The organism is Mesorhizobium sp. B2-5-4 (genome assembly GCF_006441095.1).
Lineage (GTDB): Bacteria > Pseudomonadota > Alphaproteobacteria > Rhizobiales > Rhizobiaceae > Mesorhizobium > Mesorhizobium salmacidum.
In genome coordinates, this window is sequence record NZ_VFUR01000001.1 from 282,589 (window position 1) to 338,388 (window position 55,800).

At 62.0% G+C, this 55,800-nt stretch carries 56 protein-coding genes (2 of these 56 cut by a window edge); 42 read left to right on the forward strand and 14 right to left on the reverse strand.

Annotation, left to right across the window (positions count from 1 at the left end):
* On the reverse strand, positions 1-193 hold the 5' portion of the coding sequence (locus tag FJ492_RS01435) for a DUF2735 domain-containing protein (protein WP_140505229.1). Its footprint begins 2 nt before the window's first position; only the first 193 of its 195 coding nucleotides appear in the window; the start codon lies at positions 191-193; only part of the stop codon is in view: it crosses the left edge, with 1 base visible at position 1.
* A 311-nt stretch (positions 194-504) separates the two neighbouring features.
* Here FJ492_RS01435 and FJ492_RS01440 point away from each other — a divergent pair, with 311 nt between their 5' ends.
* Positions 505-1,545: a glutamine synthetase beta-grasp domain-containing protein gene (locus FJ492_RS01440; protein ID WP_140505231.1), complete on the forward strand. Its 1,041-nt coding sequence runs from the start codon at positions 505-507 to the stop codon at positions 1,543-1,545.
* A gap of 661 nt (positions 1,546-2,206) precedes the next feature.
* Here FJ492_RS01440 and glnA read toward each other — a convergent pair.
* Both glnA and FJ492_RS01450 read right to left on the reverse strand, forming a co-directional pair.
* Positions 2,207-3,616, reverse strand: coding sequence for a type I glutamate--ammonia ligase (glnA, locus tag FJ492_RS01445; protein ID WP_015317961.1), 1,410 nt, complete (start codon positions 3,614-3,616; stop codon positions 2,207-2,209).
* Positions 3,617-3,699: 83 nt separating this feature from the next.
* Positions 3,700-4,038 (reverse strand): P-II family nitrogen regulator, encoded by a 339-nt coding sequence (locus FJ492_RS01450; protein WP_006205430.1) that lies wholly within the window; start codon positions 4,036-4,038, stop codon positions 3,700-3,702.
* Positions 4,039-4,395: 357 nt separating this feature from the next.
* On the opposite strand from FJ492_RS01450, the gene FJ492_RS01455 reads away from it, so the two are divergent.
* Positions 4,396-5,925 (forward strand): NAD(P)H-hydrate dehydratase, encoded by a 1,530-nt coding sequence (locus FJ492_RS01455; RefSeq protein ID WP_140768129.1) that lies wholly within the window; start codon positions 4,396-4,398, stop codon positions 5,923-5,925.
* 26 nt (positions 5,926-5,951) lie between these two features.
* Here FJ492_RS01455 and FJ492_RS01460 read toward each other — a convergent pair whose 3' ends face one another.
* On the reverse strand, positions 5,952-7,484 hold the full coding sequence (locus FJ492_RS01460; protein WP_140768131.1) for an acyl-CoA carboxylase subunit beta: 1,533 nt from the start codon (positions 7,482-7,484) through the stop codon (positions 5,952-5,954).
* Positions 7,485-7,895: 411 nt separating this feature from the next.
* Between FJ492_RS01460 and FJ492_RS01465 the strand changes: the two genes are divergently transcribed.
* The gene (locus tag FJ492_RS01465) at positions 7,896-9,320 is read left to right on the forward strand and encodes a DEAD/DEAH box helicase (RefSeq protein ID WP_140505234.1); all 1,425 of its coding nucleotides are present in this window, start codon (positions 7,896-7,898) and stop codon (positions 9,318-9,320) included.
* A 105-nt stretch (positions 9,321-9,425) separates the two neighbouring features.
* Here the strand turns inward: FJ492_RS01465 and FJ492_RS01470 are convergent, their stop codons facing one another.
* Together FJ492_RS01470 and FJ492_RS01475 are read right to left on the reverse strand one after the other, a co-directional pair.
* A complete protein-coding gene (locus FJ492_RS01470) occupies positions 9,426-10,400 on the reverse strand; it encodes an alpha/beta fold hydrolase (RefSeq protein WP_140768133.1) in 975 nt (324 codons plus the stop codon).
* A gap of 92 nt (positions 10,401-10,492) precedes the next feature.
* Entirely contained in the window at positions 10,493-11,314 is an 822-nt protein-coding gene (locus tag FJ492_RS01475; RefSeq protein WP_140768135.1) for an SDR family oxidoreductase, read from the reverse strand.
* A 207-nt stretch (positions 11,315-11,521) separates the two neighbouring features.
* Here FJ492_RS01475 and FJ492_RS01480 point away from each other — a divergent pair, with 207 nt between their 5' ends.
* From FJ492_RS01480 to FJ492_RS01500, 5 genes are all read left to right on the forward strand, one after another.
* Positions 11,522-12,556 carry a cysteine synthase A gene (locus FJ492_RS01480; protein ID WP_140505239.1) on the forward strand — a complete coding sequence of 345 codons (1,035 nt, stop codon included), beginning with the start codon at positions 11,522-11,524 and terminating at the stop codon, positions 12,554-12,556.
* Positions 12,556-13,299 carry an alanyl-tRNA editing protein gene (locus FJ492_RS01485; protein WP_140768137.1) on the forward strand — a complete coding sequence of 248 codons (744 nt, stop codon included), beginning with the start codon at positions 12,556-12,558 and terminating at the stop codon, positions 13,297-13,299. Before FJ492_RS01480 ends, FJ492_RS01485 begins: the two co-directional genes overlap by 1 nt.
* 36 nt (positions 13,300-13,335) lie before the next feature.
* Positions 13,336-14,202, forward strand: coding sequence for a 3-mercaptopyruvate sulfurtransferase (gene sseA / locus FJ492_RS01490; protein WP_140768139.1), 867 nt, complete (start codon positions 13,336-13,338; stop codon positions 14,200-14,202).
* A 4-nt stretch (positions 14,203-14,206) separates the two neighbouring features.
* A complete protein-coding gene (locus FJ492_RS01495; protein WP_027145601.1) occupies positions 14,207-14,770 on the forward strand; it encodes a GNAT family N-acetyltransferase in 564 nt (187 codons plus the stop codon).
* A 215-nt stretch (positions 14,771-14,985) separates the two neighbouring features.
* Positions 14,986-15,453, forward strand: coding sequence for a DUF1203 domain-containing protein (locus FJ492_RS01500; protein ID WP_027145602.1), 468 nt, complete (start codon positions 14,986-14,988; stop codon positions 15,451-15,453).
* Positions 15,454-15,674: 221 nt separating this feature from the next.
* On the opposite strand, the gene ald is transcribed toward FJ492_RS01500, so the two are convergent.
* Complete coding sequence (gene ald / locus FJ492_RS01505) at positions 15,675-16,790, reverse strand: alanine dehydrogenase (RefSeq protein WP_019858003.1); 1,116 nt, start codon at positions 16,788-16,790, stop codon at positions 15,675-15,677.
* A 157-nt stretch (positions 16,791-16,947) separates the two neighbouring features.
* On the opposite strand from ald, the gene FJ492_RS01510 reads away from it, so the two are divergent.
* Positions 16,948-17,421, forward strand: a complete 474-nt coding sequence (locus FJ492_RS01510) for an Lrp/AsnC family transcriptional regulator (RefSeq protein ID WP_015317948.1) — start codon at positions 16,948-16,950, stop codon at positions 17,419-17,421.
* 144 nt (positions 17,422-17,565) lie between these two features.
* On the opposite strand, the gene FJ492_RS01515 is transcribed toward FJ492_RS01510, so the two are convergent.
* Positions 17,566-18,225, reverse strand: a complete 660-nt coding sequence (locus tag FJ492_RS01515; RefSeq protein ID WP_140768141.1) for a 5-formyltetrahydrofolate cyclo-ligase — start codon at positions 18,223-18,225, stop codon at positions 17,566-17,568.
* A 165-nt stretch (positions 18,226-18,390) separates the two neighbouring features.
* Here FJ492_RS01515 and FJ492_RS01520 point away from each other — a divergent pair, with 165 nt between their 5' ends.
* Both FJ492_RS01520 and FJ492_RS01525 read left to right on the forward strand, forming a co-directional pair.
* Positions 18,391-19,656 carry an NAD(P)/FAD-dependent oxidoreductase gene (locus tag FJ492_RS01520; RefSeq protein WP_140768143.1) on the forward strand — a complete coding sequence of 422 codons (1,266 nt, stop codon included), beginning with the start codon at positions 18,391-18,393 and terminating at the stop codon, positions 19,654-19,656.
* A gap of 151 nt (positions 19,657-19,807) precedes the next feature.
* Positions 19,808-21,787 (forward strand): bifunctional 2',3'-cyclic-nucleotide 2'-phosphodiesterase/3'-nucleotidase, encoded by a 1,980-nt coding sequence (locus FJ492_RS01525; RefSeq protein ID WP_140768145.1) that lies wholly within the window; start codon positions 19,808-19,810, stop codon positions 21,785-21,787.
* 152 nt (positions 21,788-21,939) lie between these two features.
* Here FJ492_RS01525 and FJ492_RS01530 read toward each other — a convergent pair whose 3' ends face one another.
* Complete coding sequence (locus FJ492_RS01530) at positions 21,940-23,196, reverse strand: cyclopropane-fatty-acyl-phospholipid synthase family protein (protein WP_140768147.1); 1,257 nt, start codon at positions 23,194-23,196, stop codon at positions 21,940-21,942.
* Positions 23,197-23,529: 333 nt separating this feature from the next.
* On the opposite strand from FJ492_RS01530, the gene FJ492_RS29415 reads away from it, so the two are divergent.
* The 6 genes from FJ492_RS29415 to FJ492_RS01555 all read left to right on the forward strand — a co-directional run bounded on the left by FJ492_RS29415 (position 23,530) and on the right by FJ492_RS01555 (position 26,724).
* Complete coding sequence (locus FJ492_RS29415; protein WP_263489212.1) at positions 23,530-23,664, forward strand: hypothetical protein; 135 nt, start codon at positions 23,530-23,532, stop codon at positions 23,662-23,664.
* Between the two features lie 134 nt (positions 23,665-23,798).
* Positions 23,799-24,089 (forward strand): Dabb family protein, encoded by a 291-nt coding sequence (locus tag FJ492_RS01535; protein WP_140768149.1) that lies wholly within the window; start codon positions 23,799-23,801, stop codon positions 24,087-24,089.
* 180 nt (positions 24,090-24,269) lie between these two features.
* Positions 24,270-25,154: a VOC family protein gene (locus tag FJ492_RS01540; protein ID WP_140768151.1), complete on the forward strand. Its 885-nt coding sequence runs from the start codon at positions 24,270-24,272 to the stop codon at positions 25,152-25,154.
* On the forward strand, positions 25,151-25,993 hold the full coding sequence (gene kdsA / locus FJ492_RS01545) for a 3-deoxy-8-phosphooctulonate synthase (RefSeq protein ID WP_140768153.1): 843 nt from the start codon (positions 25,151-25,153) through the stop codon (positions 25,991-25,993). The genes FJ492_RS01540 and kdsA overlap by 4 nt, the downstream gene beginning before the upstream one ends.
* A gap of 78 nt (positions 25,994-26,071) precedes the next feature.
* Positions 26,072-26,275: a dodecin family protein gene (locus FJ492_RS01550; protein ID WP_027145611.1), complete on the forward strand. Its 204-nt coding sequence runs from the start codon at positions 26,072-26,074 to the stop codon at positions 26,273-26,275.
* An 83-nt stretch (positions 26,276-26,358) separates the two neighbouring features.
* Entirely contained in the window at positions 26,359-26,724 is a 366-nt protein-coding gene (locus FJ492_RS01555; RefSeq protein ID WP_140711519.1) for a PRC-barrel domain-containing protein, read from the forward strand.
* A 57-nt stretch (positions 26,725-26,781) separates the two neighbouring features.
* On the opposite strand, the gene FJ492_RS29420 is transcribed toward FJ492_RS01555, so the two are convergent.
* Positions 26,782-26,907: a hypothetical protein gene (locus FJ492_RS29420; RefSeq protein ID WP_084636826.1), complete on the reverse strand. Its 126-nt coding sequence runs from the start codon at positions 26,905-26,907 to the stop codon at positions 26,782-26,784.
* A gap of 201 nt (positions 26,908-27,108) precedes the next feature.
* Here FJ492_RS29420 and eno point away from each other — a divergent pair, with 201 nt between their 5' ends.
* From eno to FJ492_RS01620, 12 genes are all read left to right on the forward strand, one after another.
* Complete coding sequence (gene eno / locus FJ492_RS01565; protein ID WP_140768155.1) at positions 27,109-28,383, forward strand: phosphopyruvate hydratase; 1,275 nt, start codon at positions 27,109-27,111, stop codon at positions 28,381-28,383.
* Between the two features lie 152 nt (positions 28,384-28,535).
* Positions 28,536-28,859, forward strand: a complete 324-nt coding sequence (locus FJ492_RS01570) for a septum formation initiator family protein (RefSeq protein WP_140711520.1) — start codon at positions 28,536-28,538, stop codon at positions 28,857-28,859.
* A gap of 190 nt (positions 28,860-29,049) precedes the next feature.
* Positions 29,050-30,087 (forward strand): pyruvate dehydrogenase (acetyl-transferring) E1 component subunit alpha, encoded by a 1,038-nt coding sequence (gene pdhA / locus FJ492_RS01575; RefSeq protein ID WP_027146759.1) that lies wholly within the window; start codon positions 29,050-29,052, stop codon positions 30,085-30,087.
* A gap of 14 nt (positions 30,088-30,101) precedes the next feature.
* Positions 30,102-31,499 (forward strand): pyruvate dehydrogenase complex E1 component subunit beta, encoded by a 1,398-nt coding sequence (locus FJ492_RS01580; RefSeq protein WP_140711521.1) that lies wholly within the window; start codon positions 30,102-30,104, stop codon positions 31,497-31,499.
* A gap of 12 nt (positions 31,500-31,511) precedes the next feature.
* Positions 31,512-31,799 carry a hypothetical protein gene (locus FJ492_RS01585; protein WP_140505258.1) on the forward strand — a complete coding sequence of 96 codons (288 nt, stop codon included), beginning with the start codon at positions 31,512-31,514 and terminating at the stop codon, positions 31,797-31,799.
* Between the two features lie 3 nt (positions 31,800-31,802).
* A complete protein-coding gene (locus tag FJ492_RS01590) occupies positions 31,803-33,188 on the forward strand; it encodes a pyruvate dehydrogenase complex dihydrolipoamide acetyltransferase (RefSeq protein ID WP_140768157.1) in 1,386 nt (461 codons plus the stop codon).
* A gap of 13 nt (positions 33,189-33,201) precedes the next feature.
* Positions 33,202-33,615 carry a hypothetical protein gene (locus FJ492_RS01595; RefSeq protein ID WP_140768159.1) on the forward strand — a complete coding sequence of 138 codons (414 nt, stop codon included), beginning with the start codon at positions 33,202-33,204 and terminating at the stop codon, positions 33,613-33,615.
* Between the two features lie 4 nt (positions 33,616-33,619).
* Entirely contained in the window at positions 33,620-34,255 is a 636-nt protein-coding gene (locus FJ492_RS01600; RefSeq protein ID WP_140505263.1) for an SGNH/GDSL hydrolase family protein, read from the forward strand.
* A 16-nt stretch (positions 34,256-34,271) separates the two neighbouring features.
* The gene (gene lpdA, locus FJ492_RS01605) at positions 34,272-35,735 is read left to right on the forward strand and encodes a dihydrolipoyl dehydrogenase (protein ID WP_140711523.1); all 1,464 of its coding nucleotides are present in this window, start codon (positions 34,272-34,274) and stop codon (positions 35,733-35,735) included.
* 99 nt (positions 35,736-35,834) lie between these two features.
* On the forward strand, positions 35,835-36,092 hold the full coding sequence (locus tag FJ492_RS01610) for a GlsB/YeaQ/YmgE family stress response membrane protein (protein WP_027142753.1): 258 nt from the start codon (positions 35,835-35,837) through the stop codon (positions 36,090-36,092).
* A 136-nt stretch (positions 36,093-36,228) separates the two neighbouring features.
* Entirely contained in the window at positions 36,229-37,194 is a 966-nt protein-coding gene (gene lipA, locus FJ492_RS01615; protein ID WP_027142752.1) for a lipoyl synthase, read from the forward strand.
* A 114-nt stretch (positions 37,195-37,308) separates the two neighbouring features.
* Positions 37,309-37,767, forward strand: coding sequence for a type II toxin-antitoxin system RatA family toxin (locus tag FJ492_RS01620; RefSeq protein ID WP_140505269.1), 459 nt, complete (start codon positions 37,309-37,311; stop codon positions 37,765-37,767).
* On the opposite strand, the gene FJ492_RS01625 is transcribed toward FJ492_RS01620, so the two are convergent.
* Both FJ492_RS01625 and FJ492_RS01630 read right to left on the reverse strand, forming a co-directional pair.
* The gene (locus FJ492_RS01625) at positions 37,743-38,252 is read right to left on the reverse strand and encodes a CinA family protein (protein ID WP_140768161.1); all 510 of its coding nucleotides are present in this window, start codon (positions 38,250-38,252) and stop codon (positions 37,743-37,745) included. The two genes, FJ492_RS01620 and FJ492_RS01625, sit on opposite strands and share 25 nt — an antisense overlap.
* A complete protein-coding gene (locus FJ492_RS01630; RefSeq protein ID WP_140768163.1) occupies positions 38,249-39,478 on the reverse strand; it encodes a bifunctional 2-C-methyl-D-erythritol 4-phosphate cytidylyltransferase/2-C-methyl-D-erythritol 2,4-cyclodiphosphate synthase in 1,230 nt (409 codons plus the stop codon). The genes FJ492_RS01625 and FJ492_RS01630 overlap by 4 nt, the downstream gene beginning before the upstream one ends.
* A 140-nt stretch (positions 39,479-39,618) precedes the next feature.
* On the opposite strand from FJ492_RS01630, the gene dusB reads away from it, so the two are divergent.
* The 8 genes from dusB (at position 39,619) to hflX (ending at position 49,753) form a co-directional block, all read left to right on the forward strand.
* The gene (gene dusB / locus FJ492_RS01635) at positions 39,619-40,647 is read left to right on the forward strand and encodes a tRNA dihydrouridine synthase DusB (RefSeq protein WP_140750399.1); all 1,029 of its coding nucleotides are present in this window, start codon (positions 39,619-39,621) and stop codon (positions 40,645-40,647) included.
* Positions 40,644-41,786 carry a nitrogen regulation protein NR(II) gene (locus FJ492_RS01640; protein WP_027142747.1) on the forward strand — a complete coding sequence of 381 codons (1,143 nt, stop codon included), beginning with the start codon at positions 40,644-40,646 and terminating at the stop codon, positions 41,784-41,786. Before dusB ends, FJ492_RS01640 begins: the two co-directional genes overlap by 4 nt.
* Complete coding sequence (gene ntrC, locus FJ492_RS01645) at positions 41,783-43,243, forward strand: nitrogen regulation protein NR(I) (protein WP_027142746.1); 1,461 nt, start codon at positions 41,783-41,785, stop codon at positions 43,241-43,243. The genes FJ492_RS01640 and ntrC overlap by 4 nt, the downstream gene beginning before the upstream one ends.
* Positions 43,244-43,372: 129 nt before the next feature.
* Positions 43,373-45,658 (forward strand): PAS domain-containing sensor histidine kinase, encoded by a 2,286-nt coding sequence (locus FJ492_RS01650; protein ID WP_181166015.1) that lies wholly within the window; start codon positions 43,373-43,375, stop codon positions 45,656-45,658.
* Positions 45,648-47,009, forward strand: coding sequence for a sigma-54 dependent transcriptional regulator (locus FJ492_RS01655; RefSeq protein WP_027142744.1), 1,362 nt, complete (start codon positions 45,648-45,650; stop codon positions 47,007-47,009). The genes FJ492_RS01650 and FJ492_RS01655 overlap by 11 nt, the downstream gene beginning before the upstream one ends.
* Before the next feature lie 98 nt (positions 47,010-47,107).
* Positions 47,108-47,971 carry a D-amino-acid transaminase gene (locus FJ492_RS01660; RefSeq protein WP_140505276.1) on the forward strand — a complete coding sequence of 288 codons (864 nt, stop codon included), beginning with the start codon at positions 47,108-47,110 and terminating at the stop codon, positions 47,969-47,971.
* Between the two features lie 144 nt (positions 47,972-48,115).
* Entirely contained in the window at positions 48,116-48,361 is a 246-nt protein-coding gene (hfq, locus tag FJ492_RS01665) for an RNA chaperone Hfq (RefSeq protein WP_006202172.1), read from the forward strand.
* Positions 48,362-49,753 carry a GTPase HflX gene (hflX, locus tag FJ492_RS01670; protein WP_140768165.1) on the forward strand — a complete coding sequence of 464 codons (1,392 nt, stop codon included), beginning with the start codon at positions 48,362-48,364 and terminating at the stop codon, positions 49,751-49,753.
* A gap of 61 nt (positions 49,754-49,814) precedes the next feature.
* On the opposite strand, the gene mazG is transcribed toward hflX, so the two are convergent.
* Entirely contained in the window at positions 49,815-50,639 is an 825-nt protein-coding gene (gene mazG, locus FJ492_RS01675) for a nucleoside triphosphate pyrophosphohydrolase (protein WP_140768167.1), read from the reverse strand.
* A gap of 89 nt (positions 50,640-50,728) precedes the next feature.
* Entirely contained in the window at positions 50,729-51,913 is a 1,185-nt protein-coding gene (locus FJ492_RS01680) for an amino acid aminotransferase (protein ID WP_140768324.1), read from the reverse strand.
* Between the two features lie 127 nt (positions 51,914-52,040).
* Here FJ492_RS01680 and FJ492_RS01685 point away from each other — a divergent pair, with 127 nt between their 5' ends.
* The 5 genes from FJ492_RS01685 to FJ492_RS01705 form a co-directional block, all read left to right on the forward strand.
* The gene (locus FJ492_RS01685; RefSeq protein WP_140768326.1) at positions 52,041-52,634 is read left to right on the forward strand and encodes a histidine phosphatase family protein; all 594 of its coding nucleotides are present in this window, start codon (positions 52,041-52,043) and stop codon (positions 52,632-52,634) included.
* A gap of 91 nt (positions 52,635-52,725) precedes the next feature.
* A complete protein-coding gene (locus FJ492_RS01690) occupies positions 52,726-53,244 on the forward strand; it encodes a sigma-70 family RNA polymerase sigma factor (protein WP_246675849.1) in 519 nt (172 codons plus the stop codon).
* Positions 53,241-54,014, forward strand: coding sequence for an anti-sigma factor (locus FJ492_RS01695; RefSeq protein ID WP_140711532.1), 774 nt, complete (start codon positions 53,241-53,243; stop codon positions 54,012-54,014). The genes FJ492_RS01690 and FJ492_RS01695 overlap by 4 nt, the downstream gene beginning before the upstream one ends.
* A 24-nt stretch (positions 54,015-54,038) precedes the next feature.
* On the forward strand, positions 54,039-54,755 hold the full coding sequence (locus FJ492_RS01700) for a Bax inhibitor-1/YccA family protein (RefSeq protein ID WP_140768171.1): 717 nt from the start codon (positions 54,039-54,041) through the stop codon (positions 54,753-54,755).
* A 200-nt stretch (positions 54,756-54,955) separates the two neighbouring features.
* Positions 54,956-55,800, forward strand: partial view of an aldose 1-epimerase family protein gene (locus tag FJ492_RS01705; RefSeq protein WP_140768173.1) — the 5' portion only. It continues 40 nt past the right edge of the window; only the first 845 of its 885 coding nucleotides appear in the window; its start codon is at positions 54,956-54,958; the stop codon falls past the right edge of the window.

Below are 55,800 nucleotides of genomic sequence, written 5' to 3' on the forward strand. Positions count from 1 at the left end.
AGCTCTTCCGTTGCGGGTTCTCTTCCTCGACGGCGGCCTCGTGATACCAGCCATCGGAATCGGCGTGCTCGCCGCGAAGCGCGGCAAGCTCTGCCGCGAATTTGGCCTTGGCGCCTAAATTTAAGGCAGATTTGCGCGCTGCCAGCGGGAACATCAGGATTTTCGCCGACGGACGCGATTGCGTGACTTGCATTGCCGGTCTCCCTGCTTTTCAGAAGCTTGCCGATTCAGTTCTCATCAAAATAGGTTCTGCGATTCATTTAGGCAATATGCTCATGAAAAGATCATGATTTGCCTATGATTTAAGCAGTATTGCCGTTTGGGCGATCTTGACGCATTGCTGAGACGGCTCAGCAAAATCAAAGCCTTGGCATGACCATTTTGCCGCACCCGTCGGAGGCCGAGTGGCATACGAATTGCTTTTTAATCATCGGCAGGCCGGCCTGTTTCGGCCTTGCATCGACATCGCCTGCTTGCGGTGTCCAAGCAACGAGAGGCTCTAGAATGACCAAATACAAGCTCGAGTATATCTGGCTCGATGGATACACCCCGGTCCCCAATCTTCGCGGCAAGACGCAGATCAAGGAATTCGCCGAGTTCCCGACGCTCGATCAGCTGCCGCTGTGGGGTTTCGACGGGTCCTCGACGCAGCAGGCCGAGGGGCATAGCTCCGATTGCGTGCTGAAGCCGGTCGCCGTCTATCCCGATCCGGCCCGCACCAACGGCGTGCTCGTCATGTGCGAAGTCATGATGCCCGACGGCGTTACGCCGCATGCATCCAACAAGCGCGCCACCATCCTCGACGACGAAGGCGCCTGGTTCGGCTTCGAGCAGGAGTATTTCTTCTACAAGGATGGCCGTCCGCTCGGCTTCCCCGAAAGCGGCTATCCCGCGCCGCAGGGCCCGTACTATACCGGCGTCGGTTATTCGAATGTCGGCTCCGTTGCGCGCCAGATCGTCGAGGAACATCTTGATCTCTGCCTCGCGGCCGGCATCAACCACGAAGGCATCAATGCCGAAGTGGCCAAGGGCCAGTGGGAATTCCAGATTTTCGGCAAGGGTTCCAAGAAGGCCGCCGACCAGATGTGGATGGCCCGCTATCTGATGCAGCGCCTGACCGAGAAGTACGGCATCGACATCGAATACCACTGCAAGCCGCTCGGCGACACCGACTGGAACGGCTCGGGCATGCATGCCAATTTCTCGACGTCCTATATGCGTGAAGTCGGCGGCAAGGCCTATTTCGAAGCGCTGATGGCGGCCTTCGACAAGAACCTGATGGACCACATCGCCGTCTACGGCCCGGACAACGACAAACGTTTGACCGGCAAGCACGAGACAGCGCCGTGGAACAGGTTCAGCTATGGCATCGCCGATCGCGGCGCCTCGATCCGCGTCCCGCATTCGTTCGTCAAGAACGACTACAAGGGCTATCTGGAAGACCGCCGTCCGAATTCACAGGGCGACCCCTACCAGATCGCCTCGCAGATCCTGAAGACGATCGCTTCGGTGCCGGCGAGCGCAGAGGTTTCGGCCGCTGCCTGATTCTCTTTGCGGCGTGGTCAGCTCCGCGCCGCACGCGGATGTTCATTGTGGAAAAGGCCCGGCGGAAACGCCCGGGCCTTTTTTGCCGGAACGGCGAATTCCCCCAAAAAAAGTCAGGTTGAAAAGGGACGGGCAATTTCAGCCGAACGAGAGGCTTTGGTTGACGCCTCTTGCCGCCACTCGTCTCATGCATTTCCGAGTTTCATTGAAAAAGCCCGGAAAACAGCCTGTTTCAGCTCGTCCGTACACACCGATCCTTTATATAAGCCACTGTTCATGCATCGAAATCGGCGATTTGTGCCTCCGGCAGGCGGCGTTGACAGGCCACGCCGCGGCATGCGTATTCGTCGCCTTGGGGGTTACGCCAAAGCGATGCTGTTCGAACGGGGCGGGGGTTTCGTGAACGACGGCATTGGCGGGGCGCCGGACGAGCGGGCATTGCAGCCTGAGGCAGTGCGCCGCTCGCTCCTGGCGTTCGATTGCGTCCCGAAAGGCCATCCGCCAACTTGCTCGAACGGGTTTTTTGCCACCCAATCGGAGGTCTTCTGCGGCGGCCAAGAGGGCCGGCTGCCCCAGCTGAGATGCGTCCTCCTTGAATCAGCAAAAAGCCCTTGAAGGGGGAAATCCTTCAAGGGCTTCGAAACACTATCCGAACGGAATCTTAGACCGAATAGTACATGTCGTATTCGACCGGATGCGGGGTCATTTCGAAGCGCATCACTTCGGCCATCTTGAGCTCGATATAGCTGTCGATCTGGTCGTCGTCGAAGACACCGCCGGCCTTCAGGAAGCCGCGATCCTTGTCGAGGCTCTGGAGCGCTTCGCGCAGCGAACCGCAGACGGTCGGGATCTTCTTCAGCTCCTTCGGCGGCAGGTCGTAGAGATCCTTGTCCATCGGCTGTCCCGGGTGGATCTTGTTCTTGATGCCGTCGAGGCCGGCCATCAGCATGGCGGCGAAAGCGAGATAGGGGTTCGCGCCCGGATCCGGGAAGCGGACTTCGACGCGCTTGGCTTTCGGTGAACTGCCGAATGGGATGCGGCAGGACGCCGAACGGTTGCGCGCCGAATAGGCGAGCAGCACCGGCGCCTCGTAACCCGGCACCAGACGCTTGTAGGAGTTGGTCAGCGGGTTGGTGAAGGCATTGATCGCCTTGGCATGCTTGATGATGCCGCCGATGTAGAACAGGCAGCTCTCCGACAGACCGGCATACTCATTGCCGGCGAAAGTTGGCTTGCCGCCCTTCCAGATCGACTGGTGGACGTGCATGCCCGAGCCGTTGTCGCCGAAGATCGGCTTCGGCATGAAGGTCGCCGTCTTGCCATAGGCATTGGCGACCTGGTGCACGACGTACTTGTAGATCAGCATCTTGTCGGCGTTGCGGACTAGCGTGTCGAACTTGATGCCGAGTTCGTGCTGGGCGGCGGCCACCTCATGGTGATGCTTTTCGACGCGCACGCCCATTTCGGCGAGCACCGTCAGCATTTCGGAGCGCATGTCCTGTGCCGAATCGATCGGCGGCACCGGGAAATAGCCGCCCTTGATGCGCGGGCGGTGACCGAGATTGCCGGTCTCGTAATCGGTGTCGTCGTTCGACGGCAGTTCGGTCGAATCCAGCTTGAAGCCGGTGTTGTAGGGATCCGCTTTGTACTTGACGTCGTCGAACACGAAGAACTCGGCTTCCGGGCCGACATAGATGGTGTCGCCGATGCCTTCCGACTTCATGTAGGCCTCGGCCTTCTTGGCCGTGCCGCGCGGATCGCGGTTGTAGGATTCGCCCGAGACCGGATCGAGGATGTCGCACAGGATGACCATGGTCGACTGCGCGAAGAACGGATCCATGTGGACCGTGTCCGGATCGGGCATCAGTACCATATCGGACTCATTGATGGCCTTCCAGCCGGCGATCGAGGAGCCGTCGAACATGACGCCGTCGGCAAACATGTCTTCCTCGACCTCGACAACATCCATCGTCACGTGCTGCAGCTTGCCCTTCGGGTCGGTGAAGCGCAGGTCGACGAATTTCACGTCGTTGTCCTTGATCTGCTTCATGATGTCTTTGGCTGTCGTCATGTCATGTATCCCTGTGTGCTGACGTTTTTTGATGGATGACGTTTCTTAGAGGATGGCCGGTCTTAGAGGATGGCCGGCTCGGATCAAACCGCGTCCATTCCGGTTTCGCCGGTGCGGATGCGCACGACTTCCTCGATGTTGGAGACGAATATCTTGCCGTCGCCGATGCGGCCGGTCTGGGCCGCCTTGCGGATGGCCTCGATCGCGCCTTCCACGGCATCGTCGCCGAGCACGACCTCGATCTTCACCTTGGGCAGGAAGTCGACGACATATTCGGCGCCGCGGTAGAGTTCGGTGTGACCCTTCTGGCGCCCGAATCCCTTGGCCTCGGTCACGGTGATGCCTTGCAGTCCGGCCTCCTGAAGCGCTTCCTTCACTTCGTCCAGCTTGAATGGCTTGATGATCGCTTCGATCTTTTTCATGTAAAAAGTGGCCTCCACTGCCAAAGAAACGGGTTGTGAGCCCCCGCTTGCGCCTCAATCAAGCACGAACTGTGCCAGTCGGAGGGAACAGAAGCGGTGTCATACGATTTCAAAGCTATGTCACCCCCAGATGCAAATTCGCGTCATGCGCTGCATTGGAAGCGGCATGAATGGCTGTAGCCTATCCGGCACTCCTGTGCATGTCTGCCCAATATCTGGGCAAATTGCTCATCTGGTGCGCAGCTTGGTGCCTGCGATCCTTGCGCCGATCGACATGGTCATGACAGCGCCAGCTCCTCCCCGTTTGCGTCGAGCCGAAAACTGGACAATGCTTGATCGAATGCGGATCGGCAATCCATGAGCCACGAACTTCTTACTTCCGCCGAGATGGACGAGGCGGATCGGCTGACAATTGCAGCAGGTCCAACCGACGGCATTGGATTGATGCGACGTGCAGGGCAAGCCGTCGCGGCCGAAGTGCTCAGGCGCTATCCAGCGGCGGCGCACGTCCATGTGTTGTGCGGCCCGGGCAACAATGGTGGCGACGGTTATGTCGTTGCCCGGATCCTCGCCGGCAGCGGCGTCGCCACCACGGTCTGGGCGTCTGCCCCGCCGAAGCCGCATAGCGATGCGGCACTCGCCGCCGCCGAATGCCCAATCAAGCCCCGGCCGCTATCGGACTTGGATGCCGGACCCGGCTCGATCGTCGTCGATGCGCTTTACGGGGCAGGGCTGTCCAAGCGGCTGTCGGGTGAGGCCGCCAGGGCGGTCGATCTGGTCACCGACCTGCATTTGCCGGTTGTCGCGGTCGACCTGCCTTCCGGCATTGCCGGCGACAGCGGCAAGGTGCTCGGCAGGTCGTTTTCGGCCGAGCTCACAGTGACCTTTGCGCGCAAGAAGCCCGGCCATCTGCTCCTGCCCGGCCGGGAGCGATGCGGCGAGATCGTGCTTGCCGATATCGGCATTGGGCTGGAGATCATTGCAAGGCTCCAGCCCCGGACGTTCGAGAATGGACCAGCGCTTTGGTTGCGCTATTTGCCGGTGCCGGCCGTCGACGCGCACAAATACAAGCGCGGCCATGTCGGTGTCTTTTCCGGTGGCCCCAATGCCACCGGCGCGGCGCGGCTCTCTGCATTTGGCGCTGCCCGAAGCGGGGCAGGGGCGGTAACGGTCCTGTCGCCGGGCAACGCCATGCAGGTCAATGCCGCGCACCTGACCTCGATCATGCTGCGCAGGGCCGACGACGCTGCCGACATTGAGGCATTTGTCGAGGAGCGCCGGCCATCGGCCTTTGTTCTCGGGCCTGGCTTTGGCGTCGGTGAAAAAACCCAGGCGTTCGCGCTTGCGCTACTCGCGTTGGGCAAGCCAGCGGCCGCGTCCACTGGAATTGCCGGCCTGGTCTTCGACGCCGACGCGATCACTTCGTTTCGTGAGGTGCCAGATGTCTTGTTCGAAGCCGCCCGCGGGCCAAACGCGCCCGCGCTGGTGATGACACCGCATGAAGGGGAGTTCGCCAGGCTGTTTCCTGGCATCGCCGATGACAATGCCTCATCGAAGCTTGACAAGGCACGCGCGGCGGCAGCGCGCGCCAATGCCGTCATCGTCTACAAGGGCGCCGATACGGGGATCGCCGCTCCGGACGGCAGGGCAGCGATCAATTCCAATGGCGCGGCCTGGCTTGCCACCGCTGGGTCGGGCGATGTGTTGTCCGGCATCACGGCCGGACTGCTTGCGCAAGGCATGCCGGCCTTCGAAGCGGCCTGCGCGGCGGTCTGGATTCACGCCGAGACCGGCAGTCGGTTCGGGCCGGGGCTGGTCGCCGAGGATTTGCCGCAGGCGATGATGCCGGTGCTGCGCGAACTGGTTGCTGCCGGAGGCGGGCGCTGATCAACCGCGATGCCCGCGACACCAGCTCACAGCGGAATGTTGTCGTGCTTCTTCCAGGGGTTCTGCATATCCTTGTTGCGCAGCATGCGAAGCGCCCGGGCGATACGGCGGCGGGTCGAGTGCGGCATGATCACCTCGTCGACATAGCCGCGCTCGGCGGCTACGAACGGCGACAGGAAGCGGTCCTCGTAAGCCTTTGTATGGGCAGCGATTTTTTCGGCATCGCCGATGTCCTTGCGGTAGATGATCTCGACCGCGCCTCTCGCCCCCATAACGGCGATCTGCGCCGTCGGCCAGGCATAGTTCATGTCGCCGCGCAGATGCTTCGACGCCATGACGTCGTAGGCGCCGCCATAGGCTTTGCGGGTGATGACGGTGATCTTCGGCACGGTCGCCTCGGCATAGGCGAAAAGCAGCTTGGCGCCATGCTTGATCAGGCCGCCATACTCCTGCGCCGTGCCGGGCAGAAAACCGGGAACATCGACGAAGGTGACTATCGGGATTGAAAAGCAGTCGCAGAAACGCACGAAGCGCGCCGCCTTGCGGCTGGCGTCGGAATCGAGCACGCCCGCCAGAACCATTGGCTGGTTGGCGACAAAGCCGACCGTGCGGCCCTCTACCCGGCCGAAACCGGTGACGATGTTCTTCGCAAAACTCTGCTGGATCTCGAAGAAATCACCCTCATCGGCGACCTTCAGGATCAGCTCCTTGATGTCGTAGGGCTTGTTGGCATTGTCGGGGATCAGCCGGTCGAGCGACATGTCATGGTCGGTGACCGACTGGTAGCATTCGATCTCGGGGAGCTCCGACGTATTGGAAGCTGGCAACAGGTCGACCAGCCGGCGCATCTGCAAGAGTGCTTCGACGTCATTGTCATAGGCGCCGTCGGCGATCGAGGATTTCGTTGTGTGGACGGAAGCGCCGCCGAGGCCCTCGGCGGTCACCGTCTCGTTGGTCACGGTCTTCACCACATCCGGCCCTGTGACGAACATGTAAGAGGTATCGCGCACCATGAAGATGAAATCGGTCATCGCGGGCGAATAGACGTCACCGCCGGCACAAGGGCCCATGATGACGGAGATCTGCGGAATGACACCCGAAGCGAGCACATTGCGCTGGAAGATCTCGGCATACCCGCCGAGTGCGGCGACGCCTTCCTGGATGCGCGCGCCCCCGGCATCGTAGAGGCCGATGATCGGCGCGCGATTGCGCAGCGCCATCTCCTGCACCTTGATGACCTTTTCGGCATGGGCTTCCGACAGCGAGCCCCCGAACACCGTGAAATCCTTGGCGAAGAGATAGACCGGCCGGCCGTTGACCGTGCCCCAGCCGGTGACGACGCCATCGCCTGCGATCTTGGTCTTCTCCATGCCGAAGTCGGTCGAGCGGTGCTCGACATACATGTCGAACTCCTCGAAAGAACCCTCATCGAGGAACACCTCGATGCGTTCGCGCGCTGTGAGCTTGCCCTTCTTGTGCTGGGCGTCGATGCGGGCCTGGCCGCCACCCATGCGGGCGATGTCACGCCGCCGCTCGAGTTCCTTCAGCACGTCTTTCATCGCTCGGTCCCCAGAAAACGGAAGCTGCGTTTGTGGTAATGATGCCCGTCGGGGAGCGCAAGCGTCGGCTTTTGGCTGGTTTTTGCTGCACCGCAACATCGCGCCTCTTGCATTCCGGGGCGAACTCAGCCATATGCAACCCATAGGCGCTTGGGCCGGGAGATTCCGGCCTTCTCGACAAATGAGACTGGTTGCGTCTGTTTTCCCTCTTTCCGGTATATCGGCCCCTCTTTCCGGTACATCACAAAGTGGCGAAAAAGCCCCGTGGCATGATGCCTGCGGGCACGACAGCGCAGCCGAGTGGACGCACGTGTCCGCCCGCCTTGTCGTTTCATATCAAATTTTCGACGGCAGGTTGCGCCCTGCCGCGATTGACGTTTGCGGCCAGAGGCCGCGTGAAAGAAGATTATTTTGACCAACGAAAACACTTTGCCCGGCAACGACACCGCGGAACTCTCCGGTTTCGCGGCGCTGGGAATTACGGGTGCGCTGCTCAAGGCCACCCACAATGCCGGATTCGCCGAACCGAAGCCGATCCAGATGCAGGCCATCCCGCCGCAGCTGGAAGGCCGTGACATTTTCGGCATCGCGCAGACCGGCTCCGGCAAAACCGCGGCCTTTGCGCTGCCGATCCTATCGAAGATCATCGCGCTAGGCACCAAGCGGCGCGCCAAGACGACCCGCGCGCTGATCCTGGCGCCGACCCGCGAACTCGCGGTGCAGATCGAGGACACCATCAAGATCCTCGCCAAGGGCGCGCATGTCTCGACGGCACTCGTGCTGGGCGGCGTCTCGCGCTTCAGCCAGGTGAAGAAGGTTGCTCCCGGCGTCGATATCCTCATCGCCACGCCCGGTCGCTTGACCGACCTCGTGCGCGAGGGCGACCTCATCCTCTCCGACACCAAATGGCTGGTGCTGGACGAGGGCGATCGCATGCTCGACATGGGCTTCATCAACGACGTCAAGCGCATTGCCAAGGCGACCGCGCCCGATCGCCAGACGGCGCTCTTCTCGGCCACCATGCCGGACGAGATCGCTGAACTCGCCAAGGGCCTCCTGAAGAACCCTGTCCGTGTCGAAGTCTCGCCGCAAAGCACTGCGGCCGCCGAAATCGTCCAGGGCGTCGTCTTCGCCCGCACCAAGCAGAAGCGCCAGGTGTTGTCGACGATGCTCGCCGATGAGGCGATGAAGTCCGTCATCATCTTTTCGCGTACCAAACATGGTGCGGACCGGGTGACCAAGGACCTCGAGCGCGACGGCTTCAAGGCCGCCGTTATCCACGGCAACAAGTCGCAGAATGCCCGTCAGAAGGCGCTGAATGATTTCCGCGACGGTTCGGTGCGCATCCTGGTCGCGACCGACATCGCCGCGCGCGGCATCGACGTGCCCGGCATCAGCCATGTCGTGAATTTCGACCTGCCGGACGAGGCTGAAAGCTACGTCCACCGCATCGGCCGCACCGGTCGCAACGGGATGGATGGCATCGCGATCACGCTTTGCGATCCTTCGGAGAACAGCAAGCTGCGCCAGGTCGAGCGGATCATCCGCACCAAGCTGCCTGTTGTTGCCGACCATCTCGGCAGCCCCGATCCGGCACGCAATCCGGCGGAAAAGAACGAGCGCTTCGAACCCGCCAATGATCGCAGCGACCGCAATGGGCGTCGCGACGGCCGGCGACCGGGCGGCGAGAAGAAGCAGAACAACGGCTTCGGCAACAAGCGTTTCGGCGACAAGCCAGCCTTTGCCGGCGAACGCAAGCCCGAAGGCGCCAAGCCCTTCAAGGGCAACAACAAGCGCCGCTTCGGCGGCAAGCGTCCGGCGGCGCGAGCTGCTTAATACGCCTTATGCAGTTGGCCAACCCTTGATGGTTGGCTGGTGACTGACCAACAAAGAAAGGGGCTGATGAAGCAATGCTTCATCAGCCCTTTTCGTCTCCGAACCTTACTTCGCCACCGCCTCGACCCAGACAGCAATCCGTTGCGCCAGGAAAGCCGTGGTGGATGGCGACAGCGCGTCGCCGGCGATGACATGATTGTCGGGATCGCCACTGCTTTCGATGGGGACCAGCTCATGCGGGCCACCCCAGCGCGCGGCGATTTCGCGGGTACGGTCGGCCCGCACCACTCTGTCCAAATCCGAGAAGATGAACAAAGCCGGGATGGTCGCCTTCTCCACGGGCGCGCCATAGGCTAGCTCCGTCAGGGCCTGCATCGGCATTGTCGCTGCGATCGGATATCTGGTGGTCCAGAATTTCTCATGCAGCGCGTTGCGCGGCGCGAAGTTGCGTTCCCTGCCGGCGACGAGTTCGGCGATCTGCTTTCCCCATGGCATGGTCAGGACCTCGGCGCCGGATGCCTTCACGCCGAAATTGGGCGAGATGAATGCAATGGCCGCCACGCCCTCGGATGCACCGGCCTGCGTCGCCGCCCAGGCCGCCAGCGAGCCGCCGGTCGACGTTGAGATGACGATCACCTTGTCGCCGATCGCCCGGCCGATGGCGAGCGCCTCCTCATAGTCGTTGATCCAGGCATTGACACTGCCTTGCGTCATCGCCGCGCCGTCCTGGCCGTGACCGGTGAGGCGGGTGTAGAACAGGTTGGCGTCGAGCTGGTCGGCAACGTCGTCGGGCAAGGGCCGGACCTCGCCCTTCGATGCGGAAAAGCCATGGATGTAGACGATCGACAGCGGCGTCTTGGCGTGCACCATCGGGTTCGCCCAGACGATCTCCTTCTCCAGCCCGTCGCGAATACCGGGCATGGCGGCTTCAACCTTTGCCACATAGGCTTGTGGGTCGTCACCGATGACGGAAGGATCGAAACGGATCGTGGTGTCGACGGGTACGCGTGGACCCAATACGGAGGCCAGTGCGAGGATGGCGATCAGGCCCAGCACAGCAAACACGATCCGTCGCCCCATCGCAGACTCCACGCAACAACATTCAAGCTATGGTGGTGGCCATGCACAGGCAACGGCCGTTCAGGCAGCCAAGCCACCAATCCTGTGGGCATCTACTTGTTGGGCGCTTTGCGCTCATAATACAGCGGCCGTGCCTTCCAGCTGGTCGTCAGGTTGATCACCCATCTGCATAAAGGCCTTGGCAGCATGCCAAGAATTTTCAGCGGCCAGCTCGTTCTATACGGGAAGGTGACTTCGAAGCCGCCGGACTTGATTCCTTTCATCATGCGGCGCGTCGCACGGCCAACCGGCATCAGGCCCGGCATCGGCAGCATGTTCTTTTCGGTCAGTGGCGTGTCGACGAAACCGGGGTTTACCACCTGGACGCGGATGTTCATCTTGTCGAAATCATATTTCAGCGACTCGGCCAGGATGTTGATCGCCGCCTTGGTGCCACCATAGGCCGCCGTGGTCGGCCAGCCGAAATAGGCGGTCACCGAGCCGACCAGAACGACATGGCCACGCGCGCGCACCCGCATATACTCGACCACAGGCACCAGCCCATTGATGATGCCGAAATAGTTGACCTCGAAGGAGCGGCGGAAGTCCTTGACGACGAGCGACTCTCCAGGTGTCGCGATGTAGTGTCCGGCATTGAAGATGGCGAGCACGATCGGCCCGAGGTCCTTCTCGATCGCCGCCACCGTCTTTGCCATGCGCGGCTCGTCGGTGACGTCGCAGGGAAAGGACACGACCTTGCCCGGCATCTGTGCGGTCTCGACGATGAGCGTGTCGATCGGATCGTCGTCCAGCGCTGTCACCGCCACCGCATACCCTTGTGACGCCAGATCCTTGGCCAGCGAGCGGCCGATGCCGCTGCTGCCGCCCGTGACCCATGCGACGCCGTGTTTCGGATCGGCCCGATAGAGTGTCATGCTTGCGCCCCGCCGAGTTATTAGTGTCTTGCTCTAGCGGTGGAGAAATCGAATGAAAAGGGTGCTTCTCGACGCCAGGTGCAAATGGTCCCCAGCGACATCCATGCACCGCAGCGCCGGAAATGCGACTGGACCAGACGAATTCTTGCCTTGAAACCGAAGCGTTGGGTTTCTAGGGTTTCGGCGCACGTACACAAGGAATCCTGAATGCCCCGTTCTGTGATCGACGCGATCGGCAACACGCCTCTGATCCGCCTCAATAAAGCTTCCGAAGAGACCGGCTGCGAGATCCTGGGCAAGGCCGAGTTCATGAATCCGGGCCAGTCGGTCAAGGATCGCGCCGGGCTGTTCATCATCCGCGATGCCGAACAACGTGGCCTGTTGAAGCCGGGCGGTGTCATCGTCGAGGGGACGGCCGGCAACACCGGCATTGGGTTGACGCTCGTCGCCAAGGCACTCGGCTATCGCACGGTCATCGTCATCCCGGATACGCAGAGCCAGGAAAAGAAGGACACGATCAGGTTGCTCGGCGCCGAACTGATCGAAGTGCCCGCCGTGCCTTACAAGAACCCCAACAATTATGTGAAGCTGTCGGGGCGGCTGGCCGAGCAGATGGCGAGAACTGAGCCGAACGGCGCCATCTGGGCCAATCAGTTCGACAATGTCGCCAACCGCGATGGTCATATCCGTACCACGGCCGAGGAAATCTGGGCCCAGACCGGCGGCAAGGTCGACGGTTTCGTCTCGGCGGTGGGTTCGGGCGGAACGCTGGCCGGTGTCGGGCTCGGTTTGAGGGCCAGGAGCAAGAACGTCAAGATTGCGCTCGCCGATCCTCTCGGCGCCGCCCTCTACAGTTTCTATACCAGCGGCGAATTAAAGTCCGAAGGCAGTTCGATCACCGAAGGCATCGGGCAGGGGCGCATCACCGCCAATCTCGAAGGCTTCACGCCTGACTTCTCCTACCAGATCAAGGATGAGGACGCGCTGCCGATCGTCTTCGACCTGATCCAGGAGGAAGGCCTGTGCGTCGGCGGCTCGACTGGCATCAACATCGCCGGCGCGATGCGGCTGGCCAGGGAATTGGGCCCGGGCCACACCATCGTGACGATCCTCTGCGACTACGGCACGCGCTATCAGTCGAAGCTGTTCAACCCGGAATTCCTGCGCGACAAGAAGCTTCCTGTGCCGGGCTGGATGGAACTGCAGAGCAAGATCTCGGTGCCGTTCGAAAAGGTCGCGTGATGGCGCACAAGACAGAAGCGCTGTTTCGCGACGATGCCTATCTCAGGACGGCTGACGCCACGGTCGTCGCCATCAATGAGCGCGGCGGCATCATCCTCGACCGGACGATCTTTTATGCCACTTCTGGCGGCCAGCCGGGCGATAGCGGCACGTTGGAGTGTGCCAACGGCAGCCGCATCGAGATCGCCGCCACGATTACAGGCGAAACCAAGGACGAGATCATCCACGTGCCGGCGCCCGCGCAGGCGGCACTGGCCGTTGGCGAGCGGGTGAAGCTGGCAATCTTCTGGGAGCGGCGGCACCTGCTGATGCGCATGCACGCTGCCTGCCACCTGCTGACAGTCGTCTGCCCGTTCCCGATCACCGGTGCGGCGGTTTCCGAGGACGACAGCCGTGTCGATTTCGACATTCCGGACGCCAGCTTCACCAAGGAAGATGTGACTGCCGGCATGATGGACCTGGTGAGGGCTGATCATCCCATCTTCACCAGGCTGATCAGCGACGAGGAATTGGCCGCCAATCCCGGCCTGGTGAAATCCAAGAATGTCCGACCGCCCGTTGGCACGGGCAATATCCGCCTCGTCTGCATCGGCGAAAGCGCCTCGGTGGACAGCCAGCCCTGCGGTGGCACGCATGTGAAAAGCACCGGCGAAATCGGCGAGATCCACATCGGCAAGATCGAGAAGAAAGGCCGGGAGAACAGGCGCTTCCGCATCCGCTTCGGCCCCATGCCGGCGAACTGAACAGACAGACACCGTCAAAAGGCGGTAGGAGAGAAAATGGCCGAAGACAGTCCTTTCACCGTCGACGCTGACTGGCTGCAGGAGCGCTTGGGCCAGCCGGGCCTAACGATCATAGATGCCTCCTGGTATCTGCCGGCGCAAAAACGCGACGCGCGCGCCGAGTATGATGCTGCCCATATTCCAGGCGCCCGTTTCCTGGACCAGGATGCCGTTTCGGATCCCGACGCCGCCATGCCGCATACGCTGGCATCGCCGCAGCATTTCGCCCAGTATGTCGGCTCAATGGGCGTTTCGGCCGATGACACCATCGTCGTTTATGATGGCCCAGGTTTCTTCTCGGCGCCCCGGGCATGGTGGATGTTCCGCATCATGGGCGTCTTCCAGACCTATATTCTGGACGGCGGTTTCGACAACTGGAAGGCGTCCGACCGGCCGGTAACAGCCGAGCCGACCAAGATCGCGCCAAGCGTCTTTCATGCTGATTTCGATGCCGGTCGCGTCGTCGGTTTGGCCGACATGCGCCGGATCGTCGATACGAAAGCAAGCCAGATTGCCGACGCCAGGGGACCCGGCCGCTTTACCGGTGCCGAGCCCGAGCCCCGCGCTGGCATCCGCTCCGGCCATATGCCGGGCGCACGCAACATCCCTTATTCGGCGCTTTCCGAAAACGGCAGGCTGCTGCCGAAGGACCGTTTGCGCGAGGTGATAGAGAACTCCGGTATCGACCTGTCCAAACCAGTGGTCACATCCTGCGGCTCCGGCGTCACCGCTGCGGTGGTCACGCTGGCGCTGGAGACGCTTGGCCACACCGACAACAGGCTTTATGACGGCTCATGGACCGAGTGGGGCGGGCTGTCCGATACGCCGGTCGTGACCGGCCCAGCGAATGCCGGCAAGGAATGAATTGATGGAAAACGGCGTGCTGCAGGATATTGAAGTCACGGTGACTTTTCTGGAGATGCATGCCCCACAGGCCGCCTCGCCACCGGTGCCCTACAACCGTCAGGTCGCACTGCTGAAGACCAGGGATATTCCCTTGCATTTCTACCGCTACCTGATGGACCGGGTGGGGCGCAAATGGCACTGGGTGAATGTTCTAAGGCTGAATGACGACGAGCTGTCGGCCGGAATCCACCGCGAGGATCGCGACATCAGGGTGCTCTATCTCGACGGTTCGCCGGCAGGCTTCTTCGACCTCAAGCCGCATCTGCCCGAGGAAGTCGAACTCGCCTATTTCGGCATGATGGAACACGCCACCGGGCAAGGCATCGGCCGCTGGTTCCTTGGCTCGGCGATTGCGGCGGCGTGGTCGTATGGGCCGAAACGGGTGACGGTGCAGACCTGCACGCTCGACCACCCCGCAGCGCTGCCGCTCTACCAGAAGCTCGGTTTCAAGCCGGTCGCTCAGAAGAAAGAGGTCGTGCATCCCCTACCTTTCGCCGAGCGCTCGGCCAGCGTCATGCGGCCGTAACTCCAGCCGGAATCTGAACCGCCGCTTCGACGATTTCATCAAGTGATTTGTCGCACTGATTAGCCGGCTTATGTCTGAAGATGCCGGGGATCCCATCGAAGGTCTACGGGGACCTATCCTCACATCGGATCGGTTCCCGGATGCTTGGCGGGAATCGGGTGGGAAGCCCTGTCGCGAGCGGGTAATTTCCGGTCGACAGCAGCGGAGATCTTGCCATGACCATCCAGTTCACAGCTCTGCCGACCGAAGATGTAAGGGCCCTGCAGCGCGGCGGTCCCGATGCCTATGGCCAGACGCCCGAGCGGAAAATCTCTGACGGTGATGGCATGCCTTGCCGGCATTGCCTTAGGAATATCGCCGCCGGGGATGTCTACCTAATCCTCGCCTACCGGCCATTTCCGAACCCTCAGCCCTACGCTGAAACAGGGCCGATCTTCCTGCATGCCCAGGAGTGCGAGCGTGCCGCCGGGGCAGGACTGCCGCCCGAGATTCTCGATAGCCCGGACTATATCGTGCGCGGCTATGGCAGCGATGATCGTATCGTCTACGGTAGCGGTGGCGTCATCCCGACCCAAGCAATTGCCGCACGAGCCGAGACCTTGTTCGAGCGTGAAGACATTGCCTATGTGCATGTCCGCTCGGCGCGCAACAATTGCTACCAGTGCCGTATCGAGCGCGCATGAGATGCAACGATTGCCGATAGAAAGCTTCTGTCGCACTGCTGTCGCATGGACGCGCTAGAAAGCCGTTGTCGATCGATTGGCCGACCGCGGATGAACCGGCGGCAAATCTCGATATCGAGGAAGCGGGGCTTTGGCTCCGCTTTTTTGTTGCCTGCACCGATCGCTCAAGAAAAAACCCGCCGGTTTGAGCCGGCGGGGACTGAAGGAAGCTTTCGGGTGTATTAAGCCGCGAGCACTGCCTTCGGCTCGACCAGTTCATAGCCGAGCGCTTCGGCGACCGCGCGGTTGGTGATCTTGCCCTTGTGGACGTTGAGGCCGTTGCGCAGGTGATGGTCGTCGACCAGGGCCTTCAGGCCCTTGTCGGCGAGCTGCAGGCCATAGTGCAGCGTTGCGTTATTCAGCGCATGGGCCGAAGTGACCGGCACCGCACCAGGCATGTTGGCGACGCAGTAGTGGATGACACCGTCGACCTCGTAGGTGGGTTCGGCATGGGTGGTCGCGTGCGAGGTCTCGAAGCAGCCGCCTTGGTCGATGGCGACATCGACCAGTACCGAGCCCTTTTTCATGCCGGACAGCATTTCGCGGGTGACGAGCTTCGGCGCGGCAGCGCCCGGGATGAGCACGGCGCCGACGACGATGTCGGCCGAGAAGCATTCTTCCTCGAGCGCCTCGACGGTCGAATAACGGGTGTGGACCCGGCCGGCGAAGAGGTCGTCGAGTTGGCGCAGACGCGGGATCGAGCGGTCGATGATGGTGACATCTGCGCCAAGGCCGGCGGCCATGCGGGCCGCGTGGAGGCCAACAACGCCGCCGCCGAGCACGGTGACCTTGCCGGGCAGCACGCCGGGCACGCCGCCGAGCAGCACGCCGCGGCCGCCATTGGCCTTCTGCAGCGCCGTGGCGCCGGCCTGGATCGACAGGCGGCCAGCGACTTCCGACATCGGCGCCAGAAGCGGCAGCCCGCCACGGTCGTCGGTCACGGTTTCATAGGCAATCGCGGTGACGCCCGAAGCGAGCAGGCCCTTGGTCTGTTCCGGATCCGGGGCCAAGTGGAGATAGGTGTAGAGGATCTGGCCTTCGCGCAGCTGTACCCACTCATTGGGCTGCGGCTCCTTGACCTTGACGATCATGTCCGACTTGGCGAACACGTCGGCGGCCGTCTTGGCGATGGTGGCGCCGGCGGCGCGATAGGCATTGTCATCGGCGCCGATGCCGGCGCCCGCGCCGGCCTCGACCAGAACTTCATGGCCATGGGCGACATATTCGCGGACCGAGCCCGGCGTGAGGCCGACACGGTATTCGTGATTCTTGATTTCCTTGGGGCAGCCGACGCGCATTTTCTTCTCCTGATCCGGGCCCTTTTGGGCTCACTCCCTGTATGGACGCAGTGAACCATGAATCGGCGCGCAGGTGTTTGCGAATGCGCTTGCAGGAGCGCGCGTCCTTCGATAATCGTTGCGAAAAATGTACCGATATTCGCAGGAATCACGAAGAATGCCGCTCGACAGGATTGATATCGCCATTCTGGAGACATTGCAGAAGGATGGCCGGATGCCGAACGCGGCCCTTGCCGAAAAGGTCGGCCTGTCGCAGTCGGCCTGTTCGCGCCGGCTCGACAATCTGGAAAAATCCGGAACCATTCGCGGCTACCACGCCCGGCTGTCCAATGCAGCCCTTGGCCACCAGATGACGGCGATCGTCCACATATCGCTCTCCGGCCAGTTCGAGAAGACGCTGTCGGACTTCGAAGCGGCGATCAAACGCTGTCCGAACGTACTGTCGTGCCACCTGATGTCGGGCGAGTACGATTATATCCTGAGGATCGCGGCGAAGGATCTCGTCGACTACGAGCGCATCCACAAGGAATGGTTGTCCGCGATGCCGCACGTAACGAAGATCAATTCGTCCTTCGCCTTGCGCGAAATCGTCGACCGGACGGCCATGGGGTTGAAGCCGGAAATGGCTTAGAGCCCGGCCGAGACCTCGTTCCTATGCCCATCTGAAGGCGTTTTCTGCGCTTCCGGTGCTCATGGACCCAAATGTCCGCTGCGCTCCGGTTCTCGAAACACCTCCATATGACTCACATGACCGAGCTTCGAAACGGGCTCTAACTTACGCCGTGGCAGCCTCCGTCACGATCCGGTCCATGGGGATGTCGTGCCACTGCGGATAGATGGTGGCGATGCGCTGCAATTCGTAGCCGACGCCGATGACCAGTGGCTTGAACGACATGGCGGCCAGCGTGCGGTCGAAGAAGCCGCCGCCATAGCCCAGCCGATAGCTTGCCGGATCAATGCCGACAATGGGCGAGATCACGATGTCCGGCAGCACCGGATCGCCTTCGGCCGGGATCGGGATGTTCCACACCCCTTTCTCCAGCCGGTCGCCCGGTTTGTAGGCGCGAAAGATCAACGGCTGACCCTTTTCGACAACGATGGGCAACGCGGTGCGGCCGCCTTGCGCGTTGATCGACGCCATCCATGGCCGCAAATCCGGCTCGCCGCGAAACGGCCAGTAGAGGCTGACCATCCGGCCTGCTACGCCACCGATCACTGCCTCGAGGCCTTCCGCGATGCGTTGCGACATTGCCGTTCGCGCTTCGGCGGAAACGGCAAGGCGCGCCGCGATCAGACGCTCACGCTCGGCCTTGCGCCAGCGCCTGACGTCGGTCCAGTCGCTGAGCGGTGGTTGGAACGCGGGATCGAGCTCATGCAGGAAGCAGGGTGGCGAGGCATACTGTGCCGGACCCTGTTCGTCATGATCTTTAGCCATGCCTCACCTCATCTCGCGTTCGATGACGCTATACCTCGCGATACGATACAACATGCGCATTCACGACATGGCACGACGAGTCTCGCGCACTGTCCTGCCATTGTTGCATTGCACAAAAATACCTACATCTAGGCAGGCAATCTAGCCCATCCAAGGGTGAACGAAATGAGCGATGCCAGACACCATGTCGTCGTCGTCGGCGCCGGGTTCGGTGGCCTTGAATTCACCCGCGCGCTGGCCGGTGTACCAGTGCGCATCACCATGATCGACAAGCGCAACCATCATCTGTTCCAGCCGCTGCTCTATCAGGTGGCAACCACGGCGCTGGCGACCTCGGAGGTTGCCTGGCCGATCCGCCATCTCCTGCGCAAGCGCAAGGATGTGACCACGCTGCTGGCCAATGTCACGGGAGTCGACCGGGCCGGCAAACGTGTTTTGCTCGACGATGGCAGCACCGTCGCCTACGACACGCTGGTGCTCGCCACCGGCGCGCGCCACGCCTATTTCGGCCATGACGAATGGGAGCCTTTCGCACCGGGCCTGAAGACATTGGAGGACGCCACCACCATTCGGCGCCGCATTCTTCTGGCCTTCGAGCAGGCGGAGCGGGAACCCGACCCCGCTAGGCGCCAGGCGCTGCTGACCATTGCCATCGTCGGCGGCGGGCCGACCGGCGTCGAACTTGCCGGAACCATTGCCGAACTGGCGCATGACACGCTGCGCGGCGAATTCCGCAACATCGATACGCGCCAGACGCGCGTGGTGCTGATCGAGGCCGGCGACCGCATTCTGGCCAATTTCGCGCCGACGCTCTCCGACTATGCCGGGAAGGCGCTCGAACGGCTTGGTGTTGTGGTCGAGCTTGGCCGGGCCGTCACGCGCTGCGATGCCGAAGGCGTGGTTTTTGGCGACACGGTTCTGCCGGCACGCACGATCCTGTGGGCAGCCGGCGTCGCCGCTTCGCCCGCCGCCGAATGGTTGGGAGCGAAGGCGGACCGAGCCGGCAGGGTCTTGGTCGAGCCTGATCTCAGTGTGCCCGGCAGCCCGGAAATTTTTGTCATCGGCGACGCAGCGCTTGTGCTGCGGCCCGACGGACGGCCGGTGCCCGGCGTGGCACCTTCCGCCAAGCAGGAGGGACGGCATGTTGCCGCGACCGTCAAGGCCAGGCTTGCCGGCGACACGAGCCCGCGGCCTTTCCATTACAAGCATGCCGGTGATCTGGCGACGATCGGCAAGCGCGCGGCCGCGATCGATTTCGGCTGGATCAAGCTGACCGGCTGGCTCGCCTGGTGGCTCTGGGGCATCGCCCACATCTATTTCCTGATCGGTTTCCGCAACCGGCTTGCGGTTTCGCTGAGCTGGCTATGGATCTACGTCACAGGCCAGCGCAGCGCCCGGCTGATCACCCAGGGCGACGACGACAAGATCTGACTTTCTTCACCGCGCTTTTCATCGGGCCGTCATCTGTAGCTGATGGATTGGCGTGCCGATGCGCGCGACTTCTTGAGTGGACTTGAGCCGGTTTCAGCGCGAAGTTCGCCTCGGGGCAGGGCTTGTCAGGTCGTCGAAGTAAGGAGAAAACATGTCGCAACTGCTCCGTCCCGTCTCTCGCCGTGGTCTCCTTGCGGGGGCCGCTGCCACAGGGGCGCTGATCATGCTTCATCCCTTCTCCGCCCGTGCGCAGGCCAACCAGGCGCATCTGAGAATCATGGAAACCACCGATATCCATGTGAACGTGCTGCCCTATGATTACTACGCCGACAAAGCCAATGATACGATGGGCCTGTCGCGCACGGCGTCCCTGATCGACGCCGTCCGCAAGGAAGCCGCGAATTCGATGCTGATCGACAATGGCGACCTTTTGCAGGGCAATCCGATGGGCGACTACATCGCCTATGAGAAGGGCCTGAAGGAGGGCGATCTCCATCCGATCATGAAAGGCATGAACCTGCTCGGCTATGAGTGTTCGACACTTGGCAACCACGAATTCAACTACGGCCTGTCCTTTCTGGACAAGGTACTGGCCGGCGCCAATTTCCCGTTCGTCTGCGCCAATCTCATCCGGGGCACCGAGCTTGCCGCCAACCCGCGCGACGACAAGCTCTACCTCAAGCCCTACATAATCCTGGACAAGAAGATTAAGGACGGGTCAGGCGCGGAACAGCCGATCAGGATCGGCATCATCGGTTTCGTACCGCCCCAGATCATGATCTGGGACCTCAAGAATCTCGAAGGCAACGTCAAGACGCGCGACATCGTCGAGGCGGCGAAGGCCTGGGTGCCGCAGATGAAGGAGGAGGGTGCCGATATCGTCATCGCGCTCTCGCATTCCGGCATCGACGTCAAACAGGGTGACATGATGGAGAACGCCTCGTTCTTCGTCGCCGGCGTCGAAGGCATCGACGCCGTCTTCACCGGCCACCAGCACCTGGTCTTCCCCGGCAAGAAGGATTTCCAGGCGCTAGAGGGCGTTGACGCACAGAAGGGGACGCTGCAAGGCAAACCCGCCGTCATGGGCGGTTTCTGGGGCTCGCATATGGGCCTGATCGACCTGATGCTGGAACGCGACGGGTCGAAGTGGAAAGTGGTCTCGGCGACATCGGAGGCGCGGCCGATCTTCGAGCGTGTCGACAACAAGAACAAGCCGATCGTCCCGGACGACAAGCGCATCATTGCCGCTGTCGAGCAGGACCACGAGGCGACGCTCGCCTATGTGCGCCGCCCTGTCGGCAAGACCTCGGCGCCGCTCTATTCCTATTTCGCGCTGGTGGCCGATGATCCGTCGGTGCAAATCGTCAACCAGGCGCAGAGCTGGTATCTCAAGGATATCCTGAAGAGCACCCAGTGGAAGGACGTGCCGATGTTGTCGGCGGCGGCGCCCTTCAAGGCTGGCGGGCGCAGCGGCGCCGACTACTACACCGACGTGCCGGTGGGCGACATCGCAATCAAGAACGTCGCCGACCTCTATCTCTATCCGAACACGGTTCGCGCGGTTGAGATCACGGGTGCGCAGGTGAAGGAATGGCTGGAGATGTCGGCCGGCATCTTCAAAAAGATCGAGGCAGGGAAGGCTGACCAGCCGCTGATCGACCCTGAATTCCCCTCCTATAATTTCGATGTCATCGATGGCGTCAGCTACAGGATAGACCTGTCGCAGCCGCCGAAATACGATTCGAAGGGCGGCGTCGCCAATGCCGGTTCCAATCGAATTGTCGACCTGAAATTCGACGGCAAGCCGATTGATCCAGCAGCGAAATTCATCGTTGCGACCAACAACTATCGTGCCGGCGGCGGTGGCAATTTTCCCGACATCAATGCCTCGAAGATCATCTACGAGGCGCCTGACACCAACCGCGACGTCATCGTCCGCTACGTCATCAGCCAAGGCACCATCAACCCGACGGCGGATGGCAACTGGTCGTTCGCGCCGTTGCCGGGAGCCAGCGTCGTCTTCGAGACAGGCGTCAAGGCAAAGGACTTCATTGCCGATGTGAAGTCGCTGAGGATCGAGCCTGCCGGCGAGGGCGAAGCTGGTTTTGCCAGATATCGCATTTTTCTCTGATAAGGCCGTCAAAGCCGGATGCGGTCAGTCTTGGCCGCATCCCCAGGCCTCCAGTCAGCTCTTTGGAGGGTGGGCGGCGCGGATCGCCCTTGATCACCGGCATGACAAGATCCAGCGCATCCGTGGAAAAGCCGCTGTCAGCCTGGCCAGCCTTACGCCTTGTAGACCACCTGGCGCACGTCGATATAGCTGGTGCGAAAACCGGCCTCGCAATAATGCAGGTAGAATTCCCAGAGCTTCTTGAAACGATCGTCGAAGCCGAGCGGCACGATCTTTTCCCACGATCCCCGGAAACGCTGGCGCCATTCGGAAAGCGTGCGGGCATAGTCCTCGGGGAAAACGCGTTCGCGTAGATGGGCAAGGCCGTGCGTTGCGCCAAGCGACTTCAAGATGGACGGCGTCGGCAGCATGCCGCCCGGGAAGACGTAGCGCTGGATGAAATCCGGCCTGGCGCGGTAGGTGTCGTAGGCGGCTTCGTTGATGGTGATGATCTGCAGCCCCGCGGTGCCGTCGGGCTTCAGGCAAGCCTTCATCTTGGAGAAGAATACCGGCCAGTATTTCTCGCCGACAGCCTCGAACATCTCAATCGAGGCGATGCGATCGTAAGTGCCGGTTTCATCGCGGTAATCTTGCAGCTTGATGTCGACCTTGTCGGCAAGCCCGGCCTTGACGATGCGTGCCTTGGCGAAATCGTGCTGCTCGCGGCTGATGGTCAATCCGGTAACCCGGCAGCCGATTTCGCGCGCCGCGAATTCGGCAAAGCCGCCCCAGCCGCAGCCGATCTCCAGCACATGATCCTTGCCACTTATGCCCGTATCCCTGGCCAGCTCCCGGTATTTGGCGGCTTGGGCGCTCTCGAGATCGTTGGCGCCATTGGCATAAAGCGCCGAGGAATAGGTCATGCTCGGGTCGAGCCATTCCTTGTAGAAGGCGTTGCCGAGATCGTAATGCGCCGAGATATTGCGCTTCGACCCCGTGCGGGTGTTCTCGTTGAACCAGTGGCGGATGCGCTGGACCGTGTTGATGAGCCAGCTGGCGCCGCCCGCGACGCGTTCGCCGATCGCCGAGTTGACCACAAACAGTTCGAGGAAGCTGGTGACGTCAGGGCTTTCCCAATCGCCGTCCATATAGGATTCGGCAACGCCGATCGTGCCGCCGGAAAAGGCGCGGCCTGGCAGACGCCAGTTCTTGAGCACGAGTTCGGCGTCGGGACCCGGCGCCTTGCCGCCGACGAGAACGGCGCGGCCGTCCGGCATCCTGACCTTCAGCGATCCGCGCGGCAGGCTCATGGCCGCCGACAGCACCATGCGCGCCTTGGCCGGCAGGCCCTTGACGATCTCGGCGAAATTGAATTCATCGAGCCTGACCGCTTCGCTCGGCACTATGCCGTGATGTTCCCCGTGTCCCATTCCATGCCCCTGGATCTCCGTGGCGTCGGCGCAATTGCCGAGCTACGGTTCCCTTGGATCATCCGCCGGGTTCGAACGCCCTTGCCTCGACCGGTAGCTTGCGGATCCGGCGACAGGCGGGCTCGAACGAAAGCGCGCCCCTTAGCCAGAGCTTCAGCGCTTCCAGTGAATGCCTGCCACAATCTTCCACGTCATGAGGGGGAACTTCAAGAGGCATGCCGAAAGCTGGGCCGTGCCACGCGGCGCCCGGCATCTGACGCCTTGCGTAAGGTCGCTGCAGCCCAATCAAAAAACGCCTATGGCAGCAGCAGCGCTAGTGCGATAGCTTTAGCCATGCGTTATGTAATTGTCATTGCCGCCATCGCGTTCTTCCTGATCTGGGACGGCCTCTACAATCAGGGCCGGTATCTCGACGTCACGGTCAGGGAGGTTTCCCATGCGGTGCGCTACGTCACCGGCAAGACCTAGACATCCCCTTCAAATTGGCAGCTGAGGTCCAGAACCGATCGAGGCGCGTCGCAAGGACGTGTGGCGCCATGACCGGTTGACGCGAAGAGACCGCCGTCACAAAAGACCCCGACATTCAGATCGAGGAGGCGGGATTGATCCGGCATATCGTTTTCTTCAGCGCACGGCGCAAGGAAGATGTGGAAGCAGTTCGCGCCGGGCTGCTGGCGCTCGGCGATATTCCTCATTCCAGCCTTTTCGAGGTCACGTTGAACACCAAGGTCGACCCGCTGTCGGATGAAGTTGATGTCGTCGTCTACGCGGAATTCGCCGATGACGCGGCGCTGGCCGCCTACAAGGCGCACCCGCTCTATGCGCAGACCACCAGCAACGTCAAACCAATGCGCGAACTGCGCTATTCCGCTGATGTCGTGGCCGGAAGCTGATCCAGCGCTTGCTCCAGAAGGTGCCGTTCGCGGCGCCCCGTGAAATAACCGGGCAGCATGTGAAGGCCGCCGGGAAGGTTGATGGCCTTCCGCCAGGCCCGCAATTCGTCCAGCGCGACGAGCCGCCGCCGGCGACCAAGGTCTTGAACCGATCTTCCGAATGATGCACATCGCGCTTCCATGACCTCATCAGGCATTCATCCGCTCGATCATCTGGTTTTGCCGACACAGAGCCTCGATGCCGCGCGCGCCCGGCTCGACGCGCTTGGCTTCGTCGTCGCTCCGACCGGCGTCCATCCCTTTGGCACGGAAAACTGCTGCGTTTTCCTTGCTGACGGCACCTATCTGGAGCCGCTTGCGATTGGCAGTGAACAGGCTGCGACAGAGGCGGCTGCCGAGGGCAATGTCTTCGTTGCGCGCGACCGCCTCTATCGCGAAAGCCATGGCAACGAGGGATTTTCCGCGGTGGTTCTTGGCACGGACAATGCCGATGGCGACCATGAACGCTATGTCAAAGCTGGCCTGTCGGCGGGAGACACGCTGAGCTTCTCGCGAACCTTCACCGACGCGGCGGGCAAAAGCGATACGGCCTCGTTCAAGCTCGCCTTTGCTGCGGCTCACGGCCAAACGGACGCATTTCTTTTTACCTGCCAACGCGTCAATGCGCCGAAAGTGGACCGCGCAGCATTGCAGGCTCACCCCAACGGCGTCGACGGAATTGTCGAGGTGATTGCAATCAGCGGCGGCGCCCCAGCCGAGCAGCACCGGCTGATTTCAGTGGCGGTCAACGACCCGTCCGCCGATACGCAAGGCGGCGCTTTTCATCTGCCGAACGCGATCTTGACCGTCCTGGACGCCGCCTCTTTCACGGCGCGCTTTGGAATGCCGGCCGGGGTGCCATCAGAATTGCGCTTCGCCGCCGTGGTTTTTTCAATCCGCGACATTGACGCCGCCGCAAGCCTGCTTGCGGCCAATGCCATCGAACACGATATGTCGGGCAATGACATTATCGTGCGGCCGGCACCCGGGCAGGGCGCGGCTTTCATCTTTCGGGAGATCCAATGAGCAACCCCCTGGCGCCCAATTCGTCGGTAACCGTCGGCAATGTCGTCTTCGACAATGCGGGGCCCCTCGCGCTGATCGCCGGCCCGTGCCAGTTTGAATCGCGCCAGCACGCCTTCGATATGGCCGGTGCGCTGAAGGAACTGACCGGCAGGCTCGGCATCGGCCTCGTCTACAAGACGAGCTATGACAAGGCCAACCGCACGTCTCTTTCGGCAACGCGTGGTGCCGGCATGGACGCCGCGCTTCCCGTCTTCGATGAATTGCGCAAGGAATTCTCGCTTCCCGTGCTGACCGATGTCCACACCGAGGAGCAGTGCGCGATTGTTGCTCCGCATGTCGATGTGCTGCAGATACCGGCGTTCCTGTCGCGCCAGACCGATATGCTGGTCGCCGCCGCAAGGACGGGCAAGGTCATCAATGTCAAGAAGGGGCAATTCCTCGCGCCTTGGGACATGAAGAACGTGGTCGCCAAGATCACCGGTTCCGGCAATGCCAATGTGCTGACCACCGAGCGTGGCGCTTCTTTCGGCTACAACACACTGGTGTCGGATATGCGCGCTCTGCCTGTCATGGCCGAGATCGGCGCCCCGGTGATCTTCGACGCCACCCATTCGGTGCAGCTGCCGGGCGGGCTGGGCGGGTCGTCTGGCGGGGAGCGCCGCTTTGTCGAGACGCTGGCCCGCGCGGCCGTTGCCGTCGGCGTTGCCGGCGTCTTTATCGAGACCCATCAGGACCCCGACAATTCGACCTCTTCCGATGGTCCCAACATGGTGCCGCTGAAAGACATGCCGGCACTGCTGGAAAGGCTGATGGCCTTCGACAGGATCGCAAAGGGCTGAAAAGCCGCCGCCTTGTAGCGAACAAGCCCCGGTTATACGCTTTGTCCTGCAAATGAGCGTTTTGGCAGGAGGAAGCCAATGTCTGTCGCCCGCGTCACCGAAATCACCTCGTCGTCCAGCAAGAGCTTTCAGGACGCCATCGAGCAGGGAATTGCGCGCGCCTCGAAGACCCTGAAGAACGTCGAGGGCGCCTGGATCCAGGACCAGAAGATCGTTGTCGAGGACGGCAAGATCACCGCCTATCGCGTCAACATGAAGGTGACTTTCATCCTCGCTGAGTGATCAGGCAGCCACCAAAAAGTCGGGAACTTTCGCCCGCGCCCCTCATTGTCAGGCAGAGATCAACGACAACGAGGAGTACGATAATGACTACCCAGACAGGCCACACCGAAGCCATTGCCGCTTCGCGAGTCATCGGCACTACCGTCTACAACACCCAAGGCGACAGCATCGGCAGCATCGAGGATGTCATGCTCGACAAGACGTCGAATGGCATCATGTTCGCGGTGATCGGTTTCGGTGGCTTTCTCGGCATTAGCGAGAAGTACCACGCCATTCCTTGGGCAAGCCTCGACTATGATGAGGCAAGAGGCGGCTATGTCGTACCCTTCACCAAGGAACAGCTGAAGGCAGCGCCTGCCCATTCGATCAACGAACTGGCCGGCGCGGATGGCGAGAGCGCGCGCGACGAGTCCTATCGGTATTACAAAGTCAGGCCCTATTGGCATTGACGCCACAATCGAAAAAGGGGGTCGTTTCGACGGCCCCCTTTTCGATTCAAGGCAACGCTACTCGCTGATGTGCGAAGCCGCCAAAGGCGCAAAAGCTTTTGGCGGTGACTGCTGATTGTCGCATGACGTCAGGAACGCCGCGGCGATCAGGAACAGACTGACGATACCGCTCAACTCAGACATGGCGAAACTCCTCCTGTTTCGCCCCGCGCGACAACATCCATAACCTGGAATTCGCGTGTGGTGGCATGACTTATGATGACAGAAACTTGCGCTTCGTGAATCGAGCGAACGGCAATATTCGGCCAGGGCCCGATTGCCTTTTGCGTCGCTTTGGCTAAGACGGGCGCGACCCCTTTCTCCAGATCAATCGAGGACATCGTAATGACCGCCATCATCGATATTGTCGGGCGTGAAATCCTGGACAGCCGTGGAAACCCGACCGTGGAGGTCGATGTCGTTCTCGAAGACGGTTCGATGGGCCGCGCCGCTGTGCCGTCGGGCGCCTCGACCGGCGCCCACGAAGCCGTCGAACTTCGCGACGGCGGCGCCCGCTATCTCGGCAAGGGTGTGCTGAAGGCCGTCGAGGCGGTCAATGGCGAACTGTTCGAGGCGATCGGCGGCATGGAAGCCGAAAACCAGATCCATATCGATCAGATGATGATCGAGCTTGACGGCACGCCCAACAAGAGCCGGCTCGGCGCCAACGCCATTCTGGGCGTTTCGCTGGCGGTCGCGAAAGCCGCGGCCGATGCCGCCGGCCTGCCGCTCTATCGCTATGTCGGCGGCACCAAGGCGCATGTCCTGCCGGTGCCGATGATGAACATCATCAATGGCGGCGCGCATGCCGACAACCCGATCGACTTCCAGGAATTCATGATCCTGCCGGTCGGCGCGCCGACGCTGCGCGAAGGCGTGCGCTGGGGTTCGGAAATCTTCCACACACTGCGCAAGAAGCTGAAAGATGCCGGCCACAACACCAATGTCGGTGACGAGGGCGGCTTCGCGCCGAACCTGAAGAGCGCGCCGGTGGCGCTCGACTTCATCATGGAATCGATCGAGAAGGCCGGATTCAAGCCGGGCGAAGAGATCGCGCTCGGCCTCGATTGCGCCGCGACCGAGTTCTTCAAGGACGGCAACTATGTCTATGAGGGCGAGAAGAAGACGCGCGACCCCAAGGCACAGGCCAAGTACCTCGCCAAGCTCGCCGCCGATTATCCGATCATCTCGATCGAGGACGGCCTCGCCGAGGATGACTGGGAAGGCTGGAAATACCTGACCGACCTGACCGGCAAGAAGACGCAGCTTGTCGGCGACGATCTCTTCGTCACCAACACGGCGCGCCTGCGCGATGGCATCCGCATGGGTGTCGCCAATTCGATACTGGTCAAGGTCAACCAGATTGGCTCGCTGACCGAGACACTCGACGCGGTCGAGACCGCGCACAAGGCAGCCTACACGGCCGTCATGTCGCACCGTTCGGGCGAGACCGAGGATTCGACCATCGCCGATCTTGCCGTCGCCACCAATTGCGGACAGATCAAGACCGGCTCGCTGTCGCGCTCCGACCGCATGGCCAAATACAACCAGTTGATCCGCATCGAGGAAGAACTCGGCAAGCAGGCGCGTTACGCCGGCAAGTCGGTGATCAAGAGCTGATCCGGCCGCACATTGTCGATATGGAGAGGGCGGGACATCCCGCCCTTTTTCATTTCAGGCCCGACTGGGCGGCCTCCCGTAACCGTCCGTTAAGCACAATCAGGCGAAAAAGGCTTCGAGCCGTCTGAGTTCGCGGCCATGGGGAATCGGTCATGTGGACGCGTCAGCACAAGCAGAGAAACACCGGCCGGCTGATCATTCCCTCGCTCTGCGTGGCGTTCCTGGCCTATTTCGGCTTTCATGCCTATCATGGCGAATTCGGCATCAATTCCAAATACAAGCTGGAGGCCGAGACGGTCGCGCTGCAGGGTCAGCTCGTTGCGATCAAGGCGCGCAGGACGGAGCTCGAACGGCGCGTCAAGCTCATGCATGATGGCACGCTGGAGAAGGACATGCTCGACGAGCAGGCGCGCAAAGCGCTCAATTTATCCCAACCTGATGAGATCACCATCATGCTGCCGGTTTCGGCGAAGTAACCACTTTTCGGTTAATCGGCAATATTTCAATGATTTTAACCGCTTAGGCGCATGTCAGCTATGCAATTTCGACATGGCGGAACGCCTTTCTACGTGTTAGCCTCCCATAAATCGAAGGGGAGGGCGATCTCCCCGGAGCAGGTTGACCTTGCTCCAGTGTCCGCAAAGAGACGCCAACAGGGAGTGATGCATGGCCAACGCAGCCAGAAAAGCGCCTGCCAAATCGAAATCCGACGGCAAATCCGGTCTGTCGGCACCCAAGCCTGCTGACTTCACCAAGGACGAAGAGCTTGCCGCCTACCGGCACATGCTGCTCATTCGCCGCTTCGAGGAAAAGGCCGGCCAGCTCTACGGCATGGGCTTCATTGGCGGCTTCTGCCATCTCTATATCGGCCAGGAAGCCGTGGTCACCGGCATGAAGATGGCGCTGATCGACGGCGACCAGATGATCACAGCCTATCGCGACCACGGCCACATGCTGGCGATGGAGCTGTCGCCGCGGGGCGTGATGGCCGAGCTGACCGGACGCCGCGGCGGCCTTTCAAGGGGCAAGGGTGGCTCCATGCACATGTTCTCCAAGGAAAAGCATTTCTATGGCGGTCACGGCATTGTCGGCGCGCAGGTGTCGCTCGGCACCGGCCTGGCCTTCGCCAACCGCTATCGCGACAACAACAATGTCTCGCTGACCTATTTCGGCGACGGCGCCGCCAACCAAGGTCAGGTCTATGAGAGCTTCAACATGGCCTCGCTGTGGAAGCTGCCGGTGATCTACATCATCGAGAACAACCGCTACGCCATGGGCACATCGGTTTCGCGCTCGTCGGCGGAAACCAATTTTTCGCATCGCGGCGCCTCGTTCAAGATTCCGGGCATCCAGGTCGACGGCATGGACGTGCGTGCGGTGAAGGCGGCCGGCGATTTGGCTACCGAGTGGTGCCGTGCCGGCAACGGACCCATCATTCTCGAAATGCAGACCTACCGTTATCGCGGCCACTCGATGTCCGACCCGGCGAAATACCGCTCCAAGGAAGAAGTCCAGAAGATGCGCTCCGATCATGATCCGATCGAGCAGGTCAAGGCGCGGCTCATCGAGAAAAAGTGGGCAACCGAGGACGAACTCAAGACCGTCGACAAGGAGGTTCGCGACATCGTCGCCGACGCCGCCGAATTTGCCCAGCACGACGCCGAGCCGGATCCGTCCGAGCTCTGGACCGATATCGTATTGTAAGGGAGGGCCAGGACATGCCGATCGAAATTCTCATGCCCGCGCTCTCGCCGACCATGGAAGAGGGCAATCTTTCCAAATGGTTGAAGAATGAGGGCGATAAGGTCGTCGCCGGTGACGTGCTCGCCGAAATCGAAACCGACAAGGCGACGATGGAAGTCGAAGCCGTCGATGAAGGCACGTTGGGCAAGATCCTGATCGCCGCCGGCACCGAAGGCGTCAAGGTCAACACGCCGATCGCCGTTCTGCTGCAGGACGGCGAGAGCGCGGCCGATGTCGGCAAGTCCGCGGCTCCCGCCAAGGCGGAAGCACCGGCAATGGCGGAAGCGCCGGCCGAGGACAAGGCGGAGGTGGCAAAGCCAGCCGCCGCACCCGTCGCGGCCGCACCGAAAACGGAAATCGCCGCCGATCCCGATATTCCTGCCGGCACCGAGATGGTCTCGACCACGGTGCGCGAGGCGTTGCGCGATGCCATGGCGGAGGAAATGCGCCGCGACGGCGATGTCTTCGTGATGGGCGAGGAAGTCGCCGAATACCAGGGCGCCTACAAGATCACGCAAGGCCTGCTGCAGGAATTCGGGCCGCGTCGCGTCGTCGACACGCCGATTACCGAACATGGTTTTGCCGGCGTCGGCGTCGGTGCGGCGATGGCTGGGCTGAAGCCGATCGTCGAGTTCATGACCTTCAACTTCGCCATGCAGGCGATCGACCAGATTATCAATTCGGCTGCCAAGACGCTCTATATGTCGGGCGGCCAGATGGGCGCGCCGATCGTGTTCCGGGGGCCGAACGGCGCGGCGGCCCGTGTCGCCGCGCAGCACTCGCAGTGCTATGCCGCCTGGTACAGCCACATTCCGGGCTTGAAGGTCGTGATGCCATATACGGCGGCCGACGCCAAGGGCTTGCTCAAGGCGGCGATCCGCGATCCGAACCCGATTATCTTCCTCGAGAATGAGATCCTCTACGGCCAATCCTTCGACGTGCCGAAGCTGGATGATTTCGTGCTGCCGATCGGCAAGGCGCGCATCCACAAGGCAGGTAAGGATGTCACCATCGTCTCCTTCGGCATCGGCATGACCTATGCCGTCAAGGCTGAAGCCGAGCTGCGCGGCATGGGCATCGATGCCGAGATCATCGACCTCAGGACCATCCGTCCACTCGATCTCGACACCGTCATCGCCTCGGTCAAGAAAACTAACCGGCTGGTCGTGGTCGAAGAAGGCTACCCGCAGAATTCGGTCGGCGACCATATCGCCAACCAGGTCTCGCAACGCGCCTTCGATTTCCTCGACGCGCCGGTCATCACCATTGCCGGCAAGGACGTGCCGATGCCCTATGCGGCCAACCTCGAAAAGCTGGCATTGCCGAATGTCGGCGAGGTCATCGAGGCGGTTAAGGCGGTCACATATCGCTAGGGAGCAATGCGGATGCTGTCTTTCTGGACGTTGGCAGCCATCATTGTTCCCACTGTCGTGGTCGCATTTTTCGTGCGATCGATGACCGGGAAATTCGATGCGGTTTTGTTGATGCTCAGCGGTGCCGCGTCGCTGGTTCTTGCTATTGTGGCAACTGCTTCCGCAAAGGTCGACCAGACCGGCAGCATGATGGTCCTCGAGATGGGCAAGGGCAGCTACCATTTCGGTGTCTTGCCACCCGTGTTCATTGTCGCCACGCTGACCGTCATGCGTGGCCTTTTCAAATTCATCCAGGAGTGAGCGATGCCTATCAACATCACCATGCCGGCCCTGTCGCCCACGATGGAAGAAGGCAATCTGTCAAAATGGCTGGTCAAGGAAGGCGACAAGGTTTCGCCGGGCGATGTCATCGCCGAGATCGAGACCGACAAGGCGACGATGGAGGTCGAGGCTGTCGATGAGGGTACGGTTGCCAAGCTCGTCGTGCCGGCCGGAACCGAAGGCGTCAAGGTCAACGCGCTGATCGCCGTGCTTGCCGCCGAAGGCGAGGATGCGGGCGCTGCCGCCAAAAGCGGTGGCGATGCCGCACCGGCGAAGGCCGAAGCGCCGAAGGCTGAAGCCGCCAAGGCTGAAGCGCCGCAGCCCGAGGCATCAAAGGCCGAGACACCAAAGACCGAGGCGTCGAAGCTCGAGCCTGCCTCGGCAGCTCCAGCCACTGCCGATGGTCAGGCGGCTGGCGACCGCACCTTTGCATCGCCGCTCGCACGCCGCATCGCCAAGGAGGCGGGCCTCACCCTTTCAGCCATATCCGGCACCGGCCCGCATGGCCGGGTGGTAAAAGCAGACGTGGATGCCGCGATCGCCGGCGGTGGTGCCAAGGCAGCGCCCGCCGCCAAGGCTCCGGCTGGCGCACCAGCCGCCGCGCCGGCGGTGAAGCCAATGTCGGACGACCAGGTGCTGAAGCTGTTCGAGGAAGGCTCCTACGAACTCATTGCGCATGACAACATGCGCAAGACCATCGCGCGGCGCCTGGTCGAAGCCAAAACCACCATCCCGCATTTCTACCTGACGCTCGACTGCGAACTCGATGCGCTGCTGGCCCTGCGCACGCAACTCAATGCCGCCGCGCCGGTGAAGAAGACCGACAAGGGTGAGGCGCCTGCCTATAAGCTGTCGGTCAACGACATGGTGATCAAGGCGATGGCCATGGCGCTGAAGGCGGTGCCGGATGCCAATGCCTCGTGGACCGAGAGCGCCATGGTCAAGCACAAGCATGCCGATGTCGGCGTTGCCGTCTCGATCCCCGGTGGCCTGATCACGCCGATCATCCGGCATGCGGACGAAAAGACGCTGTCCGTCATCTCCAACGAGATGAAGGATCTGGCCAGCCGCGCCCGCAGCCGCAAGCTGAAGCCCGAGGAGTATCAGGGTGGTACGACGGCGGTCTCCAATCTCGGCATGTTCGGCATCAAGGATTTTGCCGCGGTGATCAACCCGCCGCATGCGACGATCCTGGCGGTCGGCGCCGGCGAGGAGCGGGCGGTGGTCAAGAACGGCGAGATCAAAATAGCCACGGTGATGTCGGTGACGCTGTCGACCGATCATCGCGCCGTCGACGGAGCCCTGGGGGCCGAACTGCTGGGCGCCTTCAAGAAGCTGATCGAAAATCCGATGGGCATGCTGGTCTAGGAAGGAAAAGGCTGTGCGAATATTCTTCACCAGCCTTTTTGCCTTTCTCATTTCCGGGTTGGCCGGCGGGCTGATCGCGCAATGGTTGGCCGTCGCCACCGGTGCCGAGGAAGAATACATCATCGTCTTCATGTTCTCGGTGCTGGTGACTTTTGTCGTCACCTTCGTCTTCTTCGTCGCGCAATTGACGAACGATCCGGTCGCGGCCGTGGCGACGGCGGGAAAGTGGACGCTGATTGTATTTGTGGCGCTGCTCCTCCTCTTGGTCGCGCTGATCCTCTACAGCGACAGCAGCGCCGCGGTGGTCAGGAAAGACATGCCGGTGGTTGCCGGTCTCGGTCTGCCGGGCCTGGTGACGATCATCATCCATTGGTTGTTCGTGCGCTGGCGCGTGAAGCGCGGTGTGGCCGACATAGAGGCGGGTTGAACGGATGAAGACGGTTCTTTGTTACGGCGACTCGCTGACATGGGGTTACAATGCCGAAGGCGGGCGTCATGCGCTCGAGGATCGCTGGCCAAGCGTGCTGCAAGCTGGCCTCGGCGAAGGCGTTCAGGTTATCGCCGACGGCCTCAACGGCCGCACCACCGCCTTCGACGATCATCTGGCCGGAGCCGACCGCAACGGTGCGCGGCTGCTGCCGACGGTGCTGACGACGCATGCGCCGATCGACCTGATTGTCATCATGCTCGGCGCCAACGACATGAAGCCATGGATCCATGGCAACCCGGTTGCGGCCAAGCAAGGCATCCAGCGGCTGATCGACATCGTGCGTGGCCACGACTATCCGTTCGACTGGCCGGCGCCGCAGATACTGATCGTTTCGCCACCTGTTGTAAGCCGCACCGAGAATGCCGATTTCAAGGAGATGTTTGCCGGCGGCGATGACGCCTCGGCGCAGCTCGCAGGGCAGTATTCGACGCTTGCCGACGAAGCCGGCTGCGGCTTCTTCGATGCAGCCACCGTGGCGCAAACCACACCTCTCGACGGTGTCCACCTCGACGCCGAAAACACGCGAAACATCGGCGAGGCGCTGACTTCGGTCGTGCGCGTCATGCTGGAATTGTGATTGAAGGAGAAAAACCGTGGCTGAGAACTACGACGTCATCATCATCGGCTCCGGTCCCGGCGGCTATGTCACGGCGGTGCGTTCCGCCCAGCTCGGCTTCAGGACGGCGATCGTCGAGCGCGAGCATCTCGGCGGTATCTGCCTGAACTGGGGTTGCATCCCGACCAAGGCGCTGCTGCGTTCGGCCGAGATCATGCACTATTCGGATCACCTGAAGGACTATGGCCTGAAGCTGGACGGCAAGGTCAGCGCCGACACGGCGGCAGTGGTCGATCGGTCGCGGAAAGTGTCACTGCGGCTCAATGGCGGCGTTGCCTTCCTGATGAAGAAGAACAAGGTCGACGTTATCTGGGGTGAGGCCAAGCTATCGAGGCCTCCTTCCGGTGATAAATTGGGTGAGATCGTTGTTTCCAAGACGGCCAAGAAGCCGATGGAACCGCAGCCGCCGGTGCCGAAAGGCGTCAAGGGCGAGGGCACCTACGCCGCCAAGCACATCATCCTGGCGACTGGCGCCCGGCCGCGCGCACTGCCCGGCATCGAGCCGGATGGCAAGCTGATCTGGACCTATTTCGAAGCCATGATGCCCAAGGAGATGCCGAAGTCGCTGCTGGTGATGGGTTCGGGCGCCATCGGCATCGAATTCGCCTCCTTCTACCGCACCATGGGCGCGGATGTGACAGTCGTCGAGCTGCTGCCGGCCGTGATGCCTGTCGAGGACGCCGAAGTCTCGAAGTTCGCGCAAAAGCAGTTCGAGAAGCAAGGCATGAAGATTATCCTCGAAGCCAAGGTGACCAAGGTCGAGAAGGGGGCTAACTCGGTCACCGCGCATGTCGAGATGAAGGACGGCAAGGTCGAGAAGATATCAGCCGACCGCATGATCTCCGCCGTCGGCGTCCAGGGCAATATCGAGGGCCTCGGCCTTGAAGCACTCGGCGTGAAAACCGATCGCGGTTGCGTCGTCATCGACGGTTACGGCAAGACTAATGTGCCTGGCATTTACGCCATCGGCGATGTCGCCGGCCCGCCGATGCTTGCCCACAAGGCCGAGCACGAGGGCGTCGTGTGCGTCGAGAAGATCGCGAATTTCCCCGGTGTTCACGCCATAGACAAGCTCAAGATCCCCGGTTGCACCTACTGCAATCCGCAGGTCGCCTCGGTTGGCCTGACGGAAGCCAAGGCCAAGGCCGAAGGCAAGGACATCCGCGTCGGCCGCTTCCAGTTCGCCGCCAACGGCAAGGCGATCGCGCTTGGCGAGGACCAAGGCTTCATCAAGACCATCTTCGACAAGAAGACCGGTCAGCTGCTCGGAGCGCATATGGTCGGCGCCGAAGTCACCGAATTGATCCAGGGCTTTGTCGTGGCGATGAACCTCGAAACGACCGAGGAAGAGCTGATGCACACGATCTTCCCTCATCCGACGCTGTCGGAGATGATGAAGGAAAGCGTGCTCGACGCCTATGGCCGCGCCTTGAACGCATGATAGATTCGCCGCAGGAGACTCAGCTTCGAAAGTCGCGAGATTGCGACGGCGAGGCAGTTCGTTTCCGGATGCATTTTTACTCGCGCAAGGAGAAGGCATATGCACTTGAACGGCGTGGGCTGGATCGCAGCCATCATCATCGGCGGCCTGGCAGGCTGGTTGGCCGAAATGGTTATGAAGAGCAACACCGGCATATTCATGAATATTATCATGGGCATCGTTGGCGCTGTGGTGCTGAATGCCATCCTGCAGGCGCTCAACATCGGCGTGTTCGGCGTCGGCTGGACCGCCTATCTGATCACCGGCTTTATCGGTGCCTGCCTGTTGATCTGGGTCGGTCGTCTGGTGCGCCGTTAATCGATATCGCTCCGGCTATGCGAAAACGGCTGTGGCGGCATGCGCCGCCGCAGCCTTTTTCTTTGTGTTGAAAAGTCCTAGATGACGTGAAAGTGACGATCGCCGACGAGCGGTCGCGAGAAAAGCCAGGGTTCAGATGGTCACTGTCCTCGACACGATCGCCAACGCGCCGCGGCTGCGGCATCCCGAGAAAGCGCACAAGCCCGACCAGGAGGTGTTGCGCAAGCCGGACTGGATCCGCGTCAAGGCGCCGGTTTCGAAAGGTTATGCCGAGACACGCGAGATCGTGAAATCGCACAAGCTGGTGACCGTATGCGAAGAGGCCGGTTGCCCGAATATCGGTGAGTGCTGGGAAAAGAAGCACGCCACCTTCATGATCATGGGCGAGATCTGTACGCGCGCCTGCGCCTTCTGCAATGTCGCCACCGGCATCCCGACCGCGCTCGATCCCGACGAACCGGCCCGGGTCGCGCATGCCGTCAAGCAGATGGGCCTTACCCATGTCGTCATCACCTCGGTTGACCGCGACGATCTCGCCGATGGCGGTGCGCAGCACTTCGCCGATGTCATCCGTGAGATTCGGGCGGCAACGCCTCTGACGACGATCGAAATCCTGACGCCGGATTTCCTGCGCAAGGACGGGGCGCTGGAGATCGTCGTGGCGGCCAGGCCCGACGTCTTCAACCATAATCTCGAAACTGTGCCGTCGAATTATCTGAAGGTCCGGCCGGGCGCCCGCTATTTCCACTCGATCCGGCTGCTGCAGCGGGTCAAGGAACTCGATCCGTCGATTTTCACCAAGTCCGGCATCATGGTGGGTCTGGGCGAGGAGCGGAATGAAATCCTGCAGTTGATGGACGATCTGCGCTCGGCCAATGTCGACTTCATGACCATCGGCCAATACCTGCAGCCGTCGAAAAAGCACCATCCGGTGATCCGTTTCGTCACGCCCGAGGAATTCAAATCCTTCGAGACGATCGGCAAGACCAAGGGTTTCCTGCTGGTGGCGTCGAGCCCGCTGACGCGCTCGTCGCATCACGCCGGCGACGATTTCGCCCGGCTGCGCGCGGCGCGCGAAGCGCAGCTCATGAAAGCGCTCTAATGCATGTCGCCCAAAAGTGACCTCGGTTTTGGGAGAACGACGTGCATAACGACAAAGACTCTGAAGCGCGTCGCATGACTCCGTTTCGACGCGACGTGCTTTAGGGCCGGTTTCATGCCGAAATTCGAAGCCACCCGCCGCGTCGCCCACACGCCTGAGCAGATGTTCGCGCTGGTCGCCGACATCGAGACGTACCCGCAATTCCTGCCGCTTTGCGAAGCGCTGACGGTCCGCTCGCGCAAGGAGCGTGACGGACGCACCATCCTCGTGGCCGATATGAGCATCGGCTACAAGGCGATCCGGGAGACCTTCACGACGCAGGTGCTGCTCAAGCCCGAAGACAACGCAATCGATGTGAAATACATTGATGGCCCGTTCAAATATCTGAGCAATGTCTGGCGTTTCGAGCCAGACGGTGCCGGCTGTACCGTGCGCTTCTTCATCGACTATGAATTCAAGAGCCGCATCCTGGGTGCGCTGATGGGCACGATGTTCGACCGTGCCTTCCGCATGTTCGCCGAGGCTTTCGAAAAACGCGCCGACGTCATCTACGGCAAGACACCGGCGGCCTGACTCGCGCCAAGCGCCTGCAAGCCGAGCTCGAGTGCATGGTTGACCGTTTCCCGGCGGATGAAGTTTCGGCCATTGTCGGCAAACAGCTTGTATTCAGCCGTCACCGGCTGGCCGTTCACCGCAACGCCGAACCAGACCAGCCCGACCGGCTTTTCCCTAGAACCGCCACCCGGACCGGCAATGCCGGTGACGGCCAGGGTCAGCCCGGCGCGTGAACGGGCGAGCGCGCCGGCTGCCATTTCGATCGCTGTGTCGCGAGAAACCGCGCCATGCGCGTCAAGCGTGGCGGCGCGCACGCCGAGCATGTCCATCTTGGCTTGATTGGAATAGGTGATGAAGCCGCGATCGACCACGGCCGAAGAGCCGGCAATATCGGTCAGCGCGGCAATGATCATGCCGCCGGTGCAGCTTTCCGCGGTCGCCAGCATGATGCCGCGCTCCCGGCAGGCCTCAAAAAGGGCGATTGCCAGATCGCTGTTGGTCATTCCGGAACCTCGCCGGGAAACACCACGCTGGCCGTTGCGATCGCCGCGATGCCTTCCTCGCGGCCGACGAAGCCGAGCTTCTCGTTGGTTGTCGCCTTGATCGAGATGCGGTCGGCGGAAATGCCTAGCATCTGGGAAAGGACCGCCGTCATCGCCTCGCGGTGCGGGCCGACACGCGGTGCCTCGCAGATCAGCGTGATGTCGGCATTGGCGATGCGCCCGCCGCGCTCGCGCACCAGCCTTGCCGCATGTTCGACGAATATCCGCGACGCAGCACCTTTCCACTGCGGATCGGAAGGCGGGAAGTGCGTGCCGATGTCGCCGGCCCCGCAAGTCGCCAGCAGCGCGTCGGTCAGGGCATGCAGGCCGACATCGGCGTCGGAATGGCCCGACAATTTTCTGTCGTGCGGAATGGCGACGCCGCAGAGCGTGACATGGTTGCCGGGCTCGAAGGCATGGACGTCATAGCCATTGCCGGTGCGGATGTCGGGAAAGTGTGCCCGCTCGCTGGAAAGTCGCTGATGCGCCATGGCGATGTCCCGTGCCCATGTGAGTTTGACATTGTCCGGCGAGCCGGGAACGAGCTTCACCGGCATTTGCATCCATTCAGCGATCGACGCGTCGTCGGTAAAGTCGGTTTTGCCTCTGTTATAGGCTTCCTCATGCATCGTCATGATCGCGAGGAAGGGAAAGCCTTGCGGCGTTTGCGCCGCGTGCAGCCCGCTCCTGGGGACTGTTTCGCCGACCATGCCGGTGGCCGATTCGCGTTTCAGCGTGTCGGCAACGGGCAAGGCGGGAAGCGCGCCTTCGCCCTCGCCGATGGCCGCGATGGTGCGGTCGATCAGATCCATATCGACAAAGGGGCGCGCGGCGTCGTGGATGAGGACCTTGTCCGGCGCGTAGCTTCTTAGCGCGTGCAGCCCGAGCCGAACCGAATCCTGTCTGGTTGCGCCTCCGGCGATTGCCGTCACCCGATCGGCATCGGTGCCGACTGCTTTCCGAAAAAGCTCCTGGTCCTCGGCATGAATGGCCACGACGATCCGGCCGATAAGCGGGTGCGCCAGAAAAATATCTATGACACGAGCGATGACGGCACGTCCGCCAATTCGTTGATATTGCTTCGGGCCATCAGTCTGTCCGGCACGCGCGCCGCGACCGGCCGCGACGATAACCACCGCGACTTTGCCACCCGGATCCGGAGCCTGATTTTCAGTTGCGCCAGTCATTCAGTCTGGTCCTAGTCGCGGCTAAGGCCGAAGGCCAGCATTTTCCCAATTGCGCCTTAATGTGGCGTCATTCCGCGTTGCACATTTCTCTCGATCTGGCTAGAGAATGTGCAGCGAATGGACATGCTTGGTTTTTGTGCATGGTTAACTTGATCAGATTGGCCGCGCCTCTCGACGTCGGCGGCGTGAGAATCCGCAACCGCGTCTTCCTCGCGCCGATGTCCGGGATTACGGACGAGGCGTTCAGACAGCGCGCCCATGCGCATGGCGCCGGTCTGGTCGTGTCCGAAATGGTGGCCAGCGGCGAACTCGCCAAGGGCAGGGCCGGCTGCGACCTGCGCATTCGTCATTCCGGCCTGCCCGTCCATATGGTGCAGCTTGCCGGCCGCGAAGCCAGGCATATGGCTGAAGGCGCACGGATCGCCGCCGGCGAGGGCGCCGACATCATCGACATCAATATGGGCTGTCCGGCCAAGAAGGTCACCGGTGGCTATGCCGGCTCGGCATTGATGCTGGACCTCGACCACGCGCTCTCGCTGATCGAGGCCGTTGTCGCCGCCGTCAAGGTGCCGGTGACGGTCAAGATGCGACTGGGTTGGGACGACGCCGCACTTAACGCTCCCGTCCTGGCCCGCCGTGCCGAGCAGGCGGGCGTCAGGATGGTCACGGTTCACGGTCGTACACGCTGCCAGTTCTACCAGGGCAAGGCGGATTGGCGCGCCATCGCTCGCGTCAAGGAGGCCGTTTCCATCCCGGTCGTCGCCAATGGCGATGTCTGCTCCCAGGCTGAAGCCTCGGTCATTCTCGAACAGTCCGGCGCCGACGCAGTGATGGTCGGCCGCGCCCATTATGGCGCGCCGTGGGTCGCCGGCAGCATCGCTGCGGCTGCCGGCGGGACATTTTCATCCGGCATTCCCGAGACCCCGCAAGGGCTCGCCGACTATGTCGTCGCCCATTACGAGGACATACTGGCGCTTTACGGCATCGAGAGCGGCCTGCGGCAGGCGCGCAAGCATCTGGGCTGGTATCTCGATCGACATGCCGGCGGTGTCGCTGGCGAGAGTAGAAAAGCGATAATGACCGCGCTCGAGCCGGCTCGCGTCATTACCTTGCTGCGCGATGTGTTTTCGCGCGATCCGCAAACCTTGAACCTGCGGAGCGCCGCATGACCGCCACCGCTGGCCAGGGCACCGAAATGGCCGATGCCGCCCAGATCGTGCTGAACACGATCCGCCGCCCGGTGATCATGCTCAGCGAGGAAGGCTTTATCACCTTCGCCAACGCCGATGCCGAGGATTTCTTTCGCTCCAGCGCGACCATGCTGGCGCGCAACACCCTGTCCAAGCTGATACCCTTCGGCAGCCCGTTGCTGACGCTGGTCGACCAGGTGCGCGAGCGCCGCGCGCCCGTCAACGAGTATCGGGTCGACGTCTCGTCACCGCGCCTCGGCATCGAAAAGGTCGTCGATCTCTATGTCGCGCCGGTGCCGGAATTTCCGGGCTCTGTCGTCGTCATGTTCCAGGAGCGGTCGATGGCCGACAAGATCGACCGGCAGATGACGCATCGCGGCGCCGCGCGATCGGTGACCGGCCTGGCGGCGATGCTGGCGCATGAGATCAAGAACCCGCTCTCCGGTATCAGGGGTGCTGCCCAGCTGCTCGAACTGTCCGCATCCGATGAGGATCGCGCGCTGACGCGGCTGATCACCGACGAGACGGACCGCATCGTCTCGCTGGTCGACCGTATGGAGGTGTTTTCCGACGAGCGGCCGATCGATCGCTATCCCGTTAACATCCACGTCGTGCTCGATCACGTGAAAGCGATCGCAAAGAATGGTTTCGCGAAGAAAATCAAGATATTGGAGGATTATGATCCTTCGTTGCCTCCGGTATTCGCCAACCGCGACCAGCTGATCCAGGTGTTTCTCAACCTGATCAAGAACGCCGCCGAGGCAATCGGCAGCGATCCGCAGGGCGAAATCGTGCTGTCCACCGCCTTCCGGCCCGGTATTCGGGTTTCGGTCCCGGGCACGCAGGACCGCGTATCGCTGCCGCTGGAGTTCTGCGTGCGCGACAATGGTTCCGGCGTCTCGGAAGATATCCTGCCGATCCTGTTCGATCCCTTCATCACCACCAAGCCGAACGGCTCGGGGCTGGGGCTGGCGCTGGTGGCCAAGATCGTCGGCGAACATGGCGGCATCATCGAATGCGATTCGACGCCGCGCGCGACAACGTTCCGGGTCCTGATGCCAGCCTGGAAAGAAACGGCGCTGGGCGCCGATCAAGACGGCGAAGGAGACCGCAAATGACGGTTCGCGGCAATATTCTCGTCGCCGACGACGATGCGGCGATCCGCACCGTACTCAATCAGGCCCTGTCGCGTGTCGGTCACGAGGTGCGCGTCACCTCCAACGCCTCGACCCTGTGGCGTTGGGTGGCGGCAGGCGAGGGTGACCTCGTCATCACCGACGTCGTGATGCCGGACGAGAACGCTTTCGACATGCTGCCGCGCATCAAGAAGGCGCGGCCGGAACTGCCCGTCATCGTCATGAGCGCCCAGAACACCTTCATGACGGCGATCCGCGCTTCCGAGACGGGCGCCTACGAATATCTGCCGAAGCCCTTCGACCTGACCGAACTCCTCAACATCGTCAATCGCGCGCTATCCGAGCCCCGGCGGCCGAAGATCGATGCCCGGCAAGAAGAGCAGCCCGAGACGATGCCGCTGGTCGGCCGTTCGGCCGCCATGCAGGACATCTACCGCATGCTGGCGCGCATGATGCAGACCGACCTGACGGTCATGATCTCGGGCGAATCGGGCACCGGCAAGGAACTGGTGGCGCGCGCGCTGCATGAGTATGGACGCCGCCGTGGCGGTCCATTCGTTGCCATCAACATGGCGGCGATCCCGCGCGACCTGATCGAATCGGAATTGTTCGGCCACGAGAAGGGCGCGTTCACCGGAGCGCAGAACCGCTCGACCGGCCGCTTCGAGCAGGCAGAGGGCGGCACGCTGTTCCTCGACGAGATAGGCGACATGCCGATGGAGGCGCAGACGCGCCTGCTGCGCGTCCTGCAGCAGGGCGAGTACACGACGGTCGGCGGCCGCACGCCGATCAAGACCGATGTGCGCATCGTCGCTGCCACCAACAAGGACCTGCGCACGCTGATCAACCAGGGCCTCTTCCGCGAAGACCTTTTCTATCGCCTCAACGTCGTGCCGCTCAGGTTGCCGGCGCTGCGCGAGCGCTCCGAGGATGTGCCCGATCTGGTGCGCCATTTCTTCAAGCTTGGCGAAATGGAGGGGCTGCAGACCAAGCGTATCTCTTCCGGCGGCATCGAACTGATGAAGCGCTATCCATGGCCAGGCAATGTGCGCGAACTGGAAAATCTCGTTCGCAGGCTTGCCGCGCTTTATTCGCAGGACGAGATTTCCGCCGAGATCATCGAGGCGGAGCTCAAGACAGGTGAGCGCCCGGTGGTACCAGGCGCCGGCAACCTCATTCCCGACGATCTTTCCATTGGCCAGGCAGTGGAGCACTTCCTGCAGCGCTATTTCGCCTCCTTCGCGGGCGAATTGCCGCCCGCCGGTCTCTACGAGCGCATTCTGTCCGAAGTCGAATATCCGTTGGTGCTGGCTTCGATGACGGCAACCCGCGGCAACCAGATCAAGGCCGCGGAGCTCTTGGGCCTCAACCGCAACACCTTGCGCAAGAAGATTCGCGAATTGGGCGTCAACGTCTACAAGTCATCCCGCCAGACCTGAGCCGGCGCCGGGCACACGATCTTTTCAGGGGACCGAACGGGGAAAGAGTCCCGTCGCCGTCACACTTGTTGCATAATCGCCACAATGCGTTGCATAGATCGGATGCAATCACTGGCTCTACACGGCGACATGGCTCCGCAGACACCTGTACTCAACCAACCGCTTTTCAGCGAACCCGGCGCGCGCGACGGACGCCGGCTGCTGGCGCTGCCCGGCGTGATCGCGGTCGTCGGCGCCCTGGCCATGGCGGCTATTTCGTTCGCCATACTGGTCGGAGCGACGCCGATTGCGCCGGACGCCAAGGCAACATGGGCGCTGATCGCACTCAACGCCGCCTTCGTGGTCTTCCTGATTGCGCTGGTCGGGCGCGAGGTGCATCGCATCGTCATGGCCCGCCGCCATGGCAAGGCGGCTTCGCGCCTGCATGTGCGCATCGTTGCCATGTTCGCGCTGGTTGCCGCCATTCCCGCCATCATGGTGGCGATCATCGCCTCGATCACACTCGATATCGGCCTTGATCGCTGGTTTGAGATTCGCACCAAGACAATCGTCAATTCTTCACTCTCGATCGCCGACGCCTATGTGCAGGAGAACGCGCGCAACCTGCAGGGCACGACATTGTCGATGGCCTACGATCTCGATGCCTCCCGCTCGCTTTATGGCCTCGATCGCACCGGCTTTCTCGATCTCATGAACAAGGAAGCCGTAGGCCGCTCGCTGGCGCACGCCGCGCTGATCAAGCCCGACGGCTCCTTCGTCATGAGCGCCAAGACCGATGCCGATTTCGCCATGCCGGAACCGCCGGAAGGCGCGGTTGCCACTGCCACCGACGGCAAGCCGGTCCTGATCGAGCCGCGCACGCGCAACATCATGGGCGCCATCGTCAAGTTGCGTGAGATCGAGGGCCTCTATCTCTACACCATCCGTCTGGTCGACCCAGAGGTGATCAAGGCGCGGCAGATCGTCAGGTCCAACACCGACGAGTATCGCAATCTCGAGGACAACAGGCGCACCTCGCAAGTGGCATTTGCGCTGCCCTACCTGTCGTTGACCCTGATCATTATCCTGTCGGCGATCTGGACCGGCATAGCCGTCGCCGACCGGCTGGTGCGGCCAATCCGTCAGCTGATCGGCGCCGCCGATGAAGTTGCGACCGGCAATCTCGATGTCGCGGTGCCGGTGCGGCCGTCCGATGGCGATGTCGCCTCGCTCGGCGATACCTTCAACAAGATGCTGCTGGAGCTCAAATCACAGCGCAACGAGATCCTGTCGGCGAAGGACCTGATCGACGAGAGGCGGCGTTTTTCGGAAGCCGTGCTTGCCGGTGTCACCGCCGGCGTCATCGGCGTCGACCCTTACGGCATCATCACCATCGTCAATCGGTCTGCCGAATCGATGCTGGCCATTTCCGCCAGCGCGGCACTTGGGCAAAACCTTTCCGCGATCCTGCCGCATGTCGGCCGTGTCTTCGAGATCGGACGCAAGTCCGGCAAGCCGGTCTACCGCGAGCAGGTGACTTTCTATCGCGCCGGCGCCGAGCGGACCTTCAATGTGCAAGTCACCATCGAGGCCGGCGACGACGGCTCTGAAGAAAAATCCTATGTCGTGACGGTGGATGACATCACTGATCTGGTTCAGGCCCAGCGTTCATCCGCCTGGGCCGACGTGGCGCGACGCATTGCCCACGAGATCAAGAACCCACTGACCCCGATCCAGCTTTCCGCCGAGCGTATCAAGCGCCGCTATGGCAAGGTCATCACCGAAGACCGCGAAGTTTTCGACCAGTGTACCGACACCATCATCCGGCAGGTGGAGGACATCGGCCGCATGGTCGACGAGTTCTCGGCTTTCGCGCGCATGCCAAAGCCCGAGATGAAGGCCATCGACCTGCGCGAATCACTGCGCGAAGCTTCCTTCCTGGTCGAAGTCAGCCGCGCCGATATCACGTTCGAGCGGATATTCGGCAATGAGCCGCTCAAGGGCACTTTCGACAGCCGGTTGATGGCCCAGGCCTTCGGCAATGTGATCAAGAATGCGGCCGAAGCGATCGACGGACTGGAACAGAAGGACGGTTCGCACGGCATAATCCGGATTCAAGCCGGGCGTCAGAATGGCGCGATTCGCATCGACGTCATCGACAACGGCAAAGGCCTGCCGCGCGAGAATCGCCAACGGTTGCTGGAGCCTTATATGACCACACGTGAAAAGGGCACCGGGCTTGGTCTCGCTATCGTCAAGAAGATCGTGGAGGACCATGGCGGCAGGCTGGAGCTCCATGATGCACCTGCGGATTTCCACGGCGGGCGCGGCGCGATGATCAGCGTCATCCTGCCGCCGGCGGCCGCCGCGCTGCCGCGCGGCGAAAGCAGGGCGGACCACGAAAGAGAAACTGAAAAGGTCGATAATGGCGTCTGATATTCTCATCGTCGATGACGAGGAAGACATCCGGGAACTCGTCGCAGGCATCCTGAGCGACGAGGGTCACGAAACCCGCACGGCATTCGATGCCGACAGCGCACTGGCGGCCATCGCCGATCGAGCGCCGAGGCTGATATTCCTGGACATCTGGCTGCAAGGCTCGCGCCTGGACGGATTGGCGTTGCTGGACGAGATCAAGACCATGCACCCGAACCTACCCGTGGTGATGATTTCAGGCCACGGCAACATCGAAACTGCGGTTTCCGCCATCCGTCGCGGCGCGTATGACTTCATCGAGAAGCCATTCAAGGCCGACAGGCTGATCCTCATTGCCGAACGTGCGCTCGAGACCTCGAAATTGCGCCGCGAGGTTTCCGACCTCAAGCTGCGCAGCGGCGAGACCTTCGACCTGATCGGCATGTCGTCGGCGATGAGCCAGTTGCGCCAGACCATCGAGCGCGTCGCGCCGACCAACAGCCGCGTGATGATCATTGGTCCCTCCGGCTCGGGCAAGGAACTGGCGGCCCGCGCCATCCATACGCTGTCGACCCGCAAGGGCGCGCCCTTCGTGACGCTGAGCGCCGCCAACATCACGCCCGAACGCATGGAGATCGAACTGTTCGGCACCGAATCGAACGGGGTCGAACGCAAGGTGGGGGCGCTGGAGGAAGCCCATCGCGGCATTCTTTACATCGACGAAGTGGCCGACATGCCGCGCGAGACGCAGAACAAGATTTTGCGCGTTCTGGTCGAACAGCAGTTCGAGCGGGTGGGCGGCACAAAGCGGGTCAAGGTCGATGTCCGCATCATTTCCTCGACCTCGCAGAACTTGGAGGCGATGATCGCCGACGGGCGCTTCCGCGAGGATCTTTACCACCGTCTCGCCGTGGTTCCGGTCATGGTGCCGGGGCTGGCCGAGCGGCGCGAGGACATTCCCTATCTCGTCGACAATTTCATGAAGCAGATCGCCCGCCAGGCCGGCATCAAGCCGCGGCGTATCGGCGACGACGCGCTGGCCGTGCTGCAGGCGCACAACTGGCCGGGCAACGTGCGTCAGCTGCGCAACAATGTCGAGCGGCTGATGATCCTGGCGCGCGGCGAGGACGTCGACGCGCCGATCACCGCGGATCTGCTGCCGTCCGAAATCGGCGATGTCATGCCGCGCACTCCCAACCAGTCGGACCAGCACATTATGGCGCTTCCCCTGCGCGAGGCACGAGAGCAGTTCGAAAAGGACTACTTGATCGCCCAGATCAACCGGTTCGGCGGCAACATCTCGAAGACGGCCGAGTTCATCGGCATGGAGCGCTCCGCCTTGCATCGCAAGCTGAAGTCGCTGGGCGTCTGACGCGCGGCGTCCGTCAGACGCGCCTGGGCCAAGCATTTGCCGGTTACGGCGGCGGCGGAATCGCATAAGAAAGCCCGAGAATTTTCCAGGGGTCGCCAATGCCGCGCATTGCCTATGTCAACGGGCGCTACGTCGCTCATGCCGACGCTTCCGTGCATATCGAGGATCGCGGCTATCAATTCGCCGATGGAGTCTATGAGGTCTGCGAGGTGGCGCGCGGCTTCATCGTCGACATGCCGCGGCACCTTGCCCGGCTGAACCGCTCACTGACCGAACTGTCGATCACCTGGCCGGTGACGCGCAATGTGTTGCCGCTGATCCTGCGCGAGGTGGTCAACCGTAATCGTGTCGTCAACGGTCTGGTCTATGTTCAGGTGACGCGCGGTGTCGCCAGCCGCGATTTCGTCTTTCCGGCGGCGGACACGAAGCCTGCCTTGGTGGTGACCGCCAGGAAGGCGGATCCTGCCGCCGGCACGAAACGGGCTGAGACTGGTATCGCCGTCATCACCGTACCCGAGAACCGCTGGGACCGTGTCGACATCAAGAGCACCGGGCTGCTGCCCAATGTATTGGCCAAGCAGAAGGCCAAGGAGGCCGGCGCTCAGGAAGCCTGGTTCGTGGACACGGATGGCAACGTCAAGGAAGGTGGCTCGTCGAACGCCTGGATCGTTACCAGGGATGGGGTTCTGGTCACCAGGCCGGCCGAACATGGCATTCTGCGCGGAATCACGCGCACCACCATGTTCGAAGTCGCGGCGAAACTTGGCCTGAAGATCGAGGAGCGTGGATTTTCCGTTGCCGAGGCCAAGACGGCTCGCGAAGCATTCATCAGTTCGGCGACGACTATTGCCATGCCAATCGTGACCATCGACGGTGATCCCATAGCCAATGGGCACCCCGGCTCAATAACACTTTCGTTGCGGCAGGCCTTTTTTGACATTGCGGAAAAAAGTCCAGCCTGATAACCGCACAGGTGGAATGAACATCAATATATCTCGTTCTGCTTGTCGTTACTGACGGCAAGAGGGTGTTTGCGCGCTTGACATGTGCCCGTTAATTTGGCGCATTGGCTGCAAACCGAAGGGGATCGGCGAAAGACAAAAACAATGGCGGAACGATCGCAAAACCTTCAGGACCTGTTCCTGAATTCAGTTCGCAAGAGCAAGAACCCGCTCACCATCTTCCTTATCAACGGCGTGAAGCTGACCGGCGTGGTCACTTCCTTCGACAACTTCTGCGTCCTGTTGCGCCGCGACGGCCACTCCCAGCTCGTCTACAAGCACGCCATTTCCACGATCATGCCGAGCCAGCCGGTTCAGATGTTCGATGGCGAGGAAAGCCAGGGCGCCTGATTGGCACGTGAGAAGGACGCGGACGGCACGGTTCGCGGAAAACCAGCGCATCATCCCGGGACGGAAGCCAAAGGTCCGACCAGGGCCGTTGTCATTGTGCCTGTGCTTACCCGCCAGCCGCGTAATGACGATGACACGAGCCGTCCCCGGCTGACGCGCTCGGCCGAGGCGCGCCATGACGAAGCAGTCGGCCTTGCCCGAGCCATCAACCTCGATCTGATCCATACGGCGGTCGTAACCGTCAACGATCCACGTCCGGCGACGTTGCTCGGCAGCGGCAAGGTCGAGGAGTTCGGCCAAATCGTGAAGGAGGGTCACGCGGAAGTGGTCATTGTCGACCATCCCCTGACCCCGGTGCAGCAGCGCAATCTCGAGAAGGAATTCAACGCCAAGGTGCTGGATCGCACGGGGTTGATCCTGGAGATCTTCGGCGAGCGGGCGCGCACCAAGGAAGGCACGCTGCAGGTCGAGCTTGCCCATCTCAACTACCAGAAGGGCCGCCTAGTGCGCAGTTGGACCCACCTGGAGCGTCAGCGTGGTGGTGCCGGCTTCCTCGGCGGCCCCGGTGAAACGCAGATCGAATCCGATCGGCGTCAGTTGCAGGAAAAGATCATAAAGCTGAAGCATGAGCTGGAAACCGTGCGCCGCACTCGCGACCTGCATCGCGCCAAGCGCAAGAAGGTGCCGTTTCCAGTGGTGGCGATCGTCGGCTACACCAACGCCGGGAAGTCGACGTTGTTCAACAAGCTGACCGGAGCAGGGGTGCTGGCGCAGGACATGCTGTTTGCCACGCTTGATCCGACACTGCGCCGCGTGCGCCTGCCGCATGGAACGCCGATTATCCTTTCCGACACGGTGGGCTTCATCTCGGACCTGCCGACGCATCTGATCGCGGCTTTCCGGGCGACCTTGGAAGAGGTGGTCGAGGCCGATCTCGTCCTCCATCTGCGCGACATTTCCGATCCCGACACGGCGGCGCAGGCCGAGGATGTCGAGCGCATCCTCGCCGACCTCGGCGTCGACGCCAGCGACACCAAGCGCGTGATCGAAGTCTGGAACAAGATCGACCTGCTGGACGAAGGCAACAGGCAGCGGCTGCTCGCCGACGGCGCCGATGGCAGCAAGGAGCCGCCAATCGCAATATCGGCGGTATCAGGCGAGGGCATCGATGCGCTGAAAGCGATCATCGAGACGCGGATGGCCGGCGAGCTGCAAGATCTGACGGTGACGATCGAGCCGGCCCAGTTCGGGCTTCTCGACTGGCTCTACCGCAATGGTGATGTCGTTTCGCGAACCGACAATGACGACGGCAGCGCCACCATCTCGCTCCAGGCCACGCAAAGCGCCCGTGAAGAGATCGAAAGCCGGTTGCGCCGCAAAAACAACGGCTAAGGCGCGGCAATTCCAGGGAAAGTGTATCGCGGCTTTTGTCTGGGATTGCCGAGCTATAGGCTTACTTCGCGGTTTTTGCATCCTGCCAGAGCGCTTCCATTTCCTCCAGGGTAGCTTCCTCTAGCGAGCCGCCTGATTTTTCCAGGGCCTGCTCGACATAGTGAAAGCGCGAGCGGAATTTTTCGTTCGTTCCGCTCAGCGCCGCCTCCGAATCGATCTTGAGGTGACGACCGAGATTGACGACGGCAAACAACATGTCGCCGAACTCGTCCTTGATCTCAGCCGTTTCGCCCTTGGCCAGAGCCTCGCGCAGCTCCCCGATCTCTTCTTCGATTTTATCCAGGATAGGAGCAGCCTCGCTCCAGTCGAAGCCGACACGGGCGGCCTTTTCCTGAAGCTTCAAGGCTCGCGTCAAGGCGGGCAGCGCGACCGGAACACTGTCCAGGAATCCCTTGCCATTGTCCTCCGGGTCGAGGCCGCGCGCGAGGCGGGCTTGCCGCTTCTCGGCCTTCTCCTGCGCCTTGATCTTCTCCCACATGCCCTTGGCCATGCCGGCGCTACGAGCCTTCTCGTCGCCAAAGACGTGCGGATGGCGGCGGATCATCTTGGTGGTGATGGCCTGGACCACGTCAGGGAACGCGAATTCACCGGCCTCCTGCGCCATCTGGGCATGGTAGACGACCTGCAGCAGGAGGTCGCCAAGCTCGTCGCGCAGGTCGTCGAGATCGCCGCGCGCGATGGCGTCCGCCACTTCATAGGCCTCTTCGATCGTATAGGGGGCGATGGTGGAGAAATTCTGCTCGATGTCCCACGGGCAGCCGGTCTTCGGCGCGCGCAACGCCGCCATGATCTCGATCAGGCGTGAAATGTCTTTCGATGGCGTCATGTAGCGGATGCTACAGCGCGAACCGCCGCACTGCCAACGCTGTCAGCCGGCGAGGGGATCTTGTCCACAATTGCACTGCATCCGCTTCGTCAGTCGAGCACGGAAACGATCGCCTTGGCGAGGTCATCCATGCCGTTCTCGGGCAGGCCGGCCACGTTGATGCGGCTGTCGCCGACCATGTAGACAGCGTGCTCGGCGCGCAGCCGTTCGACCTGCGCTTCCGTGAGGCCAAGCCGGGAGAACATGCCGCGATGACTGGCAACGAAGTCGAAGCGGCCGGAATTGGATTGCCGGCGCAGCGCCTCGGCGAACGCGACCCTAAGCCTCAGCATACGCAGGCGCATCTCTTCGAGCTCTGCTTCCCAGTCGGCACGCAGCGTGGCGTCCTCCAGCACGATGCGCACCGCGGCCGCGCCATGGTCCGGCGGCATCGAATACATAGCGCGCGCCGCCGACAGCATCTGGCTCATCGCGACGTCTGCCTGCGCGCCGTCCCTGGCCAGGACCATCGCCGCGCCGACACGGTCGCGGTAGACGGCGAAATTCTTCGAGCAGCTCGACGCGACGACCATTTCCGGGACTTTCGCGGCCAGCAGCCGCAAGCCGAGGGCGTCGGCCTCGAGGCCGTCACCAAAGCCCTGATAGGCGATGTCGACAAACGGCAGCAAGCCACGCTCGACCATCAGATCCGTGACGGCCTCCCACTGAGCCGCATCCAGATTGGCGCCGGTCGGGTTGTGGCAACAGCCATGCAGCAGCACCACGTCGCCGCTGTCGGCCGTCCGCAATGCCGCCAGCATGTCGTCGAAACGAACCGCACCCGAGGCCGCATCGAAATAGGGGTATTCGCGAATCCGCAAGCCGGCGGCACGCATCACCGGCATATGGTTCGGCCAGGTCGGGTCGGAGACCCAGACTGTCGCGTCCGACCGTGTGCGCTTGAGCAATTCCGCTACCAGCCGCAGCGCGCCGGAACCGCCGGGCGCCTGTGCCGCACGGATGCGCGACAGGTCCGCACCCGGACCGAAGGCGAGCTTGGCCACCACAGTGTTGAAAGCGGTATCGCCGGCAAGGCCGAGATAGGTCTTGCTATCCTGTCCCTCCAGCAGCCTCTTCTCGGCTTCGCGCACGGCGCGCATGACCGGCGTCTTGCCGTCGCGATCCTTGTAGACGCCGACGCCGAGGTCGACCTTGCCAGGGCGTGGATCGGCGCGATAGAGGCCGATCAGCGCAAGAATTTTGTCGGCGGGAGCTGGCTGCAGGTCTTCGAACATCATTATGGTTCCATTGGCGCGGCGGAGTGATACGCAAATTGGCCAGGTTTCACCAGAGGTTTCGGTGCGCCGACGCGAAAGGCGGCACCTGTTGCAGCTTCCACAAACTTCAGAGAAAGCATGCTCCATGCTCGTCCGTCTGACCATGATCTGCGCCGGCGCCACGGCGGCGACCCGGAAAGGATCGTTTCCTTCGGATGAACCGCTGGAGCCACGATCGCTGACATTGGCAAAGGCGGTGCGCGGGACGCTGCGTCGGGCCGACCGTGTGTGGACAGCGCCGGCGCTTCGCGCCTGTCAGACCGCGGAGGCGCTATCGCTGGATGCGTCTGTCGATCCGATTTTGGCAGACCAGAACTACGGTCGATGGGCAGGCAAGAGCTTCGACGAGGTGCAGGCGTTACAGCCGGACGAGATCGCCGCCTGGCGCACGGATCCGAATGCGGCCCCCTATGGTGGTGAATCGCTGGCCGACGTTGCCCAACGGGCCGCTGGATTGATGGATCGATTGATCGCCGAACGTGGTCACACGATCGCTGTGACGCACGCCATCGTCATCCGCACCGCGATCCTGCATGTTCTCAGCGCGCCGCTTGCCGCCAGTTGGAAGATCGACGTCGAGCCGCTGAGCATCACCGATTTTCGCAGCGATGGCCGCAGGTGGATGCTGCGCGCCTGCGGCGTAACAGCTCTCAAACCGGCAAAACCGCTTGGGAGCTGAGACGCGAGCCGCGGCGATATCCTCCAGCAAAGAAAAGTGGCCCCGGGATTAAAACCCCCACATGCTCCGTAAACAGGACATGAAACCGTCGATGCCACGCTTTGACATCATAGGACAGCTCGGGTCGCTGCGGCGCTACGCGCGCTCGCTGACGCGCGACGGCGTGGAGGCCGAGGATCTCGTGCATGACGCGCTGGTGCGCGCCTATGAGCGGCGCGGCACCTTCCGCTCCGGCGGAAGCCTGCGGGCATGGCTGCTGTCGATCGTCCACAACACCTTCATCGACCGCATGCGTTCGCGCCGCTCGGAAGCGGCACGTCTCGAACAAGCCGGATATCTGGCCGACGGCAGCACGCCGGCGCCGCAGGAACATTCCGTGCGCCTGGCGCAGGTGCGCGAAGCCTTTTTCAGCCTGCCGGAAGAGCAGCGCTCGGCGCTGCATCTGGTCGCCATCGAGGGGCTCTCCTATCAGCAGGCCGCCAAAGCCAGTGGCGTGCCGCTGGGCACGCTGATGTCGCGTATCGGCCGGGCGCGCGCGGCCTTGCGCCAGATGGAAGAAGCGCCAGCGCGGGGCCAAAATCATCTCAGGATCGTTGGAGGTGACTCATGACCGCTCTTGTCGACCCGGTTACGGACGCCGATCTCGACGCCTATGTCGACGACCAGCTTGATGTCGCCCGCCGCATTGAGGTCGAGGCTTTCCTGTCCGCGCGTCCGGAGGCGGCCGCGCGCGTGATGTCTGATCTGCGCACCCGCGACGAACTGCGCGTGGCGCTGGCCGGCTCCGAGGGCATGGCGCGGCCGGCGACGGCCGATGCGGCGCGGCGGCTAGAGAGGGGACTTGGCCGGGGTCGCATCTTCGGCGTGCTGCAACGCGCCGCGGCCGTCGCCGCCTTCGTTGCCGCCGGCTGGCTCGCCAACGGTATCGTCGGGCCGATGTCGGTGACAAAGGTCGTCGCTTCGCCGCAGCCGCCCGCCTATGTCGACGAGGCTGTCCAGGCACACAGGACGACGTTGCTGCGCGAAAACATGCCCTCGCAGGCCGAGGCGCCCAATTACAACGCCGGCGAGATCCGCGCCGCCACCGCCATCGTCATGCCGTCGCTGCCGAAGGACTGGAAGGTCCGCGACGTACAGATCTATCCGTCGCGCTTCGGCCCGAGCGTCGAGATCGCGGTTGAAACGAAGGAGATGGGCCTGGTGTCGCTGTTCGCGATCCGGCCGGGCACTTTCGATGTGGTCAAACCGACCGTCGCGCCCTCGGGCGATATCTCCTCGGCCTATTTCCAGGTCGGCGATGTCGCCTATGCGGTTGTCGCGAAGAGCGGGGTTCATGATCTCGACCGCGCCGCCGAAACGCTCGCCAGAACGCTTTACTGACCCATCCACAAAGGAGACCTCAAAATGAATACGCCCAATCTTGGATACCGCGTGGGCACGGGCGTCCGGACCGGAGCCGTCTATGACGAGGGCCTGCGCCAGCACATGCTGCGCGTCTACAATTATATGGGCCTCGGCCTGGTGGTTACGGGCCTTATCGCCTTGCTGGTGTCGTCGACGCCGGCTCTCTATGTGCCGATCTTTTCCAGCCCGCTGAAATGGGTGGTGATGCTGGCGCCGCTCGCCTTCGTGCTCCTGTTCTCGTTCAAGATGCAGACCATGTCGGCGGCAAGCGCGCAGGCAATGTTCTGGGCCTTCTGCGCCGTCATGGGCCTGTCGCTGGCCTCGGTGTTCCTGGTCTTCACCGGAACCAGCATCGCGCGCACCTTCTTCATCGCCGCGACCATGTTCGGTGCCAACAGCCTCTATGGCTACACGACAAAGCGCGACCTGACCCAGTTCTCGTCCTTCCTGATCATGGGCCTGATCGGCGTGGTGATCGCCAGCATCGTCAACATCTTCCTCGGCTCGACCGCGCTGCAGTTCGCCATCTCGGTGATCGGCATCGCCGTGTTCATCGGGCTGACCGCCTGGGACACGCAGACGATCAAGGAGCAGTATGCGGAGAATTTCGATGCGGAGTCGCGGCAGAAGCTCGCCGTCTTCGGCGCGTTCTCGCTCTATCTGAACTTCATCAACATCTTCCAGTTGCTGCTGAATTTCACCGGCGAGCGGGAATAATCCGAACCGTAGCAGGAAACAGCTGGCATCTTGCCGTGGCCGGAGGGAAACCTCCGGCCACTTTTTCATCTGAGACCGCGCCCGGCCCGTGGCGCCATCGAAGTTCATCGCGACTGTGTGAAATGCTGCGTCCGCCGCCTTGAGTTCACTCCTGGCCATTTGCTAGCCTGCCGGCCACACCAGACGGACCGCGAGGACATATGGAACAGGTCAGCCTGACGCTTCATGGCGACGGCATATCGGCGACCATTGCCGGGCAAGGCGCCGAACTGGTTTCGCTAAGGGATACGCAAGGATTTGAGTTCCTGTGGCAGGCCGGACCGGCCTGGCGGCGCCATTCACCAGTGCTGTTTCCGATCGTCGGCCGGCTGAAGGGCGATCAACTGCGCCATCGCGGTCAGACCTATCCGATGACGCAGCACGGCTTCGCCCGCGACAAGCCGTTTATGTGGGCGGAGAGGGGGCCTCGATCCTGTACGCTGGTGCTCACCGATGACGCGGAAACCCGAACCCATTACCCGTTCGCATTCCGCCTGGCCGTGACCTATACACTGGGCGAGGGGCAACTCGACATAGGATTGGAGGTCACCAACTCCGGCGACGAGCCGATGCCGACCTCGATCGGGGCGCATCCGGCATTCAATTGGCCGCTGCTGCCGGATCTGGCCAAAACGGATTATCGGCTGATCTTTTCCGATGACGAGCCAACACCGATCCGCCGGCTGAAGGATGGCCTGCTCACAGCAACACCGCAGCCGACGCCTGTCAGAGGCAATATCGTCGAGCTCTCCGAACGGCTGTTCGACGAAGACGCCGTGATCCTGGACCGGCCGGCCAGCAACAGCGTTCGCTACGGCGCCGAGACTGGTCCGGCGATCGAGGTCTCATGGCAGGGATTTCAGGAACTGGGCATCTGGTCCAAACCCGGCGGCGCACCGTTCCTGTGCATCGAGCCTTGGCACGGCATGGCCAGCCCGCTGGATTTCGACGGAGAGTTCACCGACAAACCCGGCCTGATGCTGATCGCGCCGGGCGCGAAGCGTTC

Excerpts from the sequence above, each read along its gene's own strand:
- FJ492_RS01440 (WP_140505231.1), top strand. The coding sequence starts at position 505 with ATGACCAAATACAAGCTCGAGTATATCTGGCTCGATGGATACACCCCG.
- glnA (WP_015317961.1), bottom strand. The coding sequence starts at position 3,616 with ATGACGACAGCCAAAGACATCATGAAGCAGATCAAGGACAACGACGTG.
- FJ492_RS01450 (WP_006205430.1), bottom strand. The coding sequence starts at position 4,038 with ATGAAAAAGATCGAAGCGATCATCAAGCCATTCAAGCTGGACGAAGTG.
- FJ492_RS01455 (WP_140768129.1), top strand. The coding sequence starts at position 4,396 with ATGAGCCACGAACTTCTTACTTCCGCCGAGATGGACGAGGCGGATCGG.
- FJ492_RS01460 (WP_140768131.1), bottom strand. The coding sequence starts at position 7,484 with ATGAAAGACGTGCTGAAGGAACTCGAGCGGCGGCGTGACATCGCCCGC.
- FJ492_RS01470 (WP_140768133.1), bottom strand. The coding sequence starts at position 10,400 with ATGGGGCGACGGATCGTGTTTGCTGTGCTGGGCCTGATCGCCATCCTC.
- FJ492_RS01475 (WP_140768135.1), bottom strand. The coding sequence starts at position 11,314 with ATGACACTCTATCGGGCCGATCCGAAACACGGCGTCGCATGGGTCACG.
- FJ492_RS01480 (WP_140505239.1), top strand. The coding sequence starts at position 11,522 with ATGCCCCGTTCTGTGATCGACGCGATCGGCAACACGCCTCTGATCCGC.
- FJ492_RS01485 (WP_140768137.1), top strand. The coding sequence starts at position 12,556 with ATGGCGCACAAGACAGAAGCGCTGTTTCGCGACGATGCCTATCTCAGG.
- sseA (WP_140768139.1), top strand. The coding sequence starts at position 13,336 with ATGGCCGAAGACAGTCCTTTCACCGTCGACGCTGACTGGCTGCAGGAG.
- FJ492_RS01495 (WP_027145601.1), top strand. The coding sequence starts at position 14,207 with ATGGAAAACGGCGTGCTGCAGGATATTGAAGTCACGGTGACTTTTCTG.
- FJ492_RS01500 (WP_027145602.1), top strand. The coding sequence starts at position 14,986 with ATGACCATCCAGTTCACAGCTCTGCCGACCGAAGATGTAAGGGCCCTG.
- ald (WP_019858003.1), bottom strand. The coding sequence starts at position 16,790 with ATGCGCGTCGGCTGCCCCAAGGAAATCAAGAATCACGAATACCGTGTC.
- FJ492_RS01510 (WP_015317948.1), top strand. The coding sequence starts at position 16,948 with ATGCCGCTCGACAGGATTGATATCGCCATTCTGGAGACATTGCAGAAG.
- FJ492_RS01515 (WP_140768141.1), bottom strand. The coding sequence starts at position 18,225 with ATGGCTAAAGATCATGACGAACAGGGTCCGGCACAGTATGCCTCGCCA.
- FJ492_RS01520 (WP_140768143.1), top strand. The coding sequence starts at position 18,391 with ATGAGCGATGCCAGACACCATGTCGTCGTCGTCGGCGCCGGGTTCGGT.
- FJ492_RS01525 (WP_140768145.1), top strand. The coding sequence starts at position 19,808 with ATGTCGCAACTGCTCCGTCCCGTCTCTCGCCGTGGTCTCCTTGCGGGG.
- FJ492_RS01530 (WP_140768147.1), bottom strand. The coding sequence starts at position 23,196 with ATGGGACACGGGGAACATCACGGCATAGTGCCGAGCGAAGCGGTCAGG.
- FJ492_RS29415 (WP_263489212.1), top strand. The coding sequence starts at position 23,530 with ATGCGTTATGTAATTGTCATTGCCGCCATCGCGTTCTTCCTGATCTGG.
- FJ492_RS01540 (WP_140768151.1), top strand. The coding sequence starts at position 24,270 with ATGACCTCATCAGGCATTCATCCGCTCGATCATCTGGTTTTGCCGACA.
- kdsA (WP_140768153.1), top strand. The coding sequence starts at position 25,151 with ATGAGCAACCCCCTGGCGCCCAATTCGTCGGTAACCGTCGGCAATGTC.
- FJ492_RS01550 (WP_027145611.1), top strand. The coding sequence starts at position 26,072 with ATGTCTGTCGCCCGCGTCACCGAAATCACCTCGTCGTCCAGCAAGAGC.
- FJ492_RS01555 (WP_140711519.1), top strand. The coding sequence starts at position 26,359 with ATGACTACCCAGACAGGCCACACCGAAGCCATTGCCGCTTCGCGAGTC.
- FJ492_RS29420 (WP_084636826.1), bottom strand. The coding sequence starts at position 26,907 with ATGTCTGAGTTGAGCGGTATCGTCAGTCTGTTCCTGATCGCCGCGGCG.
- eno (WP_140768155.1), top strand. The coding sequence starts at position 27,109 with ATGACCGCCATCATCGATATTGTCGGGCGTGAAATCCTGGACAGCCGT.
- FJ492_RS01570 (WP_140711520.1), top strand. The coding sequence starts at position 28,536 with ATGTGGACGCGTCAGCACAAGCAGAGAAACACCGGCCGGCTGATCATT.
- pdhA (WP_027146759.1), top strand. The coding sequence starts at position 29,050 with ATGGCCAACGCAGCCAGAAAAGCGCCTGCCAAATCGAAATCCGACGGC.
- FJ492_RS01580 (WP_140711521.1), top strand. The coding sequence starts at position 30,102 with ATGCCGATCGAAATTCTCATGCCCGCGCTCTCGCCGACCATGGAAGAG.
- FJ492_RS01585 (WP_140505258.1), top strand. The coding sequence starts at position 31,512 with ATGCTGTCTTTCTGGACGTTGGCAGCCATCATTGTTCCCACTGTCGTG.
- FJ492_RS01590 (WP_140768157.1), top strand. The coding sequence starts at position 31,803 with ATGCCTATCAACATCACCATGCCGGCCCTGTCGCCCACGATGGAAGAA.
- FJ492_RS01600 (WP_140505263.1), top strand. The coding sequence starts at position 33,620 with ATGAAGACGGTTCTTTGTTACGGCGACTCGCTGACATGGGGTTACAAT.
- FJ492_RS01610 (WP_027142753.1), top strand. The coding sequence starts at position 35,835 with ATGCACTTGAACGGCGTGGGCTGGATCGCAGCCATCATCATCGGCGGC.
- lipA (WP_027142752.1), top strand. The coding sequence starts at position 36,229 with ATGGTCACTGTCCTCGACACGATCGCCAACGCGCCGCGGCTGCGGCAT.
- FJ492_RS01620 (WP_140505269.1), top strand. The coding sequence starts at position 37,309 with ATGCCGAAATTCGAAGCCACCCGCCGCGTCGCCCACACGCCTGAGCAG.
- FJ492_RS01625 (WP_140768161.1), bottom strand. The coding sequence starts at position 38,252 with ATGACCAACAGCGATCTGGCAATCGCCCTTTTTGAGGCCTGCCGGGAG.
- FJ492_RS01630 (WP_140768163.1), bottom strand. The coding sequence starts at position 39,478 with ATGACTGGCGCAACTGAAAATCAGGCTCCGGATCCGGGTGGCAAAGTC.
- dusB (WP_140750399.1), top strand. The coding sequence starts at position 39,619 with ATGGTTAACTTGATCAGATTGGCCGCGCCTCTCGACGTCGGCGGCGTG.
- FJ492_RS01640 (WP_027142747.1), top strand. The coding sequence starts at position 40,644 with ATGACCGCCACCGCTGGCCAGGGCACCGAAATGGCCGATGCCGCCCAG.
- ntrC (WP_027142746.1), top strand. The coding sequence starts at position 41,783 with ATGACGGTTCGCGGCAATATTCTCGTCGCCGACGACGATGCGGCGATC.
- FJ492_RS01650 (WP_181166015.1), top strand. The coding sequence starts at position 43,373 with ATGGCTCCGCAGACACCTGTACTCAACCAACCGCTTTTCAGCGAACCC.
- FJ492_RS01655 (WP_027142744.1), top strand. The coding sequence starts at position 45,648 with ATGGCGTCTGATATTCTCATCGTCGATGACGAGGAAGACATCCGGGAA.
- FJ492_RS01660 (WP_140505276.1), top strand. The coding sequence starts at position 47,108 with ATGCCGCGCATTGCCTATGTCAACGGGCGCTACGTCGCTCATGCCGAC.
- hfq (WP_006202172.1), top strand. The coding sequence starts at position 48,116 with ATGGCGGAACGATCGCAAAACCTTCAGGACCTGTTCCTGAATTCAGTT.
- mazG (WP_140768167.1), bottom strand. The coding sequence starts at position 50,639 with ATGACGCCATCGAAAGACATTTCACGCCTGATCGAGATCATGGCGGCG.
- FJ492_RS01680 (WP_140768324.1), bottom strand. The coding sequence starts at position 51,913 with ATGTTCGAAGACCTGCAGCCAGCTCCCGCCGACAAAATTCTTGCGCTG.
- FJ492_RS01685 (WP_140768326.1), top strand. The coding sequence starts at position 52,041 with ATGCTCGTCCGTCTGACCATGATCTGCGCCGGCGCCACGGCGGCGACC.
- FJ492_RS01690 (WP_246675849.1), top strand. The coding sequence starts at position 52,726 with ATGCCACGCTTTGACATCATAGGACAGCTCGGGTCGCTGCGGCGCTAC.
- FJ492_RS01695 (WP_140711532.1), top strand. The coding sequence starts at position 53,241 with ATGACCGCTCTTGTCGACCCGGTTACGGACGCCGATCTCGACGCCTAT.
- FJ492_RS01700 (WP_140768171.1), top strand. The coding sequence starts at position 54,039 with ATGAATACGCCCAATCTTGGATACCGCGTGGGCACGGGCGTCCGGACC.